The organism is Anabaena sp. CCY 0017 (assembly GCF_963920885.1).
Classification (GTDB): domain Bacteria; phylum Cyanobacteriota; class Cyanobacteriia; order Cyanobacteriales; family Nostocaceae; genus Nodularia.
Genome location: NZ_CAWUDG010000030.1, coordinates 1 through 46,989, shown reverse-complemented (window position 1 = coordinate 46,989; position 46,989 = coordinate 1). Strand labels below are relative to the sequence as shown.

The 46,989-nt window shown below is 38.2% G+C and carries 45 protein-coding genes and 1 pseudogene; 26 read left to right on the top strand and 20 right to left on the bottom strand.

Translation table 11 applies throughout. From position 1 onward, the window contains the following. Nucleotides 1-169 precede the first annotated feature (169 nt). The 5 genes from ACM0OW_RS22725 (at nucleotide 170) to ACM0OW_RS22705 (ending at nucleotide 5,665) form a co-directional block, all read left to right on the top strand. Complete coding sequence (locus ACM0OW_RS22725; protein ID WP_414552590.1) at nucleotides 170-388, top strand: hypothetical protein; 219 nt, start codon at nucleotides 170-172, stop codon at nucleotides 386-388. Next, nucleotides 385-636, top strand: coding sequence for a hypothetical protein (locus ACM0OW_RS22720; RefSeq protein WP_414552589.1), 252 nt, complete (start codon nucleotides 385-387; stop codon nucleotides 634-636). Before ACM0OW_RS22725 ends, ACM0OW_RS22720 begins: the two co-directional genes overlap by 4 nt. A gap of 101 nt (nucleotides 637-737) precedes the next feature. Continuing rightward, a complete protein-coding gene (locus ACM0OW_RS22715) occupies nucleotides 738-938 on the top strand; it encodes a hypothetical protein (RefSeq protein ID WP_414552587.1) in 201 nt (66 codons plus the stop codon). After that, nucleotides 931-1,173 carry a hypothetical protein gene (locus tag ACM0OW_RS22710; protein WP_414552586.1) on the top strand — a complete coding sequence of 81 codons (243 nt, stop codon included), beginning with the start codon at nucleotides 931-933 and terminating at the stop codon, nucleotides 1,171-1,173. Before ACM0OW_RS22715 ends, ACM0OW_RS22710 begins: the two co-directional genes overlap by 8 nt. A gap of 565 nt (nucleotides 1,174-1,738) precedes the next feature. After that, a complete protein-coding gene (locus ACM0OW_RS22705; RefSeq protein ID WP_414552585.1) occupies nucleotides 1,739-5,665 on the top strand; it encodes a plasmid replication protein, CyRepA1 family in 3,927 nt (1,308 codons plus the stop codon). Here the strand turns inward: ACM0OW_RS22705 and ACM0OW_RS22700 are convergent. The 6 genes from ACM0OW_RS22700 to ACM0OW_RS22675 all read right to left on the bottom strand — a co-directional run bounded on the left by ACM0OW_RS22700 (nucleotide 5,662) and on the right by ACM0OW_RS22675 (nucleotide 12,745). After that, nucleotides 5,662-5,802: a hypothetical protein gene (locus ACM0OW_RS22700; protein WP_414552583.1), complete on the bottom strand. Its 141-nt coding sequence runs from the start codon at nucleotides 5,800-5,802 to the stop codon at nucleotides 5,662-5,664. The two genes, ACM0OW_RS22705 and ACM0OW_RS22700, sit on opposite strands and share 4 nt — an antisense overlap. A gap of 124 nt (nucleotides 5,803-5,926) precedes the next feature. After that, complete coding sequence (locus ACM0OW_RS22695; protein ID WP_414552582.1) at nucleotides 5,927-7,417, bottom strand: N-6 DNA methylase; 1,491 nt, start codon at nucleotides 7,415-7,417, stop codon at nucleotides 5,927-5,929. Nucleotides 7,418-7,462: 45 nt separating this feature from the next. Continuing rightward, nucleotides 7,463-7,690 carry a hypothetical protein gene (locus tag ACM0OW_RS22690; protein ID WP_414552580.1) on the bottom strand — a complete coding sequence of 76 codons (228 nt, stop codon included), beginning with the start codon at nucleotides 7,688-7,690 and terminating at the stop codon, nucleotides 7,463-7,465. After that, on the bottom strand, nucleotides 7,650-8,219 hold the full coding sequence (locus ACM0OW_RS22685) for a zeta toxin family protein (protein WP_414552578.1): 570 nt from the start codon (nucleotides 8,217-8,219) through the stop codon (nucleotides 7,650-7,652). The genes ACM0OW_RS22690 and ACM0OW_RS22685 overlap by 41 nt, the downstream gene beginning before the upstream one ends. Next, the gene (locus tag ACM0OW_RS22680; protein ID WP_414552576.1) at nucleotides 8,219-9,790 is read right to left on the bottom strand and encodes a restriction endonuclease subunit S; all 1,572 of its coding nucleotides are present in this window, start codon (nucleotides 9,788-9,790) and stop codon (nucleotides 8,219-8,221) included. Before ACM0OW_RS22680 ends, ACM0OW_RS22685 begins: the two co-directional genes overlap by 1 nt. A gap of 228 nt (nucleotides 9,791-10,018) precedes the next feature. Further along, the gene (locus tag ACM0OW_RS22675; RefSeq protein ID WP_414552575.1) at nucleotides 10,019-12,745 is read right to left on the bottom strand and encodes a DEAD/DEAH box helicase family protein; all 2,727 of its coding nucleotides are present in this window, start codon (nucleotides 12,743-12,745) and stop codon (nucleotides 10,019-10,021) included. Nucleotides 12,746-12,934: 189 nt separating this feature from the next. On the opposite strand from ACM0OW_RS22675, the gene ACM0OW_RS22670 reads away from it, so the two are divergent. Continuing rightward, nucleotides 12,935-13,558 carry a hypothetical protein gene (locus ACM0OW_RS22670; RefSeq protein WP_414552573.1) on the top strand — a complete coding sequence of 208 codons (624 nt, stop codon included), beginning with the start codon at nucleotides 12,935-12,937 and terminating at the stop codon, nucleotides 13,556-13,558. 110 nt (nucleotides 13,559-13,668) lie between these two features. Here the strand turns inward: ACM0OW_RS22670 and ACM0OW_RS22665 are convergent, their stop codons facing one another. Next, entirely contained in the window at nucleotides 13,669-15,102 is a 1,434-nt protein-coding gene (locus tag ACM0OW_RS22665; RefSeq protein ID WP_414552571.1) for an N-6 DNA methylase, read from the bottom strand. A gap of 477 nt (nucleotides 15,103-15,579) precedes the next feature. Here ACM0OW_RS22665 and ACM0OW_RS22660 point away from each other — a divergent pair, with 477 nt between their 5' ends. Continuing rightward, nucleotides 15,580-16,224 carry a tyrosine-type recombinase/integrase gene (locus ACM0OW_RS22660; protein ID WP_414552570.1) on the top strand — a complete coding sequence of 215 codons (645 nt, stop codon included), beginning with the start codon at nucleotides 15,580-15,582 and terminating at the stop codon, nucleotides 16,222-16,224. Nucleotides 16,225-16,440: 216 nt separating this feature from the next. Here ACM0OW_RS22660 and ACM0OW_RS22655 read toward each other — a convergent pair whose 3' ends face one another. The 5 genes from ACM0OW_RS22655 to ACM0OW_RS22635 form a co-directional block, all read right to left on the bottom strand. Further along, nucleotides 16,441-16,659, bottom strand: coding sequence for a type II toxin-antitoxin system prevent-host-death family antitoxin (locus ACM0OW_RS22655; RefSeq protein ID WP_414552568.1), 219 nt, complete (start codon nucleotides 16,657-16,659; stop codon nucleotides 16,441-16,443). Nucleotides 16,660-16,681: 22 nt separating this feature from the next. Further along, nucleotides 16,682-17,137, bottom strand: a complete 456-nt coding sequence (locus ACM0OW_RS22650; protein ID WP_414552567.1) for a hypothetical protein — start codon at nucleotides 17,135-17,137, stop codon at nucleotides 16,682-16,684. A gap of 1 nt (nucleotide 17,138) precedes the next feature. Further along, a complete protein-coding gene (locus ACM0OW_RS22645; RefSeq protein WP_414552565.1) occupies nucleotides 17,139-17,918 on the bottom strand; it encodes a ParA family protein in 780 nt (259 codons plus the stop codon). Nucleotides 17,919-18,247: 329 nt separating this feature from the next. Continuing rightward, entirely contained in the window at nucleotides 18,248-18,394 is a 147-nt protein-coding gene (locus ACM0OW_RS22640; RefSeq protein WP_414552564.1) for a hypothetical protein, read from the bottom strand. Between the two features lie 264 nt (nucleotides 18,395-18,658). Beyond that, nucleotides 18,659-18,766 carry a transposase gene (locus ACM0OW_RS22635; protein WP_414552562.1) on the bottom strand — a complete coding sequence of 36 codons (108 nt, stop codon included), beginning with the start codon at nucleotides 18,764-18,766 and terminating at the stop codon, nucleotides 18,659-18,661. Nucleotides 18,767-18,872: 106 nt separating this feature from the next. Between ACM0OW_RS22635 and ACM0OW_RS22630 the strand changes: the two genes are divergently transcribed. After that, nucleotides 18,873-22,316: a CHAT domain-containing protein gene (locus ACM0OW_RS22630; protein WP_414552561.1), complete on the top strand. Its 3,444-nt coding sequence runs from the start codon at nucleotides 18,873-18,875 to the stop codon at nucleotides 22,314-22,316. Continuing rightward, nucleotides 22,313-25,480 carry a CHAT domain-containing protein gene (locus tag ACM0OW_RS22625; protein ID WP_414552559.1) on the top strand — a complete coding sequence of 1,056 codons (3,168 nt, stop codon included), beginning with the start codon at nucleotides 22,313-22,315 and terminating at the stop codon, nucleotides 25,478-25,480. The genes ACM0OW_RS22630 and ACM0OW_RS22625 overlap by 4 nt, the downstream gene beginning before the upstream one ends. Before the next feature lie 52 nt (nucleotides 25,481-25,532). Here ACM0OW_RS22625 and ACM0OW_RS22620 read toward each other — a convergent pair whose 3' ends face one another. Beyond that, nucleotides 25,533-26,513, bottom strand: a complete 981-nt coding sequence (locus ACM0OW_RS22620; RefSeq protein WP_414552558.1) for a DUF1822 family protein — start codon at nucleotides 26,511-26,513, stop codon at nucleotides 25,533-25,535. Continuing rightward, nucleotides 26,497-27,087, bottom strand: coding sequence for a hypothetical protein (locus ACM0OW_RS22615; protein ID WP_414552557.1), 591 nt, complete (start codon nucleotides 27,085-27,087; stop codon nucleotides 26,497-26,499). Before ACM0OW_RS22615 ends, ACM0OW_RS22620 begins: the two co-directional genes overlap by 17 nt. A gap of 193 nt (nucleotides 27,088-27,280) precedes the next feature. Between ACM0OW_RS22615 and ACM0OW_RS22610 the strand changes: the two genes are divergently transcribed. Then, complete coding sequence (locus ACM0OW_RS22610; RefSeq protein ID WP_414552555.1) at nucleotides 27,281-27,490, top strand: hypothetical protein; 210 nt, start codon at nucleotides 27,281-27,283, stop codon at nucleotides 27,488-27,490. Between the two features lie 279 nt (nucleotides 27,491-27,769). Here ACM0OW_RS22610 and ACM0OW_RS22605 read toward each other — a convergent pair whose 3' ends face one another. Together ACM0OW_RS22605 and ACM0OW_RS22600 are read right to left on the bottom strand one after the other, a co-directional pair. Then, on the bottom strand, nucleotides 27,770-29,716 hold the full coding sequence (locus tag ACM0OW_RS22605; protein WP_414552553.1) for a tetratricopeptide repeat protein: 1,947 nt from the start codon (nucleotides 29,714-29,716) through the stop codon (nucleotides 27,770-27,772). A 905-nt stretch (nucleotides 29,717-30,621) separates the two neighbouring features. Continuing rightward, nucleotides 30,622-30,768, bottom strand: a complete 147-nt coding sequence (locus tag ACM0OW_RS22600; protein WP_414552551.1) for a hypothetical protein — start codon at nucleotides 30,766-30,768, stop codon at nucleotides 30,622-30,624. A 108-nt stretch (nucleotides 30,769-30,876) separates the two neighbouring features. Here ACM0OW_RS22600 and ACM0OW_RS22595 point away from each other — a divergent pair, with 108 nt between their 5' ends. The 8 genes from ACM0OW_RS22595 to ACM0OW_RS22560 all read left to right on the top strand — a co-directional run bounded on the left by ACM0OW_RS22595 (nucleotide 30,877) and on the right by ACM0OW_RS22560 (nucleotide 36,947). After that, nucleotides 30,877-31,002, top strand: a complete 126-nt coding sequence (locus ACM0OW_RS22595; RefSeq protein ID WP_414552550.1) for a hypothetical protein — start codon at nucleotides 30,877-30,879, stop codon at nucleotides 31,000-31,002. A 30-nt stretch (nucleotides 31,003-31,032) separates the two neighbouring features. After that, nucleotides 31,033-31,260, top strand: coding sequence for a hypothetical protein (locus ACM0OW_RS22590; RefSeq protein WP_414552549.1), 228 nt, complete (start codon nucleotides 31,033-31,035; stop codon nucleotides 31,258-31,260). A gap of 329 nt (nucleotides 31,261-31,589) precedes the next feature. Continuing rightward, complete coding sequence (locus tag ACM0OW_RS22585; RefSeq protein ID WP_414552548.1) at nucleotides 31,590-32,183, top strand: KpsF/GutQ family sugar-phosphate isomerase; 594 nt, start codon at nucleotides 31,590-31,592, stop codon at nucleotides 32,181-32,183. 143 nt (nucleotides 32,184-32,326) lie between these two features. Further along, a complete protein-coding gene (kdsA, locus tag ACM0OW_RS22580; protein ID WP_414552546.1) occupies nucleotides 32,327-33,682 on the top strand; it encodes a 3-deoxy-8-phosphooctulonate synthase in 1,356 nt (451 codons plus the stop codon). A gap of 45 nt (nucleotides 33,683-33,727) precedes the next feature. Next, on the top strand, nucleotides 33,728-34,516 hold the full coding sequence (locus ACM0OW_RS22575; protein ID WP_414552545.1) for a hypothetical protein: 789 nt from the start codon (nucleotides 33,728-33,730) through the stop codon (nucleotides 34,514-34,516). 33 nt (nucleotides 34,517-34,549) lie between these two features. Continuing rightward, a complete protein-coding gene (gene kdsA, locus ACM0OW_RS22570; RefSeq protein ID WP_414552544.1) occupies nucleotides 34,550-35,374 on the top strand; it encodes a 3-deoxy-8-phosphooctulonate synthase in 825 nt (274 codons plus the stop codon). Nucleotides 35,375-35,678: 304 nt separating this feature from the next. Continuing rightward, nucleotides 35,679-36,383, top strand: coding sequence for an HAD family hydrolase (locus ACM0OW_RS22565; RefSeq protein WP_414552542.1), 705 nt, complete (start codon nucleotides 35,679-35,681; stop codon nucleotides 36,381-36,383). A gap of 204 nt (nucleotides 36,384-36,587) precedes the next feature. Beyond that, nucleotides 36,588-36,947 carry a hypothetical protein gene (locus ACM0OW_RS22560; protein WP_414552541.1) on the top strand — a complete coding sequence of 120 codons (360 nt, stop codon included), beginning with the start codon at nucleotides 36,588-36,590 and terminating at the stop codon, nucleotides 36,945-36,947. A 153-nt stretch (nucleotides 36,948-37,100) separates the two neighbouring features. Here ACM0OW_RS22560 and ACM0OW_RS22555 read toward each other — a convergent pair. From ACM0OW_RS22555 to ACM0OW_RS22545, 3 genes and pseudogenes are all read right to left on the bottom strand, one after another. Next, nucleotides 37,101-37,437 (bottom strand): annotated as a pseudogene (locus ACM0OW_RS22555) (EF-hand domain-containing protein). 287 nt (nucleotides 37,438-37,724) lie between these two features. Continuing rightward, the gene (locus tag ACM0OW_RS22550) at nucleotides 37,725-38,657 is read right to left on the bottom strand and encodes a nucleotidyl transferase AbiEii/AbiGii toxin family protein (RefSeq protein WP_414552540.1); all 933 of its coding nucleotides are present in this window, start codon (nucleotides 38,655-38,657) and stop codon (nucleotides 37,725-37,727) included. Next, complete coding sequence (locus ACM0OW_RS22545) at nucleotides 38,657-39,253, bottom strand: type IV toxin-antitoxin system AbiEi family antitoxin domain-containing protein (protein WP_414552538.1); 597 nt, start codon at nucleotides 39,251-39,253, stop codon at nucleotides 38,657-38,659. The genes ACM0OW_RS22550 and ACM0OW_RS22545 overlap by 1 nt, the downstream gene beginning before the upstream one ends. A gap of 317 nt (nucleotides 39,254-39,570) precedes the next feature. Here ACM0OW_RS22545 and ACM0OW_RS22540 point away from each other — a divergent pair, with 317 nt between their 5' ends. Together ACM0OW_RS22540 and ACM0OW_RS22535 are read left to right on the top strand one after the other, a co-directional pair. Next, nucleotides 39,571-39,816 carry a DUF1902 domain-containing protein gene (locus ACM0OW_RS22540; protein ID WP_414552537.1) on the top strand — a complete coding sequence of 82 codons (246 nt, stop codon included), beginning with the start codon at nucleotides 39,571-39,573 and terminating at the stop codon, nucleotides 39,814-39,816. Then, a complete protein-coding gene (locus ACM0OW_RS22535; RefSeq protein WP_006198105.1) occupies nucleotides 39,817-40,014 on the top strand; it encodes a type II toxin-antitoxin system HicA family toxin in 198 nt (65 codons plus the stop codon). A 366-nt stretch (nucleotides 40,015-40,380) separates the two neighbouring features. On the opposite strand, the gene ACM0OW_RS22530 is transcribed toward ACM0OW_RS22535, so the two are convergent. Next, complete coding sequence (locus ACM0OW_RS22530; protein ID WP_414552536.1) at nucleotides 40,381-40,569, bottom strand: hypothetical protein; 189 nt, start codon at nucleotides 40,567-40,569, stop codon at nucleotides 40,381-40,383. Between the two features lie 285 nt (nucleotides 40,570-40,854). On the opposite strand from ACM0OW_RS22530, the gene ACM0OW_RS22525 reads away from it, so the two are divergent. From ACM0OW_RS22525 to ACM0OW_RS22500, 6 genes are all read left to right on the top strand, one after another. Beyond that, nucleotides 40,855-41,118 carry a hypothetical protein gene (locus tag ACM0OW_RS22525; protein ID WP_414552535.1) on the top strand — a complete coding sequence of 88 codons (264 nt, stop codon included), beginning with the start codon at nucleotides 40,855-40,857 and terminating at the stop codon, nucleotides 41,116-41,118. 909 nt (nucleotides 41,119-42,027) lie between these two features. Continuing rightward, complete coding sequence (gene mobV / locus ACM0OW_RS22520) at nucleotides 42,028-43,860, top strand: MobV family relaxase (protein ID WP_414552533.1); 1,833 nt, start codon at nucleotides 42,028-42,030, stop codon at nucleotides 43,858-43,860. A 1,998-nt stretch (nucleotides 43,861-45,858) separates the two neighbouring features. Continuing rightward, nucleotides 45,859-46,002, top strand: a complete 144-nt coding sequence (locus ACM0OW_RS22515) for a hypothetical protein (protein WP_414552531.1) — start codon at nucleotides 45,859-45,861, stop codon at nucleotides 46,000-46,002. Nucleotides 46,003-46,015: 13 nt separating this feature from the next. Beyond that, complete coding sequence (locus ACM0OW_RS22510; protein ID WP_414552529.1) at nucleotides 46,016-46,207, top strand: hypothetical protein; 192 nt, start codon at nucleotides 46,016-46,018, stop codon at nucleotides 46,205-46,207. 26 nt (nucleotides 46,208-46,233) lie between these two features. Further along, the gene (locus ACM0OW_RS22505) at nucleotides 46,234-46,404 is read left to right on the top strand and encodes a hypothetical protein (protein ID WP_414552528.1); all 171 of its coding nucleotides are present in this window, start codon (nucleotides 46,234-46,236) and stop codon (nucleotides 46,402-46,404) included. A gap of 79 nt (nucleotides 46,405-46,483) precedes the next feature. Next, nucleotides 46,484-46,762: a hypothetical protein gene (locus ACM0OW_RS22500; protein ID WP_414552526.1), complete on the top strand. Its 279-nt coding sequence runs from the start codon at nucleotides 46,484-46,486 to the stop codon at nucleotides 46,760-46,762. The last annotated feature ends 227 nt before the right edge of the window (nucleotides 46,763-46,989 follow it).

The following is a 46,989-nucleotide window of genomic DNA, read 5'->3' as shown; positions in this document are numbered from 1 at the left end:
CAAAATCGCCTTGTTTGCAGTTTGAAGCGTTTATGTTTGCAGTTCGCTACAATTAGCATTTGATTGCTTATGCTGCTAATATAGTTGATGGCTGTTGAAGCTGTCAACAATTACTTTAAGGCTGTAGCAGTAAATAAGTCTAAAAACCTGACAGCGTAACGCTTAAGCTATGCTTAAGAGAGTTCAACACGCTATTGAAGTTTCTATGGGACAAACTAAAAAAGCAAAAATTATGTTTACGTGCAGCCATGAAACTAAGGCTGATTTAACTGAATGGTCACAGGAGGAGCGACGGACATTATCAAATCTTGTGGAAGGGATAGTTGTAGAAGCGCTCAAGCAGAAGCAAGAAAATCAAATTGATCACAATCAGGAGAAATCAGCATGACAAATGACACCCGATTTGATGACATCTACACACGGTTAAATGACTTAACTCAGGATGTAACCAATCTCAAAATACAGTCTGGGACTATAGGAACTTCTCAAACTGCCATAGCTACAACTTTAACTCTGGCAACTGGTTTGGCTTCTGACATGAGAGAAGTTAAAGCAGACGTTCGCCAAATAAAATCTGACATGAGAAATCTTGAAGCCAGCATAAGTGAAATTTTGCGTTTGTTACGCAGTCAATAAGCAAGCAAAACCAGTGTGCGATAGCGCGGAGCGCTGTGCCGGAGGCGATCGCCAATTACTGAAAAATTTACTGTAGTAAAGGAGAAACAAGATCAACTTACATGACCGAAAATGACGATATAAAACGTTCTAAACGAAAATTTGACCCAGTTACAGAGACCAGAGATTGGTCTGTAGCTGCATCTGAGGAGTATTGCAAGCGGATAGCCAAAAACACGGGGCGGCGATTAGTAGAAATAATTGATACAGAGGATGAACCTTTACCAATAGTTTGTATTTTTGAGGATTACAAAAATGACTGAAACAGCGACTTTAATACCCCTAACTACATTTATTCCAATTTTCACAGCGATTAGCGATCGCAATTGGTTACGGTTCAAAGAACTGGAATTAGAGTTTGCCGATAATTACGGCGTAGAAACTTGGGCAGATGTTTTTAATTTTCGGGTTATGCCAGCGTTAGAACCCGAAGCTAAGAGATGGCTGCTAATTCAAAAATGCAGTCAAGGAATAAAATCTGTCAAAGTTCTGGAGTGAAACACTATGACAGACACCCCAGAACATTACAACGTGGCTTAGACAAATCAAATCCCCAAGCGTATCGTTTACAAGTGGGAAAACGGAGAGCGTTATACAAGGACTCAGGGTGGTTGGAAGCCATTGTAAACTTTTGTAAAATCAGTTTTCCCGCTTTTAGTACGCTTAATTTTTAGGTGATTTTCTATGCAACAATATACGTGTCAGACAAGAAAAAAAATCTGATAACAGGAGTCCTTAGTTTTTGGGATTGCTTGTGAAGCGAGAACCCGGCAATGCTGTAAAGCAAAGCCAACCAAGGTCTGATTACCAGACTTTCAAAATAAACTATTAAAATTTCTCTCTTCATCATATCAGCTATATCAGATCATTAAAGGTATTTTCTGATTTCCCTACCAAAAAACTAAGGATTCCTAAACCCGTAATAGCAAAGGAATCCTCAACAGATGACTGATTTTAATAAAATTGATTCTTATGGGTCTATTTTAAATCATAAATCAAGCAAAAGCAACCTCCCAGTCCCCTATACAGCTAATTTTGAAGCATTAAAGGGAGGTTTGGCATAATGACCAAACTAATCCCCACTTCAAAAAATAATCCTTGTCCATCTTGCGGCGATACTCAAGGAAGATGCCGTCACCATTCAGATGGTGAGATTATACTTTGCATGAGTGCCAATAGTGGCCGCAAAGGCGATATAGTAGAAAACGGCTATAAAATCATTGGCTTCGAGAAAGGTGGCTTGTGGGCGATTCTCAAGTTAGACAATTCTCAGGAGTGGTCAGAGGAACGACGGCGGGAATGGGAAGACAAGAAAGAAGCTGCAAAATTAGCATCTGCTAGAGAAGAGGCAGAGAAGAAAGAAAGATGTCTAGACGCTCCAACCCGTCACGGTCTTTACTCCAAAATTCTTAATTCTTTACAATTAGACATCCCCACAATTGAAGGACTAAAAGCCCGTGGGTTTACTCCAGAGGAGATTGCCGATTGTGGGTTTAAGCCAGTGGAACGCTACCATAGGCTAGGATTTTCTATTGATTCCAGATTGCCGGGAATTGGTGCGGATCGCAGATCATTGATTGTTAGCAACGACGGCTATCTCTGCCCACTGCGGGACTACGACGGCAATATTGTAGCAATGCAGCTGCGGCTAAATCATGCAGCTGATGGCGGTCGCTATAGATGGGTGAGCAGTCCGGCTCAAACATTAGCAGTTCAGATTGGGGATGTCTTAGAAAATCCCCTAGCAGTATTTAAGCCAGAGAAGCCAGAAGGAATTGCATTAGCTGAAGGAACTGGTGTAAAACCTTATTTAACATCTAGGCGATTAAATCAAATTGTCATTGGTGCAGCTGGCGGACAGTTTGCTAGTAGCCCCAAACTATTAAAGGAATATTTGAGCCGTGCTAGTCAGGATGTAGACAGCAAAGATGTCATTATCTACCCTGATGCTGGCGATGTTCAAAACAAAGCGGTTAGCAAGCGATGGCAGGAAGTAGCCAGCTTAATTTCTGGCTTTGGGTATAATATCAAATTTGCTTGGTGGGGTCAAACTACTAAAGAACACAATGATATTGATGAACTGAATGATTATAGCCAGTTGCAATTTATCAGCATTGATGAATTTAAAAAATTAATTCATCCTTCACTTCCAGTACAAAAGCAAAAACCCGTAACCGAAGCGGGACAAGCCCCCCCGCAGTGGCATGACAAAGTTGTAGCAGTTCAGAAAAAACTGCATACTCTCACCTATAAGCCAGATATTCTCATCTCAGGCGATGAAAAATATCTTCCCAAGGATTTGATTCATAAAATTCCTGCTAAGGGGATTGTACTATTACCTGCCCCCAAAGGTGCGGGTAAGTCAGTTACAATCAATGCCTTAAAAAAATTACGTTGCGGCGGTTATTGGGAGGAAATTGTCAAGCCCCCATCTCAGTTGTCATTGGTCAATGTTGAGCCGGAAATCGAGAAAGTTTACCGCGAAAAAACAGGGGTAAAATTCATCTCAATCACTGCAAGAATAGCGCTAGGTAGGGCGCAAGCTATCGAATGGGACATTACCTGGATTGAAGATGGCGACCTGACTAAATCCGAACAATACGACTATGAAGGTGAACTACTCCAAACTGCCACGTTTTTAGAAACTGCGGAGGGCATTGGTTTATGTTGGGATAGTCTATCAAAATTGTTTGACAGGGATTGGTCTAACTCAATTGTTGTCATTGATGAAATTGAGTTAGGTTTGTCTCACGTTGCTACATCATCAACCTGCAAGGATAGACGATCCAAAATTTTATCAACACTGGAAACCAAGCTTAAAGAATGTCTTGATGGCAATGGTTTAGTTATTGGTGCTGATGCCGATTTAACCGATATTTCTTACGATTATTTATCTGCAATTTGTCCTGGACATAAGCCGTTTATTATCAAAAAAGATTACATTAGACCCGATGCTGATAAGTGGGATATTACCTTTTATTCTGGCAAAAGAGATGAGATAATTTCTCAGATTGAAGACTGGTTAAGCGATAAAGATTGTGAACCCATTACGGTTGCAACAGATAACCAAGCGGAAGCGGAAGCGTTAGCAAACCATCTGATTAAAAAATACCCACACTTAGCAGCAAATCATAATGGGTTAATTCGGATTGATTCTAAAGTAACTCAATCGGATTTTGGGAAAAGCTTTGTTAAACGTGCGAATGAAAAAATCAAAGCACATCAGCCCAAAATATTAATTTATACCCCATCATTAGGGGTTGGCTGTTCGCTGGATCTTCCATACTTCAAATATGTTTATGGGATGTTTTTTGGCAACCTTGAACCGTCACAATGTCGCCAAATGTTAGCACGGGTAAGGCAACCAGTACCCAGAATTATTTGGTGTGCTGAAAGGGGAAAAGTTGCAAACGGCGATGATTTTAATTCATTCATGCCAGAAGCTATTAAGAAGCAAATATTTAATTATAATGACTTAACCACGCAAGTAATTGATATGGCTCTGTACCTTGCAAAACAGCAAGCTGAGGGCGATAGCGACGCGGAAATATTACCCAAGCTAATTGAAAATTTACAATCAATGATGGGGTCAAGTGGTAGCTGGGATAATCCCCATATAGACCTATTTTGCAAATTAAAAGCCCGTCGTAACTTTTCATTAAGTCAACTATCATTGCAGTTGCGCCAAGAGCTAATTGATGAGGGGCATATCATCAATGATTATGCCATTGAAGGCAAAACCAATGCTGGGGACTGCGTGACGGAGGAGAAGACAGAGATTAAGCTTAATAAAGCCTTGATGACCTCTAAAGCTGATGATATTCCTCTGGAATTAGCTAAGGAACTTAACCGCAAGCCCAACCCCACAGATGAGGAGCAACACCAAGTTAGTAAAGCATTTTTAAAGGATGAATTGCCAGAGGTTGATTTAACTCCCGACTTCATTTATAAGGCAATTTATAAGGATAATCGCAGATGGTTAAATAGCGTTAAGTTATTTTGGATGACTCAGAATGTTGATGCAACTAAGGAAGCTGATAGAAAGCATTGGAAGTACAAATTAAAACAATTCTGTGATGGTGTGGCATACTTGCCAGATATACGGACTTATAGCGCCAAGGTAGAAGCAATTAATAGCATTAATTTGTTTGAAGCTATCCCACTGGATGACTTTGAAACTGAATATTATAATGATTCTGAGGTTTTGAAAGAGTGGTTCAAAAAATCAGTTCTACCTCACAGGAAGTTACTCAAAAATGCTTTTAACATATCCGTAAATAAAGATACCCAAGTTATTAAATTCATCAATCAAATGCTCAGTAAAGTAGGGATAAAGCTAAAGCAATCTCGGAAATGTGACGGAATTAAATATTATTCTCTTGATGCGGAACTGGCGACCGATGCCGATAGAGCGGAAGTATTGCGATCGCTAAACCTAAAACGCGAGATGCAATTAGCCGCAGTAGTTGAACCCACACCAGAATTACTTGCCCAACCCATACCCGCACCCATGCCAGCGCCATTCATCGCTGATCCTGATTTGATTGCTCCATTGGTGGCGGAGCAAATGCTGAAATTATCAACCAGAGAGGAATTTAAGGAGTTGGCAGAAACTATCACGCCACAACAAAAAGCGGCTGCATGGAAGCTGATTTCTATTGAGCAAAGGCGACAAATTCAAGGATTATTCAGGGAGGATATTCAGAAACCCGAAACTGTGCCAGTTTCATCTCTGGAGTTAGAGCTACCGCCAACTGACCCCACTACCCTACTTCATCGCGTGGAAATGCTTCGCTCTGGTATTAAGCAGGGCATAGACGCGATTAAAAATATCCTCAAACCTTGGAATGAGATTTGGCGATGGGAGGCGGTTCTGGAATGGGAAGCGATCTCTGTGGATGAATTGCTGAAAGTCGAGGATACAGTACCGGGATTTTACCATCTGTTATCTGAAGCGGTCTTACCTATGGAAGAGGTTATGTTTTCCTAGCGATCGCGTACCCGCCCGCCGTAGGCGATAGCGCGGAGCGCACCTGGAGGAGGCAATCGCGTGGACAGAGTGCGATGGGCAAAGCCCCGCCAGAGGCGATCGCATTTGACTTTTTTGAGTAGGACAAAATCGGACAAAATGAGTACAAAATGAGTACAGCCAGGACAGGGAAAAAACTAACTGAGGTCATCGACTTAGCCGCATTGGTTCCTGATGGGGTAGATGTGGTTTGATTCTTCACAGCGCGGTTTTTGTCCAGTTTCACACTTGACATTTAACCTCTACCTCTGTTTTACCCTCTAAATTGTCAGTTATCCCTTGGAACAGTTCCAAAGCTGCACCTAAGTCCTCTGCAATTTCCAAAGCTAAAATATCCGGTGCAGGTAAATTATCTGAATCCTCTAAACTGTCATCCTTCAGCCAGAAGATATCTAAACTGACCTTATCCCGTTGCATCAGTTCCTCATAGCTAAAAGCTCTAAATCGCTCATTTTCTTGGCGTTCCTGGCGATTGTCAGCATTAAATGACTGAATGAAATCTTGCAGACTTTCATAACGCAGGGTGTTAGTTTTTAGAGTAAAATGTTGGTTAGTCCTAAAATCGTAAATCCAAAGCTTCTCAGTCCAAGGGGTAGCACTAGCGGGTTTACGGTCAAAGAATAAAACATTAGCTTTCACACCTTGGGCGTAAAATATCCCTGTAGGCAGTCTTAGCAATGTATGAACATCGCATTCATGCAGTAATTTTCTGCGGATAGTTTCCCCAGCACCACCTTCAAAAAGAACATTATCAGGGACAACTACCGCAGCTTTACCATTGATTTGCAGCAGAGTTTTAACGTGCTGGAGAAAGTTTAGCTGTTTGTTGGAAGTGGTAGCCCAAAAATCATCCCGGCGATAGGAAACTTTTTCTTTATCGGCTTTACCTTCTTCGTTGAAAACAGTGATACTGCTTTTTTTACCAAAGGGCGGGTTAGTTAAGATTAATTCAAAGCGATCGCCTGAATCAGACATTAAGCTATCCTTAGCCTCAACCGGACTATCATCACCAGCAATCCCATGTAGATAAAGATTCATTGCACACAAGCGCACCACCCCATCAGCAACATCAGCACCCTTAAAGGTTTTATTGTTGAGAAAATGCCTTTGGTCTTTATCCAGCTTGTAGTTATTTTTAATGAAGTTATAAGCAACCAAGAAAAAACCACCTGTACCACAAGCGGGGTCACAAATGCGCTGTCCTAGTTGGGGTTGCATGACTTCGACAATGGCTTGAATTAATGCCCTGGGGGTAAAATATTGACCTGCACCCCCTTTGACATCTTCGGCGTTCTTTTGCAACAGTCCTTCGTAAATTTCCCCTTTGATATCAATATCTAAACCAATCCAAGTTTCTGAATTGATCAGTTCTACCAGTCGTTTTAATTTAGCAGGGTCTTGAATTTTATTTTGAGATTTGCGGAAGATAACGCCCAAAAGTCCTTTTTCTTTACCCAGGTTTTCTAAGGTGTGGCGATATTGGATTTCTAAAGCATCCCCATCTTGTGACCGCAAAGCTTCCCAACTGTATTCGGTGGGAATGGTGGAACGTTTACCCAAAGGTGGGGGAAGTTGGTTTTGTTCTTCCACCATTTTTAGGAACAGCAAATAGGTAAGCTGTTCTACATAGTCGTTGTAGCTAACGCCATCATCTCGGAGGACGTTGCAATAATTCCAGAGTTTTTGGACGATGGTTGAGGATTCGTTAGCCATTAGTTAAAATTAAGATTGTTGAATCTCGTTTTGTTAAGCCTGAATTTACTCAATAGATAATTCAGTTGAGTCGAGAGGGGGAATTTGTTCAGGGGTTAAAGTCACAACTTGTCCATCTTGCCAAATGCTAATAGATTCTCCTAATTTGCGGTGTTTTTCTATAGCTTTAGCAACAGCAGCTTTAACGCCAGCATCAATTTTTTGATGGATTTCTGTTAGGGGAATTTGCGTTTTATTCACTGATTGTAATTTGATTCCAGGTTTCGAGTTCATAGATAATCGCCTCCTGATTGATATCTGATGCAGCCACTAATAGAGGTTCTGACCCAGAATTATCATAGATGATCCAAGTATCGCACAGAGGTAAATACAAGTTAATTAGGTTTGTGCGTCCGCGTTCGTAGCGACGGCGAATAGTATCTTCAGGGATGTTGTGACCGCCACTTTCTACCCGTCTGTGTACCCGTGCGATCGCTAATTCGGGACTTTGTAACCAAAAGTAAATTAAGTTGATAATATAACCTTTGTCTTTACATTCTCTCAAAAATCGGGCAAAGTTACGAGCCGCTAAAGTTGTTTCAAAGGCAAAATCAGCTTCAGCATTCACCAGAGTTTCTAGTCTTTCTAACATTAATCGTCCGGCTTGAATAGCTACAGATTCCGGGTTAAAAGGAGAAAGTCCGGCTGCTATTTCATCGGCGTTAACATATTCAAATACTTCTAGGAAGTAGGGAAGGATTTGCAGGGCGGTGGTAGTTTTACCAGAACCGTTTGCACCCCCGATAATGTATAAGTTGGGCATTAATCTAATGGTAATGCTAATTGTGCGGCTGATTTGGGCTGAGATTTGGTCTTTTTCTTGGTTTTGGTTGTTACCTGTTGAGCTTTTTCGGCTTTGATACGTTCTAAGAGTTTTTCGGCGGGTTCGTCGGTGGGGTCTTGGGGGACAAGTTGACCTGTAAAGGCTTGTTTTAATATGCTTTGGCGGAGCTTTTCAGCACGTTTGATGTTGGTATCTACGGTTTTTTCGAGTTGGTCAATTATAGATAGATTTTTATGCACCTCTAAAATAATTAATTCTTGTTCAGTCAGTGAAAACAAAGGCACAGGAGTCTGATTTAAAGTTTCCAGATTAATTCCTGTATACGCTATACCTTTAGTTCGACTGAAAAGCCAGTTTTGAATATTAATTGAAGCTAATATGATTGCATAGCAACCTGACAATATTTCTTTAGAAGGTGCAATCATAGCTACTTCTCTGGAAATATTATATCCAGCACAATTATCTGACACTGATATGATTCCGCCTAATGTCCCTCGTATTGTAATTAAAATTTCTCCACCTTTAAGAATTGTCCTCTGGTACTGATTAGATAATTCTGGTTCTATCTTTTTAATACCATTTAAGTCTAATTTTAAATGCCTGACATTACTAGAACGTAGAGTAGGAACTCCTGATTCTATATGTTCACCTAATTTAATAACACCGTAAGTAATACTTCTTAGTGAATCACTTAATTCCTCTAAACTAGCCCAACACCACCCATCAGGTAACTCAGGTAAATCAGAGGTATCAGGTGAAATGGGTTCTTTATATTTCAGCTTCCAACTATCATCCTTGGGAGTTTTCCCCTGTGCTTGCATTTTCGCCAATTGTTCAGCTTCCCACTTCTCCCGACGCTGCTTGAGGATGCGTTCAAGTAACACTGATGCGGGTTCTAATTCCCCTTGATGTGCTGTGCGCCATTCCTTAGTTAAATTTCCTTCGACTGCGGCTTTTAGCACCGCCTGACGGTAGCGTTTTAATTTGGCTTTTACCTTTTTAAGTAACTCTACCCCTGCATCAAGTTGGGTGAATAGTTCCTCAATTTTGGCAACAATGCGATATTGTTCAGGGAGTGGGGGAAGGGGTAAAATCATTATTCTTAAGTCACGGATATTCACATGAGGTGATGTTGTTCCTGTGACTTTTGGTTTCCACTGATTCTCAAATGCTGGCGATGTTAAAGCCCACAAATAATAAGTTGATGTAATGCACTTTGAAGGGCGAAACATCATCATTCTTTGTCCCAAACAAAGCTCTATATTATTGGGTACAACTACAGATGTTCCTATAGTGCCTTCTCTTGCAAATAATATATCTCCTGCTTGGGGAACTAATCGCTGAGTTCTTTCTTTATAAGTTTGTTCAGAAACATAACGAACTTTATTAAAAAGTATTTTTCCTGGTGCAATACAAGTTGTATCTATACAATATTTGCCTGTAGTTAAAAATTTAGGCGTACTATGTAAACAATCAATAATGTTTTCAGTAATTTCATCTAAACTTGCCCATACCCAACCATCTGGTAACTCATATAAATCTTCACCCATTACGAAGTTAACACCCCATTCAACACATTTAAAATACCGCTTAAATCATACATTAATCATTAAAAATCAAATAAAACAACCTCAGAAAAAACCCCTAATACACAGAACTAAAAGACCTCCTTCCCTCTTACTTTGCGACTTTGCGCCTAACGCACTTCGTGCTAGAGCTTACAGCACGCTACGCGAACGCTTCGCTGATGCGCGAAATAAAAAACATAATTCCATAAATCAAGCAGCCAACACCTCATTCAACTCATCTAAAACACCCATCAAATCATTCCCAAACAACTGATAACCCTGAAACGCTTCTTGAGGCATTTCCTGTAAATCTTCCGCCTCAATTCTCACACTGGTAATAATATATGCCTTAATCTTCTCCAACCACACCACCTGCTGAGAACTAAACCCCCTTCCTGCTACCCATTGCTGAAACTTTTCCTCAACCGATACCGAGAAAGGTTCTAAAACCTCAGTTTCTCCCATTGCAAAGCGTACCAGAGAAATGATATCAGTCAACAACTTCTGCACCCCCGCACCCCGCACCTTATCCGCTTCCAGTTGCCCGTAAGCTTGCCATAACCTTTCAGGAGTCAAATTCCGGGGGGGACGTGACAGGGCATTTGCTAACTGCTTAATCTGCTCATAAGTAAATTGTCGCTGTCCGTAGGGTTGATTATAAAGGATAGACAGTGCCGTAATTTCATCCTTATTTTCCTGAATAAACTGCCGAAAACTCTCCACCGTCCCCCGTGCCTTATCCCTAGCTGTGGTATCAAAACCCGCCTGTAACACCACATCCTGACTGACATTATCAATAATTTGCTCATTTTTAGTTTTCAATTCTTTGAGCAAATCTCGAAAATGATAATTATCAAAAGGTAGACAAGCTTGATTAATTAATATTTCTGCTACTTGCTGCTGTTGTTCTACCGTTGGGGATAAAGTATTAAACTGCTGCTGTGCTTGGGTAATTTGTCTATCTAAATCCAAAGCATCGAGTAAATCTCTAGTAATCTGTTGGATAGACTTACCCTCAGCAACGGTTTGTAATTCCTGACGTTCATCATCATTCAGTTGCTTTTCTAACTTTACCAACCTGCCTGCCAAAGACAACAGCGTGTCCTCATCTCGCACATCTGCGGCCACATCTTGCAGTAATTTATGAAAAGGTATACTACGTTTCCTCTCCAACGGACGGGAATCAGTTTTATCTGACTCACACACCCCCACAACATCAATAATAATAAATTGTTCTTTAACTTGAGCATCAGGGGTTGCAGTTTGTAAATCGGTTTGGTTAATTGTGCGGGTTCCCCTGCCTTTCATCTGCTCAAAATAAATTCGTGATTTCACATCCCGCATAAATATTAAACATTCCAGAGGTTTTATATCCGTTCCCGTAGAAATCATATCCACTGTCACCACAATCCGGGGGTTAAAAGAATTACGGAAACTGGCAATTAAATCTTCTGTTTTTTCTCCAGTGGTGCGGTAGGTAATCTTTTTACAAAACTCATTCCCCTTGCCAAATTCTTCCCGCACAATTCGCACAATATCTTCAGCGTGAGAATCATCTTTAGCAAAAATCAAAGTTTTCGGGACGTGGTTTCTATCTGGGAATATCTCGGTAAATAATCGCTGTTTAAAGGTACGAATTACCGTGCGAATTTGGTCAATTGCCACAACAGAACGGTCTAATTCTCTCCCCCCATAGCTGAATTGTTCATCTAATTGCTGCCAACGCACTGCACGGGTTTGACGATTGCGTGTATCAACATAAAACCCTGATTGAATAGTGCTACCCTGTTCAGTAATTTGGGTGCGAATGCGGTAAACTTCATACCCCACATTTACCCCATCAGCTACCGCCCGTTCATGGGGATATTCCATCACCAAATTCTGATTAAAAAAACCAAATGTTTGCAGAGATGGAGTAGCAGTTAAGCCAATCAGAAAAGCATCAAAATATTCTAAAACTTGTCGCCACACATTATAAATTGAACGGTGACATTCATCAGTAATAATAAAATCAAAAGTTTCTAAGGGAATTTTTGAGTTATAAACTACATCCTTAGTTTGTTGGTTTTCCTGTTCTCCACCAAACAAAGATGCTTGCTCATTTTCTGCCTCAAATTCAGCTTCCCCCCGCAACATGGAATAAAGTCGCTGAATTGTGGTAATACAAACTTTGTTCACTGGGTCTATGGTATTGGAAGTCAACAACTGCACATTATAAAGTTCTGTAAACTTCCTCCCATCATCAGGGGTGACATACTGTTTAAACTCTTTTTCGGTTTGTTCTCCTAAGTTCTTTCTATCCACCAAAAATAAAATTCGTTTCGCCCCGGCTATTTTAATCAGCCAATAAATAAAACTCACAGATGTGTAGGTTTTACCAACCCCCGTCGCCATTTGAATTAAGGCTCTAGGGCGATTTTGTTTGAGAGAATCAAATAACCCGGCAATGGCTTCTTTTTGACATTCCCGTAAATCCTCTGTGTCAATTTCCGGTAACAATTGCAACCGTCCTCTGAGGGTGTCAGATTGTCCTAACCATGCTTGTAATGTTTCTGGCTTGTGGAAACTAAACACCTTTCTAGAACAAAAATCAGGGTCACGGTTATCTGTAAAACAGGTTTCTACCCCTGTGCTTTCGTAGAGGAAGGGTAAAGGTTTGCGGTGACAGTTTAATTTTGGGGGAAGCTGAAATGAATATTTATCAGATTGATTTTCTACACCACTGAGAGTTGTACCTACTTTTTTCGCTTCAATCACACCCGCAGCTTTGCGGTTAATAATTAGCAGGTAATCAGCAAACCCTGACTTAAGGGGATATTCCCGCACAGCAATACCCAAAGCCGCACTGAGATTGATTTGTTTATAGTCTTGAATAATCCAACCTGCATCGGTGAGTAGTTGGTCAATTTTGACTCTGGCTTGTTCCTCTGGGGTCATGACTGATTTATTATGCGGGTATATAAATTGTCATGCCTTTTGAGGTAAAAATACAAGTGATATTAAAGGCAATGCGGTTACAGCTAGAAAAAAAGAGGGATAAAATTAGCGATCGCTTTGCCGGCTAACTTTGTCCAGTTTCACACTTGACATTTTATGATTGTCAAGTGTGAAACTGGACAAGCCAAGATGGACAACCAAGACCCCGAACTGATTAAAATAGCTACTCTACAAGAAAGATACGGTTTAGAGTCACGTCAAGCGGTATACGACCGAATCAACGGACTGGACATAAAACCAGTGGCACGAGGTAAAATCACCCCACAGCAGTTAGAGCTACTGGACAAACTTGACAAGCATATCCGGGGCGGGGGAGCGATAGCTACGCTAGCCGAAGGCATCGCTAATTTCCCCATTCAGCCAGAGGTTGAAATCCCCGCACTGGAAAAACTTGACAATCAACTAGACAAACTTGACAACGAACTAGACAACAGCGAAAACCTTACCGCTATCAGTCTTATGGCTGGTTTGGTTGAGAAAATGATGGGGTATGTGGGGAATAGGCGAACTGCTTGCAGCAGCGCTGAGTGCAAAGCACACGCTCCGCGAACGCTATCGCCATTGTCTGAGTATGAAGAGTTAGAAAAAGCTCTAACTCATAAGTGGATACTGAGTACAGGCAAGGTTAAAGAATTGATTGGTGTTACCCCAAGGGTGGGTAAGGATGAAGTAACTTTTGTGTGGGGTAGCTTCACTTTCACCAAAGTGGGAAAGCTGGGTAATCAGATGGGGTGGATGGTTGGTAAAAGTTAGTATTTAGTTTTAATATGCTGCAATTCTATCTAAATATTGCTTTTATTCCTTCTCTAACTAAATAGAGAAACATAAAATTAGCTTGTTAGCAGGTTTGCTTAAAGAATAATTTAAAAGTCAGAACCCAATTGTACTGATAAATATTTTTCTTTTAATATTTTATACAATTTACAATTTCTATAAATTACAGACTCCAAATCATCTAAATCAAAAACTATAATAACTCTTTTAGATTTAGACCAAGCTTTTCCTATAACACCCCTAGCATCTTTTGTATAATCAATATCACCTGTAATTCCATTTTTAGATATTATTAAACCTATATTAGATCCACAATCATCCATTTTATCAGAAAAAATTCTAATCTCTTTGGCTCCAACTGGCTTGTTCCAATTTTTGCATTCTACAATTAATAAATTAGAAAATTCAGCAAATAAAGTGCCAGTAACTTTATTAACCATAAAAATAACATCTATTTCACCAGTTGCATTTTTAAAATTTTTTTTATAAAATTCAAGATAATAAAAACATCCAAAAAGCTCTTGAGTAAAATCTTCTAAGGTACTACCTTTGGTTCCTGAATCCGAAGCATCGGTAACTTTTTTCAAAGATTCCTTAAGTTTTTGCCTAATTTGATTAATGCACTTATCTACTTCTTCTTCAGGATTTAACATCCTATTGAGGGGTTTTAATATATCCAATAGTTGGATAACTGGAACTGTTGAATTAAGTGTTTCAGGTTCTGACTTATTAGTAGTCTCCGCAGACGATACATCCTGCGTCTGTAATTTATTAGTTTTTTCTAAACTATCATTGTTGAGCCAAAAAATATCTAAACTAACCTTATCCCGTTGTGTTAGTTCCTCATAAGTAAATGCCCGAAACCTTTCCGTTTCTTGGCGGTCATGGCGATTTTCAGGATTAAAACATTGAATAAAATCTTGTAAATCTTCCAACTGGAAAGGATTGGTTTTTAATGTGAAATGTTGGTTAGTTCTGAAATCGTAAATCCATAATTTCTTTGTCCAGGGGTTTTGGCTGTCAGGTTTGCGGTCAAAAAATAAAACATTCGCCTTCACCCCTTGAGCGTCATAAAATATCCCCGTAGGCAGTCTTAGTAAGGTGTGTAAATCGCATTCCTGTAACAATTTCTTGCGGATGGTTTCCCCTGCTCCCCTTTCAAACAAAACATTATCAGCTACAACAACTGCCGCTTTGCCATTAGTTTTTAGTAGAGTTTTGACGTGCTGTAGAAAATTAAGTTGTTTGTTAGAAGTTTTAGCCCAAAAATCTTCCTGTTGATAAGTGATATTACTCTTTCCTCCAAAAGGCGGGTTAGTTAATACCAAATCAAAACGTTCATTGCGGTCTACTATCAAACTATCGTTAGTCTCAATGAGACTATCATCACCAGCAATTCCGTGTAAGTAAAGATTTATTGCACAAAGGCGCATAGCCCCATCAGCAACATCTACCCCCCTAAAAATTGTATTATTGAAATAATGCTTTTGGTCGCAAATGAGCATCAAAACCTTGTACAGCAAGGGTCAAAACCTAATTTCGGGATAAATCTATTGCATTTTATTCGCCATGACTAACAGTTGAATCAAGAGGGGGAATTTGTTCAGGGGTTAAAGTAACAACTTGTCCATCTTGCCAAATGCTAATAGATTCTCCTAATTGGCGGTGTTTTTCTATAGCTTTAGCACTTGTTCCTCTGGGGTCATGACTGGTTTATTATGCGGGTATATAAATTGTCATGCCTATTGAGGTAAAAATGCAAGTGATATTAAAGGCAATGTAGTTACAGCTAAAAAAAGAGGGATAAAATCAGCGATCGCTAATCTTGGTTCAATTCCTGCGGTGTAGATAGTGGTGTAGAAAAGTCGTTAAGGCAAATATCAAGTCTTTTCACTCAAGCTACATCACCGCATTGAGAATTGTGTCAAAAATTCATGCCCTCGCTCCTGGAGTGAGTCGATACCTGCTACCATGATCAACCATCGGGGTAGACAGCCAATGTGAAAATCGACCGACACGGCAAAGCCAAAGTTCTTACACAACAAGAAATCCAGCGATTATTTACAGAAGGTTTGACCACTGTGAGAGATCGCACCCTTTGCGCTGTCATGCTCTACACAGGTTGCCGTGTCAAAGAATGCGTCACCCTAAAAATAACTGATGTCTACGACAAAAAAGGCAGAATTAGACCAGAACTAATCATCCGCAAAGGTAATACTAAGGGCAAACTAGCTACCCGCACTATTCCAGTGCTGGACGACTTAAGGCACTTCCTAGAACAATATCAACCCCCAACTACCAGTGATGGATTTCTGTTTCCCGGTCGCTGGGGAAGGGGACACCTGCACTCAGACTCGGCAAGTATTATCTTTCGAGAAGGGTGTAAGCAAGTTGATATCGAAGGCGCAAGTACCCACAGCTTCCGTAGAACTTCCCTGACATTGATGAGCAACGCTGGCATCCCACTCAGGGTAATTCAAGAAATTTCCGGGCATCGTAACTTAGAACAGCTACAACGATATCTAGAAGTGGAATCGTCACAGGTGCGCGGCGCGATCGCCGCGTTGTCAATGCTGACCCCAGTAGCAAATAGCGAAAAAACTAAAGACAACCCGATAAAGACAACCATCTCTACCGACGTATAGATCGGTATATGGAAGTATCCCGATCTAAAGGGAATGCCCCTGGGAGTCTGGGTTTGGAGACTAAATCTCTAATTTGCCTCGAATGGTTTTTTGGGCATGATTGGGGCTAGTTTTTTTTATCAGGTTTGAGCCAGTTTTCTACTTTTAAATGAGGAACGCGGTCAAATTCACGAACATTGGCAGTAAATCATTACCCCTTTAAAACTCAATATCATCTCAGGGTAATAATCCTTCGTCCACATCGGCAAAGTCTTCGTCCAATGGTTCCAGGGTAGAAAGTGTTTCCATGAGGGATTTTTTCTGTTTCTGAATGGGGGAAATAATGGCGAAGGGGATACCATTTTGGATGATGGTCAGGGGTTCACCTGTTTTTTGAGCTTGGTTAATTAGGTTTTGGACGGTTTCGGGAAGTTCTGCAAGGGTAATTTGTTTCATGGTAGTTTCTGGGGTGAGGGAGCTACTTTGACGAATTACTCAACATAGTAATTAACCGTTTAATTTGACCAACTCGCTTACGTTGGTCGTAGCGGCGCTTGGCTTGGGTGGTAATTTTTTCTAAAACTGCGTTATCAGCATTAGCAAAAGTCCAAGCAGCTTCTAGAAATACCTCAACTGTGATGCCCCTATCTTTACAAAAGCGAGTTAATTCTTGGTCGAGGTCTTTTTCCAGAACGATGGCTGAATGTCGTCGAGTTTCGGGGTACTTTTCGAGTTCGGTTTGGAGTTCGGCAATGGTGTCTCCTGATGCAGCAGTTGGGTTTGTTGGTTCGGTAACTGGGCTAGTTTCCTGTGGTGAGTTTTGTTTGGGTGCTGGGGCTTGGGGTTGTACTTTCGGAACGAGTGCATCCTGGCGTGGTTCAACTGTGGAACGATTGCGTTTGTTGCGTAGTTGGTTTAGGACATCATCTGACATTTTATTTATCCCCAAGTGAAGCGTGAATTTTGGCAATTAAAATTTCAAATGGATATTCCAAGTCGGTATATCCCAACTGCGAGAGAGTTGTACGTTTGTTGATGGCTTGTTTATAGCGTTCTGATTCGCGGATTGAGGGTATAACTAACCGCTCGCCAACTTCATCACGCATTCCATCTACAGCCGCCCGACTTTCATGGGCTTGGGTGTTACCAAACCAGCGATCTCGGAAGGGTAAAACACCTAATACCTCAGCATTGGTTGCGCCGACATCTTGCAAGCCGCCGAGCAAGTCCAGAGTCCGCACCAGGGAACCGTAACCTTTGACCGATGCTTCGGCGGGGATAATCAAAAAATCTGCCGCGCCGATGACTGTTAAACAAATTTGCGATCGCTGGGGTGGGGCATCGATAATACAGACTTTGAAAATTTGGCTGATGGCTGACAATCGGCGCTTGAGTAAGGTTGCACCAACTCCACTGTTGGATAAATAATCTTGTACGGTATCAAGTTGATCGTCGGCGGGGATAAGAAATAAGTTATCGTTGTCTTGAGTTGGGTAGATGCAATCGGATGGCGCGACTGTTTTTTTGAGAAATTCCAATAGGGTTGGTTGGTTGGGTTCTAACTCAAACCCCAGATAGGTGGTGAGATTATGTTGGGGGTCGGAGTCTAGCATCAAGGTGGGCAATCCCTGGCGCGATAGCAGCCGCCCCAGGAACAGTGATGTTGTCGTCTTGCCCTGTCCGCCACTCAAGGAGCTTACGGTAATCGTCAACATATATATTTTTATTAATTTATTAATTAAGCTAATTAACTTAAATTAAATTAATTAATTTGTCAATTAATTAATTATTAACTTTAGCTAATTAGCTAAAGTTAAAAAGCTAAATTTAGCTTTTTAACTTTTTATATATGAGGCAGGAATTCAGGGATATTCCGCGATTTAGCCCAAAATCCTGGCTCTGATTGCTTTTCAGTGTTAAATAAAGAATGTCAGGCTCTGGTGTGAGAGGATGAGTTATTGAGTAGGCGCGATGGACTCCTCCTGTACGGCGAAACGCCATCGCCTGCTTGTCTTCACTACTCCAACCTCAGTTCTAGCTGTACCTATTCTTCCTGTTGTGGTTGTGTTTTTTTGGTGCTTCGGGCGCTGGTTTTGGTGGTGGATTTTTTAGCTGTTTTGGATTGGAGTTTGGCGCGTTCTGCGCGGATGCGTTCTAGCAGTTGAGGATATTCCTCAAGCGCCTTCTTCACTCGCTGACTCCTAGCCTTCAGCGCCTCTATTTTCGCAACTATCCGGCGTTGTTCGTTGAGGGGGGGGGAGATGAATAGGTAGTTGATACGCATCATCATCAAACGGCAGCGAAACCAACAACTTGAGAAACTCTTGCTGTCTAGCTAGGGTTCTGTCAGAATTATTGCTGTAATTTCATTTGATTTCTCATTGACCTTTACCTGTCCCAATACTCTCCATCTCACTCGTTCCACCAAAACATAAAAAATCGCGTTCATAACTTCCTACATATCGACTTCTCGCTTGAGGCCACCTGGTTTTGGTTCTGGAATTAGGTCATTCAGAAATTCATCTTGAGCGCGGGTCACGTTGCTGGGGTATGCTTTACTCATGTTACTCTCTCGGTGCTGTCTACTATCTATTCACAGCTTATACTCAGAGAACTTTTTTACATACTTTCCGACTTTTTAAACATCCTTTTATAAATTAAGTAAAAAAATGACCAACTCGCAACGACCAAATGATCGGTTGAACTTGTTAAATACGGTATTTGAATGCACTAACGATCAAGAATTAATAAATTTATTACGTGCTAAATCAGATTTGGTTGATGCTGAGTTCTTGCAGATAGTAGAACATGCAACAGAAATAGCAGCACAACAGGGGGAAGAAAGTATAGTCATTTTTTTACGGAGTGTTGCGGCTCAGATAAAGTTAGTGATACATAAGCCAGACTCAACACAAATAACTACTGAAACTCTCAATTTCTTTTTTGAGTTGCTGCAAATAAATTGGGGTTATCAAAATGAAGAAAAAATATTACAAACACAAACACACTTAACAGATAACTTGGATAAGTTAAATGACCAATTTTCTCAAATTATAGATATTGGATCTGCGGGTGCGCTATCTTCGGTAGACCCTGATCAAGCAGTAAGCTTTGCTTTATCAATACTTAATTTTAGTGATGTGATGAAAAATTTTTATTTAGGCAGCAGGGCTACCAATTTAGAAATTGCTATCTCTGGTTATCAAAAGTCTCTGCAAGTTTTCACCTTAGATACTTTTCCTGAATATTGGGCAACCATTCAACATAATCTAGGTACTGCTTATCTGGAGCGTATTAGAGGTGACCGTTTTAATAATATAGAACTAGCTATTATTTGCTTTCAAAACGCTCTAAATATTTATAATTTAGAAGATTTTTCTCAGCATTGGGCAATGAGTTACCATAATTTAGCACTTGCATATAGTGAGCGGATTTTGGGAGAACGTGCAGATAATTTAGAACTAGCAATTAAATATTATCATCTAGTACTGCAAGTACGTAACCGCGACACTTACCCTGAAGATTGGGCTAAGACTCAGATGAATTTGGGTGCTACTTATAACGAGCGCATTCAAGGAGTACGATCTGAAAATTTAGAATTAGCAATAGCTTGTTATCAAAATGCTTTACAAGTGCGTACTGAAAAAAATGACCCAGAAAAATGGGCAAACGTGCAGACGAATTTAGGTAATGCTTATAGCAATCGTATTTTTGGAAAAAAAGCTGAAAATTTAGAACTAGCTATTGTTTGTCATGAAAATGCTTTACAAGTATTTACTTTAGAAACATTTCCAGAAAAATGGGCAATAGCCCAAACAAATTTAGGTAATGCTTATAGCGAGCGCATTCAGGGAGTACGAATTGAAAACTTAGAAACAGCAATTACTTGTTATCAAAATGCTTTGTTAGTTTATGGGAACATAGCGTGGCAAATATATGGTTTAAAATTAGCATTAGAATGGGAATCTTATAGTTTAATAAAGTATGTTTGCTCTGAATTAAAATCTTCTCAAATTCATACCCAAATAGTATTTTCTGAGAAATGGGCTATGATTCAACTTAATCTAGCCAAATCTTACCTTTATCGCATATTGGGAGATAAAACAGAAAATTTACAACTCTCGATTATTTATGGACACAATGCTTTAAAAGTTTTCACAAAAGAAGGTTTTCCAGAAAAGTGGGCTAAAATTCAAATGAATTTGGCAAGTGCGTATATTCTCCATTCCATGCGAGAATATAAAGATAATGTAGATAATTTAGAGTTAGCTATTACTTGTATCCAAGAAGCTTTAGATATTCATACCGAAGATAGTTTTCCAGAAATGTGGGCTACCAATCAACAAAATTTAGGTAGTGCTTACTTACATCGTATTCAAGGAAAACGAATTGAGAATATAGAACAAGCAATTAACTGCTATCTTCAATCCTTAAAAATACGTAAGCGTGAAACTTTGCCAAATGATTGGGCAAATACACAAATAAATTTGGCTGCTGCATATCGTGAACAGATGATTTATAGAAACAATATTGAAAATTTAGAACTGGCAATTACTAGCTGCAAAAATGCTCTGGATATTTTTACTTGTGAAGCATTTCCTGAGCGTTATGCAGGAATTTTATTCAATTTAGGTCTAGTCTATCAAGATGCTCAAAAATGGCTAGATGCCTACACAAGTTTTGCAACAGCTATTAATACAGTAGAATCAATACGTGGTGATATTATTTTTGGAGATGAAGTGAAACAAAAACACGCGGAAGACTGGGTTACACTTTACAAAAGTATGATAGAAGTCTGCTTAGAATTAGCTAATCAAGAACCTTATTACCAAGCTAAAGGCTTGGAATATCTTGAACGTTATAAAGCTCGTAATCTAGTGGAACGTATGGCTAACTATAGTTTTTCTGAAAAAAGTAAATTAGAAAAATTGTCTCCTATCAGCTTTGCAGAAATTCAAGAGTTATTGCCAGATGAACAAACTGTAATTATTGAATGGTGTTTTTTGACTAAAAGTTCTTTAGCTTTTATTATTACCAAAAACAATCAATATCCATTAGCCTGGAAATATGATTTTTTGAATCCAATTGATGATGAGTTAATGAATTCTGCTTTTGATTATCTATTTGATTATTATGATCAAGAAAAAAAATGGACAGAAAATATAAATTCTTATCTCCATTGTTTGGGTAAATATCTAAAATTAGATGAAATTTTAGTTGATTTCCCGGAAAATTGCTCCAAAATTATTCTGATACCACACTTATTTTTACATTCAATTCCTTTGCACGCTATTCCATTATCTAATGGTACTTGTTTACTAGACCGTTTTTCCAGAGGAGTGAGTTATGCTCCGAGTTGCCAAATATTGCAACAAGCTCAAAACCGCAAGCGAGCGCACTTCAATAATCTTTTTGCTATTTCTAACCCAACTCAATCTAATGCTAAAGAAAACCGACTTTATACTGAAGTAGCAATTGAGGTAATTCGTCATCAATTTAATCGAGCGAATATTTTATCCAATCAAACAGCTACTAAAGAAGCTATTAATAATATTCATGCTGAGGAATTGAATTCTGCTCACTGTATTATTTTTGGTTGTCATGGGATTTTTAACTTAGAATTACCATTTGCATCTGGACTATTTTTAGCAAATGATCAAATCCTAACTGTAAGTGAAATATTTGATTTGCATCTTCAAGAATGCCGTTTAGTCACACTCATGGCTTGTGAGACTGGCCTGATTGATTATACAAGTTTGAGTGATGAATATATTGGTTTATCCAGTGCTTTTCTTTATGCTGGTGCTAATACTGTAGTTAGCAGTTTTTGGCAAGTATCTCAAGGTGCTAGTGCTTTTTTAATGATTAAATTTTATGAAAATCTCCAAACTCAGTCTAATATAGCTCTGGCACTACAAGAAGCTCAAATTTGGTTGCGAGATGTTACTAATAAACAAATAAAACAATGGTTGAAACCAAAAAAATCTATAATAAGAAACATTTTACAGGAAAAATGGTTCGATTTATTAAAATTATTTCATGAAGATGAAAATGCTCAACCTTTTAAATCTCCTTACTATTGGGCGGCATTTTGCACTATTGGTCAATCATGAATCAAGAAAGAAATCAAGCTTATATAAAGCTAACCAAAACACTACTAACCTGTTCACCTGAACAGATATCTGCAACTTTAGATGCTCACCGAGAGCTAATTGATCATGGCTGGTTAGAATTAATAGATCAAGCAATAGTAGCACAGACACAAATAGGAAACCAAAATGGTGTAGATAAACTCCTTTTTTTGCGTAATTATGTTGTGCAAATGATTAGTTTACTTACCACAAAATCAGCAGCATCTTTGTGGAATAAAATTTGGGAAGAATTAGTAGCAAATCATGGCAATGCTAAAGGATTAAGTCGATTATTACAAGCTAATTTGGAGCAATTAAATTTTTCCTTAGCTGAAGCTATGAAGGTTTGGGCTGTAGGTCACTTTTTTGTCCAAACACCAACAAACATATTTGTTAATACTGCATTCATGGTTAATTTTAGTAATTTTATATCTAGATTTACCTATGGAAGTAAAGCTTGTAATTTAGAGATTGCTATTACTGGTTATGAAATCGCACTAACTTATTTTACTAAAGATAATTTTCCCCAAGAATGGGCATTAACTCAAAATAGTTTAGGTTCAGCTTATCAAAATCGTATTTTAGAAGAAAAAGTTGAAAATATAGAACTAGCTATTGCTTGTTATAACAATGCCTTACAAGTTTATAATCAAGAAGAATTTGCAACAGAGTGGGCAATGGTAAAAAGTAATTTAGCCAGTGCTTACAGTGACCGTATTCAAGGGGATCGTTCTTTAAATATTGAGCAAGCAATTGAACATTATCATACAGCTTTGACAATTTATACTTTTGAAAGTACACCTACAGATTGGGCAAGAACTCAAAGCAATTTAGGTGTTGCTTATTGGTATCGTATTTTAGGTAATCGCTCCCAAAATTTAGAAAAAGCAATATCTTGTGTACGTAAAACTTTGAGAATTTATACACGGGATACTTTACCCAGAGAATGGGCAGAAATACAAAAAAACTTAGGGATAATTTACTCATATCGTTTAAAAGGTAATAAAGATAGGAATTTGACAAAATCTATTAATTATTTAACTAATTCATTACAAATATACAAGGAAGAAAGTTATCAAGAAAAATGGGCAGAAACACAAAATCATCTTGGGGTAGTTTACTGGCAATTTTCACAAAATCCTAATCAAATCAACAATATACAAAGGGCTATCAATTGCTTTAAAAATGCTTTAAAAATTTATGAATTATCTGAATTTCCAGAGCAATGGAGTTATACAAACAATAATTTAGCGGCTGCTTACATTAATCGTCATTTAGGAGAAAAAACTTATAATTTAACAAATTTAACAAAATGTATATTTTATTGCCAAGAGGCTTTAAAAGTGCAAAATCTCCGGCTCTTTCCTGAAGCTTATGCTGAAACTTTATTTAATTTAGGAATTGCTTATCAAGAATTAAACCAATTAGATCAAGCTTATATTAATTTTGAAACTGCAATTGATACCATAGATTTCATACGCGGAGAAATTAATTCTCCTTTACCAATTAATGAAACTAAACAAAAATTAGCCACAGAATGGAATGGACTTTATCAGAGAATGATAGAAGTTTGTCTAGAAACTCATAACTATCCCAAAGCAATAGAATATATTGAACGCAGTAAATCACGGAGTTTAGTTGAGCTATTAGCAAATCGTAATATTTGTCCCCAAGGTCAAATATCAGAAGAAGTGCAAAATCAACTACAAAAATTGCGTATAGAAATAGATACAGAAAAACGTTATCAGAGGCTTAATCAAAATTTTTACTCTACTTACATTAATGAATTGCGGCAGAAATATCATCAACTTAGTGCTTATAAACCAATTAATTTTGAGCAAATTCAAAATTTAATCAATGAGCGTACAGCAATTGTCCAATGGTATATATTAGATGAATATTTTTGTACATTTATTATTGCTAATAATCAAGATAATCAGCCAACCTTATTTGTTTGGAAATCGTCATCCGAAGATTTAAAAAACTTAGAGAATTGGTTGAAAGAGTATTTGCAAACTTATTATAATTGGAGATGGTTAGAAAATGCAAAGAAAAAAGAAGAATTATATACTCAGTGGGTAAACAGTATGAAAGATCGTCTGCAAAAATTAGCCAATTATTTGCATATAGATGAAATTATTTCGCAAATTCCCACAAATTGTCATGAATTAATTTTTATTCCCTATCGTTACTTACATTTATTACCGCTTCATGCTCTCCCCATAGCACCTGGATATCGTTATCAACATGGCAATAAACAATCAGAAAATACGGTCTCAGATCAATATTGCTTACTAGATGAATTTTCAAGTGGAGTTCGTTATGTTCCTAGCTGTGAATTTTTAAAACAAATCCAAAGTTATAAACGCTCAGATTTTCATCGTTTATTAGCTATTCAAAATCCAACCCAAGATTTGAGATATGCTGATTTAGAAGTAGAAGCAATTCAAAGTTATTTTCAAGAACAGGACATCTTAAAAAAAGATGAAGCTCAAAAGGAAGCTATTAGTAATGAACGACTAAAATATGCCAATTGTATCCATTTTTCTGGTCATGGATATTTCAATTTTGAAAATCCTTTATTGTCAATGTTATTATTAAAAGATTGTCATGTAGAAGTATCCCAAATTCCCAAAAATGCAAACCCAGAACGCTATATCTTTTTACTGAACGAAAAAGCAATATCTTTAGATAAATGTATCACTTTAGAAGACATTTTTCGGTATGATCTCAGCGAATGTTATCTTGTCACCCTTTCTGCTTGTGAAACTGGTGTAACTGACTTTAGCAATCTTGGTGATGAATATATTAGCTTATCTGTTGGCTTTTTATATGCAGGTAGTTCTAATGTAGTTAATAGTCTTTGGGAAGTTCAACAGCTATCTACTACTTTATTAATGATGAAGTTTTATGAGAATTTACGAAACTTTAATCAACATTCCACAGTTGCTATTGCTCTCAATCAAGCACAACTTTGGCTAAGAGATTCTACAAATAAAGTATTATATCAATGGATAAAAACAAAAAGAAATATATTAGATTCTGACGACTTTATAAAATTAAGAGACTTATTTAGGAATGATCCAAATGTTCAGCCTTATAAATCACCCTATTATTGGTCTGCTTTTTCTACAATTGGTAAATAAATAGTAAAGGAAGATTTATCTTATTTGCTAACTATTGAGTTTCTCAATTTTTTTAAATAACGAAATTTTCAGTAACAATTATTTCATTGAAGGATATTTCAACTATAAAAGATTGATCAAAAGAGCTAAAGAAACTTAAGTGAATTTCTGCATCCTGTTGATGAGATTGTGTTTCTAGAAAGTTATGACTGCTTTGGTCTAAGAGCATTTTTTGACCAAACTCATCAAGCACTACAAGCTGTAAATTTGGCGGTAAATATGGTTCTTCCATAGAATAGACTTGGATATAAATATCTATATCACCATCACATCTTCTTTTAATTGCCACCAGAAGTTCCAGTGTTAAATCTTCATTGAGAAGTATTTCCTTAATTTGGGCAAAAGCTGCTTTCGGATGTTCAGGTGCAAACTGACCTAAACTTAAAGCTATTTGCCAAATTAAAGCAATTTCCTCTCTATTTTCTGCTGTTTCTTTGATATATTTACTGGGTAAATAATTAGCTAAAACCTCAATTATTTCTGGAGTAACTTCACTATTTTTAAATTCTTTCACCAATCTTACAGCTGTATTAAAACGTAAGTTAAAAGTTTTCTTTTCATTTATCAATACAGCAATTAATTTATCTTTACGTTCTTCTATTGGTATCTGAGTCTGTAAATTGTTTACAGACTTAGTAAGACTGGCATTAAAAGCAGAATCATCATTAGAACTAGGATTTAATTGTTCCAACTCGTTATATATACCTAAAAGTATTCGTTCATATTTTCCCCAAATTTCAGGAACACGCTGAAACCATTGACTGAGTTGTATTCCAGCTTTACTCACTAAATTTTGATTTACTTCTTTGGGAGCTTTGGGAGTTATATCTTCATCTTCAACTAATTGACCTGGAGAAACATTGCTCTCCATTTCTACAACTTGAGCTTGCAGTAAATTATCAAGTTCTCCAGAAGCTAGAAGGTTTTCAAGTTCTTGATATGCTTCTTCTGTAGTTTCAAATAATAAAACTAATTTTCTACTCTTCTTGTTCATTTTCTTCCTCTTCGTAATAAGAGTCTTTAGGTGTTAATAATTGATTAGGATATTTTTGTTTAATTCGGTCACTTAAAATATTGACAAATTCTATTTGTTGTTCTTCTGAAAGTTCTTCAAAATCTGGTATTAAAACTAAACGAATAAGTTTATTTTGGTTTTTTACTTCATTTATTCTTCTATAACCTAATCTATCAAGATAACTAGATACTTGCGCCCAGTCGCTTACTTTTTTTTTAGCAATAATACTGACATACTTGTAAATAGTTTTACTGAGATCAGTATTGAGTCCTTTTTTCTCTCGTTTAAGTTTATCAGCTATCTCCTGAACACTAAAATTATCTAACAACAAGAGTAACCAACATTTTTCAGCATTCGTTAGTTGTTGGTCATTAATGTTTAGTTCTTTAATATCTTTCTCTGTTATATCTAATGTTTTATAAACCTTACATACGCCTTTCGCAAAAGCTAATTTATCCAAAATTTTATCAATGTACCATTTCCTTTCAGCTTTTGGACAATCGCTGCAAGGTTTCTGATTTAAGACTGGACAGGGTATTCCTAAGTGAACCATGATTTTCAATACGTACTCTGGAAATAACAAATTGTTTAGTTGATAACTATTACCCAACCAAAATGGGGGAAATAGTCTGAAAATACTAATTATAATTGGGTACGATAACTAAAGCGCAACAGCGATAACAGAGAAGACAAAGAAAACAGGGGTCATTTTAGAATAACCACCTGTTCACTGATAGGAACAATATATGTTATCCATTTTACGCACACCAATTCAAAAAATACCTTACTGTCTAATAAGGCTTGTGGGAACCCTACATTCGGGAATTGGTAGCACGATCTGGTTTGCTTTAATACCATCTGCGGCAGCACTCAAAAATCTTGGTATAAAGACTGCTATAGATAGCGGTGATGAAGACGACCCGATTGTTCCCACCAATCTCCAATGTGAGTTCTAAAGGCTTATTGTACTATTTTTTACGCTCATTTTTAGATAGTGGGACTTAAACATTTTTGAGTAAGAAATAAGCCTCAAACCCTTGCGGGGTAAGGGAAATATACCAAATGCTCAAAAACGCCACCAAACCCACATATACCAACAAACAAATCAAAACGATGTCAAAGTCCCTTGGGATATACGTTTGAGGTAATTTTATCGGTGTTTTTTGCCTAAGTCCCAATAGGACAGGGAGCTAGTCATCTGGCTGCTTCCTTCCTCACTCGGTTGAAGTACAAACCTACTTACCTACAGAATTAAGGTGCTGATATGCTTGAGACTGCCAGACATCTAATTCAGGGACTCTCCAAGGTGCTTTTTTTGGTTTCTTGTCTCTGGAGTCATTTTTGAGACCTTTTTCCCATAAAATCAAAGCACTTTTCTTATCTCCTAAAGCTTCCTGTACCTGTGCCAATAAATAATAGGCATCAGGACAGGAACTATCTAATTCAATTGCCTTACTAAGGTGATCTTGAGCATGAGTGTATTCATTTTGTTGGAGATATGCCCAGCCAATGTTTTTGTGCAAGCTATATTTCACTAAAGCGTTCTGTACACGCTCTAAACTTGGTAAGAGCAAGTCAATAGCAGTGGCACTATTTCCATTGATAATTTCCAACCGTGCTAAATTATTGATAGCTGCATCAGCAGCACGAGTTTTATACTGTTTAGCAATTCCGTAGTGGAAACACGCACGCTCCAATTCTTGCAGCTTTTCATAAGTTGACCCCACGTTATAATGAGCGGCTGCAAGATCCGGATTAAATCTGAGTGACCACACTAAAGAAAACTTGGCGCTAATAAAATCACCTTCCAGGTATTGTTGATGACCTATCTGGTTTAAAGATTTAGCAATAAATTGATTAGTAATGTATTTTTTTACTCTATTGCTTAAAGTAAATTTAGCGGTTATTGCATTATCTTCTTGAACAATAAGTGATTGCTGTAAGAGTACATTCAATGATGCATCCAATTCTGACAAATCTATCGCAAAGACTAGACTTGCTTGTAAATCTGCAAGAGATACCGCCTGAGTCTTTACCGCTAAAGATTCAATAATATTTTCTTCTAAATCATAAATTTTTTCAAAAGATTCTAAAAATTCTTTGACAATATGCTTGATCAAAGATTCATTACGCTTTAAAAAATTATTCCAGTCACCTTTAAATGTTTTTTTAATACTTTTCTCGGCTAATTCTAAAGCTAAAGGATTACCTTCATATAATTCAAGTAATTGAAACAAAATTTGGTCGGGAAAAGAAAAACTTTTGATTGGTAAAATAAAATTTTTAGCATCCTCTAGATGGAACCCACTCAAGTGCAATTCCCTCACAGGTAGTATTTCTCCAACTAAGTCAGCAATTTCTACAGGTTTTTCTCGACTGGTCAGCACTAGGCAGCTATTATGATTTGATTCCCCTAAGCGTCTTAATAATTCTCCATACCCCTCATATTCCTTTGGATAATGTCGAGCTAACTGGCTACTTGGCAGAACAGTCTCTACATCATTTAGTACCAATAGACAACGGTGTTGGGACAGATACTTAATCAGTAAAGAGATTTGCCCACTGACATCTTGTGGTATGTTGATTTCTTCTTGGTGCAACAGGGAGTAGAGTAGGTCAACTAATAATTCTTGGATGGATGGAGCATAGTGGAGCGATCGCCAAATGACGCACTCAAAATCATTCTGGATTTGTTTAGCCAACTGCATTGACAGAGTGTTTTTGCCAATGCCTCCGATCATTCCCAGGATTACTACCAGTCGGCACTTGTCTTTAACAATCCATTGCTTTAAGGTAGCCAGTTCTTCAGTGCGTCCGTAAAAAATAGTAACATCTGGTGCATCGCCCCAATCTTGGCGTGCATAGTCGTGATCTTCACCAAAGTTGATAGAAGGAGAGGAGATACTGGTATTATTCTGAGCTTGGTGTTTTTGATATTGTGAAAGTAAAAGCTGCCGGAGCTTGGCAAGCTTGACTGGACCCTTTCCCTCAATCTTAAACTTTTGATATACTTCACTTAATCTCTGGCGAATGGCTGAATCTTTCACTTGAAGCTGTTCTGCGATTGCTGCAATATCGTTACCTTCTAAAGCCAAAACAAACGGTTCCCGTTCTGCCTTAGAAAGGTTGTGCTTATCCGCTTCAAATTGCAAAAATTCTTTAAAATCTTGGCCAATCGACATTGTAAAAAACTCACATTTATAAGTTAAATTCTTATTTATGTATATTTATACATCATTTTACTCTCTAGCTACTTTTATAGTTTTAAATAACAAACATAATACGGCTTATGTGAATTAAATCCTGAAACTCTTGTAATATCGTTAATGATTCTGGAATTATCGTTTTAGAGAACTCTGGAAACTCTGATACAACGACAATATTTTCAACTCACATAAGGCTTATAATAGAATTATAGAATGTGTACCTCACATAGAGTTGCTTTTAAGGTTTTAAAACTTCCCTAGAAAAGCTGACAAAAGCTTGATTTTAGTGCCTTAGCATAAAAGTAACAATAGAACTCGTCATTGATTAATAAAACCTATGCACATAATATAGTAGCAGATAATCAAGCTTTTATAAAATGATTTCTTGCTTGTATAAGATTATTCATGGAATAAAATAAGCCTTATTTTGCCACAAACACCAGAAATAATTAAAATTTATGCGCTATTGAAATTTGTAGGCAAACCAAAATTGTCTAGAGTCAATATCAACCGGGAGCAACGCGATTCTGTGAGATCGGTGCGATTCGTTGGCTAGAAATAAAGCCCAGCATGGGTTATGAAGGATTAGCCGCAGGGCTATAAACCCTGACAACTGAATGACAATGTAGGTGCGAAACCTACCATCTTTGGTAGTAGGTATGCATGACTTGCATCAAATTATTGAGGAGCCGTGTGATGTGAAAATGTGCGCCGTGGTACGCACTGATTGAATCGCCAACACAGTTGGCTAGAGTTCGGGGTAATCGACTCCAAGGCGAACAACTAACCTAGACCCGAAAGGGCGAGGGGACAAGAGCATGTTCGTAAAGCGGGAGGTAATAGAAGACGTGTATACTACAGTCCTGCAACGCCTGAGCGATTCAATTCTCAACAAAGCTAGATATTTTCGGTGCGATGGCTACGTCCGCCGAAGGCATCACACCCCGAAATAGCCTAATTTTCGTTCTTGGTTTTAGCACCTCACATTTTCCCGTTGCTCCCCAAGTAAGTTTCAACCATTGACTCATTTCATAGCAACCTTGTGTTTTGTTTATTTAGATGGCTATTAAATTTTTCTTAGATATATCTCTTGACTGGCTGACTAAAATAAACTATATTCTTATTTGAGCAAGAAAATGAGTCAATACCTTGAATCTGGAGTATCTCATCGCAAAACACAACCCAGTGTTGAGCGAAAATTTAAAACCGTCAAGGCGATTGAGCCAAGACAAAAAGACAACCAAAGATCCGCAAGTTTCTAAATCTTCAATAACAAGCACAAGGAGACTAAAATGAGCGACGACCTACCAAAATCAATCGGAGAGATCCTCAGAGGCGACAATTCTAATCGTGGATTCCGTCATACAACTTCCGGTGGCGCAACTGTAACTATTGGGGTTGCTGACGACCCCAAGGCATCAGGCGGCAAATACATCTCGGTCACAGATGAGAATGGAAAAAAGCGTAGTATTGTTTATGATCCCAACAATAATGTTGTTAAGGACACTGGTTGGAATTAGCCCAGTACATTAACTCATCTCTTGCACCTCACAGTAGTAACCCAGACAATATAAAAATATGGGCGATATAACTACCTTATTACTAGGATTTTCTTTACAGGCTATTGTTTTAAAACAATGGCAATTTGGATGATCACATTTTTGATGTTAGTGGGATAAGTTAGTAGAACCCATTCCCACGGCTATAAACCTTGCTTTGCAAGGTTTATAGCAAATTTTAAACCGACCTGCTTAAAAGCTGAAGACAGTATTGACAGCAACAATCCCCACAGTTAGGGTAATTTCAAATACGGGTATGAAATGCAAATATGCACAATTTTGTAAGAAATATGAGTACTCCTTTATTGGAAACAGCTAAAGAGGTAATAAAGTCTCAAATTCAGGCTCTGCAAACATTACTGGAAACAGTTAACGAAGAAGTAGAGTCAGCAGCACAGTTAATTCAAAAATCGAAGGGACGGGTAATAGTTACAGGGGTTGGCAAGTCAGGACACATAGGGCGAAAAATAGCAGCTACTTTGGCAAGTACGGGTACACCTGCATTTTTTCTGCATGCAGCAGAGGGAAATCATGGCGATTTGGGGATGATAACTTCGGATGATATTGTCATAGCGATTTCTAAAAGCGGCAGAACAGAGGAAGTAATGATGCTTATTCCGTACATCCATAAGATTGGAGCTAAAATAATTGCTTTCACAGCAGATCCTATCTCTCCATTGTCAAAATATGCGAATGTGACTTTAGATATTGGGGTTCGTTCAGAAGTAGCTTTCCTGCAAATGGTACCAACTAATACTACGACAGCATCGTTAGTGTTAGGGGATGCACTAGCTATCGCTTTGTCAGTTGCACGGGATTTTACATTTGAAGAATATGCGATATTTCATCCAGGTGGAAGCATAGGTGTGACTTTGACCATATAATGACCAAAATTATTCTTCTCTTCTCTCTTTGGGTGTTACTTAAAAGATAAAGTTGCAAATTAGATGTATTTGAGATTAGGTAATACCCATCTTACAGATAGCTAAGATTTTTCACACATAATTTAGGATTCCTACTATCGACTATGATACAAGCAAAAATTACAGAGGATTTATTGATTGGTGATGGTTATCCATTGACATTAATTGGTGGTCCATTACTAATTGAATCGGAAGATGCCACTTTGAAAATAGCAGAGAATATTTACAATATATGTAATCGTTTAGGAATTTCTTTTATTTTCAAGTCCTCTTTCGATAAAGCCAATCGAACATCTATTAATTCATTCCGTGGTCCATTATTAGAAAAAGGATTAAAAATACTTCAAAAAGTTAAACAGGAGGTAGGTGTACCTGTTCTCGCTGATATCCATGAAAGTCACCAAGCTGCTCTTGTAGCAGAAGTTGTTGACGTTATTCAAATTCCTGCTTTTTTATGTCGTCAAACTGATCTACTATTAGCTGCTGCTGCTACAGGACGAGCTATCAATGTGAAAAAAGGTCAACATCTTGCTCCTTGGGACATGAAAAATGTTGTTCAAAAGCTAGAGCATGGAGGAGCTAAAAATATTCTTCTCACAGAACGCGGGACTTGCTTTGGATATAATAACTTTGTTGTTGATTTTCGTTCCCTTCCTCAGATGCGAGCGCTAGGTTACCCTATAGTTTTTGATGCTACACATAGTGTTCAAATTCCAGGAGGTAAAGGAGATATATCTGATGGTCAGCGTCAATTTGTACCTATTCTAGCCCAAGCGGCAACGGCCGTAGGAATTGATGCTCTTTTTCTAGAAATTCATGAGAACCCAGAAGTGGCATTAAGTGATGGTTCTAACATGGTTGCTCTATTAAAGCTGGAAGAGATATTAAATAATATATTAAGTGTTAAAAATGGACTCCAGATTACTTATAATCAAAAATTTAAACAAAAGAAAAATTCTGTAGCTAATATCTATCAATGCATGTCTAATATTAAGCTTTTAGCTTTAGATGTGGATGGTGTACTTACGGACGGGGGAATTTATTATGCTGAAGATAACATGAAATTTAGAAAGTTTAATGTACACGATGGGCAAGGATTACAGCTAATAATGCAAGCAGGAATAAATGTAGTAGTTATGTCTGCAAAAAATTCTTCATCAATTCTAGTTCGTCTTGAAGAATTAGGCATTGAACATACATACATAGGTGTAAAAGATAAATTATCAGTTTTAAAAAAATTATGTGAAAATTTGAATATTAATTTTTCTCAAGTAGCTTATGTTGGTGATGATATCAATGATATAGCAATAATGCAGGCAGTAGGATGCCCTTGTACTGTAGCCAATTCAATGCTGGTAGACAAAGGTATTACTGTATATACGACAGAAAAATTAGCTGGAGAAGGAGCCATACGGGAAATTTGTAATCTTCTATTAAAATCCCAACAAATATCAAACTAAATCATAAATTTTTTCAACATGAATCTTATATCCTGCAAAAAAAGTATGTCTCAAAAATTTATTAACTATAAACGGCTAGATTTTTTTCTCAACACCTTAACGAAAGAAACAGAAATATTTAAATGGTACAATTTTAAAACTTTCTTGACACAAGAAGGGTTTCAAAGACTTTTATTAGACTTTCCTTCAATTAAATGGTTTGAAAAACATGAAGGCATTGAGCGTCGATATGGACAAAAGCCTCATGACAGATATTATCTTGCTTATGAAGAATCTATTCATCATCCTCAAGAAAATAGCCCAAACAGAGGAATAGTTAAACATACAAATTTACCAAAAAGTTGGCAGATGTTTTTAGAAGAGCTAGAAACTAGCACTGATTATAAAGAATTTATTAAATATATAATAAAAGCTCCTTTTTTTAGTACTCGCTACGATTGGCATATAGGAGTTAATAACTCGGAAGTTTCTCCTCATTTAGATGCACCAGCCAAAATCGCTACACATATATTTTACTTCAATACAAGCGAAGATTGGAATTTATCTTGGGGAGGAGAAACTTTAATGCTAGAGGGTAAATTAAACGATAATATGAATCCAGATTTTAGCGATTTTATTAAAACTAGACCAGTAAATATTTTAAATAATCACAGTCTTCTCATTAAAAATACTCCAGATGCTTGGCACGGAGTTAAGCCGCTTATATGTCCAAATGATAAATATCGTAAATTATTTAATGTTATATTTGAAATTCCAGAAGATAGAAATCAGTCCTTATTTTACCGTGCTGGCTTAATAAATGGCTTGCTTTCAACACCACAACTAAATAAATAGTGTAAAAGTAAAATAATTTTTTGTTTAAGAATCATGAAACAAGTAAAAATTACAGAGGATTTATTGATTGGTGATGGTTATCCATTGACATTAATTGGTGGTCCATTACTAATTGAATCGGAAGATGCCACTTTGAAAATAGCAGAGAATATTTACAATATATGTAATCGTTTAGGAATTTCTTTTATTTTCAAGTCCTCTTTCGATAAAGCCAATCGAACATCTATTAATTCATTCCGTGGTCCATTATTAGAAAAAGGATTAAAAATACTTCAAAAAGTTAAACAGGAGGTAGGTGTACCTGTTCTCGCTGATATCCATGAAAGTCACCAAGCTGCTCTTGTAGCAGAAGTTGTTGACGTTATTCAAATTCCTGCTTTTTTATGTCGTCAAACTGATCTACTATTAGCTGCTGCTGCTACAGGACGAGCTATCAATGTGAAAAAAGGTCAACATCTTGCTCCTTGGGACATGAAAAATGTTGTTCAAAAGCTAGAGCATGGAGGAGCTAAAAATATTCTTCTCACAGAACGCGGGACTTGCTTTGGATATAATAACTTTGTTGTTGATTTTCGTTCCCTTCCTCAGATGCGAGAGCTAGGTTACCCTATAGTTTTTGATGCTACAAATAGTCTTCAAAAAACCAAAGAAGTTAGTAAAACTGAGGAGCAGAGTAAATTTATACCTTATTTAACTAGAGCGGCAGCGGCCGTAGGAATTGATGCTCTTTTTATAGAAATTCAGGAAAACTTAGATATTTCTTCCAATGCTAGTCCCAATAGAGCATCTTTAGAAAATCTTGAGTATATATTAAAGCCAATCATAAAAATCCACAGTATTTACTCTCGTGAAATTTGAATTAAAACTACATAAAAGGAAATTGTTCATTACTTACTATAGCAGTCCTAAATCATTTTTACAATTCTTATTAGCGTTCTTTTCCTGACGGAGACGCTACGCGAATGCAATTCCTTAAAACCAGTATTTTCACAACTCAGATAGGATTGCTATACGCTAAATTGTTTTAGACTAAATCATTGGTTTATTTGACATTAATTCGGCATAAAAAATAATTTGACCCTGGATTGGTGAAGGTTTTGGAAAAATAAACTAATATTTGAAATAACAGGTACTGAAGAGCCTAAAATTATCGATAAAATGTATGTTAAGAATATTTACTGATTTTTCTGGACCATTAATAGATATTTCTGATCGTCATTATCATGTTTATAAATATTGTGTATCTAAGTGTAAAAAATCTGATCAACTAGTAAAATTTTTGTCAAAGGAGGACTTCTGGCAATTAAAAAAAGCTCGTGTCAATCAGGAAAAAATTGCTATTCTATCAGGATTACAACAAGATCAAGCTGAATTATTTATGGAGCAATATAAAAAAAATATTAATAATTTCCATTATATGGCTTATGATAAACCAATTATAGGAGTAGAAGAAGCTTTAAAAACTGCAAAAAAAGCTAATATTGATTTGGTTTTAATAACAATGCGACGGGTAAAAGAGTTGGAATTTGCTTTCAATTCTTATAATTTAAAACAATTAAAACAATTTTTTCCTGAACATCAAATTTACTGTGTAAGTGATGATTATATAAAAACTCATGATATAGAAGATAAACCTTTACTTTTAGAAAAAGCATTAGCCGAACTAACTCCTGTATCTGATACTTGGATGATAGGAGATACTGAAGCAGATATTATTGCCGCAAAAAGATATAACCTCAAATCAGTTGCAGTCTTATCTGGCAGTCGTAATTACACTCAACTAGATATCTACAAACCATATATCATAGTCAATGATATTCTTGAAGCTATAAATTTTATTATCTATGGCGGAATGGCACTAAGATAAGCCGAAATCTCGTTAGGGCAGGGTGTTGGGAATAGGGTGTTGGGTGTAGTGTTTAAGAAAATTGAATTTTAGTACGTTCTAGAGTTAGACGCTGACACGCAGAAAATGGTAGAGGAAGCGATCGCGCACTCAGGATTATCAATAGCCGAGTTTGTTAGAAAATCCTGCCAGACTTACTCGGCTATTGTCGTAGGCAAGGCGAAAATGTCTAACGACGACTTGACCACAGTTTCAACTCAAGACCTACTAACTAACAGAGTTTACAAGACTCACCCCAACCGTGCTGAGGAATTAACCAGACGCGCGATCTCCGCACTGGAAACTCATAATAATAATTGCACTGAGAAAAGCCAGAAATGGCATATTAACCAAACTGCTATACAAAGTCTTACGGGTAGCAAGCCAGCGACTGTTAAGGAAATTCTCAAGGGATGCCAGCAACGACTGGATGACCACAATGCCAAGCATGACCTGAACCCCTATGACAACCGCAAGCCAGGACAGAAGCTGACTGAGGTTATCGACTTGGCCGCACTTGTTCCTGATGGGGTGGATGTGGATTGACACTCTCTTATTAGTCTCCCCAAATCAAACCGCGTCCCACAGAGTAAAAAGTTGGGAGCGGTTTTGGAGTTTGGTGTCAGGCTTAAGTTATTGGGTGCTGAAATTGGTGTCAGTGGTGGTTTTAAATGGTAGGTTTATTTCCGCCCTGCGGTACTAGATTAAATTACTTGCTTTCTCAACTGCTTCCTTTAACTCTTCAAAGGTAATACTACCGTCTTCGTCTGAATCATACTGTGCTAGTAACTCCTGGGGGCTATTGGTATTTGTTTCTGATGAAATGATTGCAGTTAAGCCAGGACTTAAAAAAAACTCATTACAGCAGTTCCCGGTGTTATGAGGTACAGATATTAATGATAAAACTCTTGTGGTGCGGGCATCTTGCCCGCTATGTGTACCTCATAGCAGAAGGAAGTGCTGTAAGGGACACTTTGCCGTCTTGATCGCGATCTAAGGAATTAAACAGAGATTGAAGCTCTTGCTGGGTTGCCATAAGTTTCTATTTGAATGAATTTTTCAATTTAATATCTCATTAATCTCTCATTAATCTCTCAAAATTAAACATATCCTTAGACGTAGAAACGGGTATTGCTGGGGCTTAGATCAGGTGTAGGCTGTGATACAGGGTCTACAGTTGGGACAATGAAAATCAATCAGCACGGTCGAGCCAAAGATCACTTTACCGACTTCTACACCAAGTGACAGCATCGACCAAGCAGAAGCCGGCAACGGTTAAAGAAATTTTCAAGGGAAGTCAAGATAATTAGTTTAAATATATTTTCATAGGTTGTTATTTATATCCTCCCAATACCCTGCTACATTCCAAACTTTTTCAAAGCTTTTATTTTGAGCAGATGCCATACAAGGTGGCATTATAAAACTTTTAATAAAAGTGACAACTTCATCAAAGGTAAGTTGCGGTTCTCCTATTTTAACTTTTTTTAAAAAGGCTATCCATAGTTTTCGTTTTTCTGGATCATTAGTAAATTCTGGGGTTAAAGCTAAAGGTACTTTTATTGGTATTTCTGTTTTGCGTCGTGTAAAAGTATTTTTTATAGCTTGGCTAAGTAAATCCCCTTGAAATTCAAAATCTTTACAAAGAAACCAAATATCATAAAAATCTTTAATTCGGCTATTTTTTATACCCAAATCAACCATTGCTTGAAATTTCTCAGCTATTACTGTTTCACGAGGATAGGTTTTCAATTTTGGCTTGGGAACATCTAGAATGGTATCAATTACTTCTTCTTGAGCATCGGGTGTAACAACATCACCAAATCCAATATCAACTTGAAGCTTACACAGATTAGTACCTAGTTTTCCTGTAATGTTAACTCTTACTCCTTCATACTGCTGGTCTTCTTTTATTACTTGAGCTTTGATAGATTCCGGTAAAAAAATAATTCCATCTTCTTCACACTCTATTAAGGAAATTTCTTGAAAAACTTTTTCTATATGTTTGACTTCATTATTGCCAAAACTTAAGAAATCTAAATCTTTTGTTGCTCTATGTGGTTCACCATTCCACACCTTAAAAAGTGTAGCTCCTTTCAAAATGTATTGTTGTTGATTTGGAGATTGACTAAGCCTATATAGCAGTCTTTCACCGACATACAGGGTTAGCAAGTAATTATATTGCTCCCCTCTTTTTCTAGATAAATTTAACAATTTATCTCGGATGGAAGCTGCTATATTAATAGGCTTTTTTGACATTATTGTAGAGAATTGAGATATGGACGTATGACATTATGTACTCGACAAATTTTAGCGTAATGCCATAGTTCATCCATTGAGCATCTTCTTTCTCTCCAACATTCTCGTAGTGCTTCAAGCGCCACATCTAGACCAATTTTATTGCGAAATTTAAAACAATCCACAACTGTTTTTGCCAAAGAATATACTCGTACATTCACACATTCTATTAGATGTTCTTCAACACCTTCACAGAGGGATTTACCAGACATATAAACAATTCTTAGAGGTAGAAGATTGTCTTTTGGGGGACGGTGCTTGTGAGGTATAGCAAGCCATACCTCAAAAGGTACTTGAGTAGTTAGCCCATAAAAACTAAGTGCTGATAGAAGACAAATTACTCCACTAGGAACTCGTTTAGCAGTTTCAGCCAAGGTATGACTTTCTGTAATTTCAGCTTCTGCAAAAGTGTAAATACCACGGGCTGAACGTATCAGTAGTCCTTGCTGTTCAAGGCGTTTGAGATATTGTCTGTGAATACCTTGTGCTTCTATATCTTTAGCTCTAATTATCCCTTTTTCACGGGCATAATCTAGCACCTGTTGTGTTTTTGACATAATCTATACGCTTGACGGCAATACAGCCTTGGGTTCAAATGTGATAAAGTGTTAGCAGTAGTTAACACTTTATCACAATTTATCACATTTTTTTCTGTAACGCATCGTTAAAACTAAAAAAGGGAATTGACAACCGTAAGCCGGGACAGAAATTAGCTGCACTGCTTCCTGATGGGATGGCTTAAGTGTTGTTGTGTTGTTTAAGCTATGACCACCAGAAAATTTTAGTTACTGAAATTGTATTGTGGTCACGATTGCGAAACAGATTAATATAACGCAAAATAGGCTCAGGTAGTGTTAACCACGGAGTTTGCTGCATGGAACCAAGAATCACTATAAAAGTTCAAGCTTTCTGGGATGCAGAGGCAAGTGTTTGGGTTGCCGATGCTTCAAACTTACCCGGATTAGTAACAGAGGCTGAAACCATAGAACAGCTTACAAAAAAATTAGAGATGATGATTCCAGAACTCATGGAATTAAATCAAGCTAATTCGTTTGGTAAAAAACCTGTGGTTTTGGATTTAACAAGTCATTTTCAGCAACCTATTGGAGTAGGCTGTTAAATAAGCGTATCCTTTACCCCTGAAGTAAAACGTATTTTAGAAAACGCTGGATGCTACTTCAAAAGACAAGGTAAAGGAGATCATGAGATTTGGTATAGTCCCATCACCCAAACTTCCTTTGTTGTAGATGGCTGTATGAAATCTCGTCACACAGCCAATGGGGTTCTAAAACAAGCTGGACTAGAAAAGCATTTCTAAAGTCACTTTAGTTTTGAGACATAGAAGTTTTTGACTAGGCGATATTTGGCGAGAATTAAAAAATCTAAAAATATGGGATAGAATAGTAGAGATTGTAGTTGCACACTCAATGCGTACAGTGAGCCAAAGACTGACCGTGTAATTGCCCACGGTAAAGGGGAAAGCAAAACCTCGAACGGTCGAATAACCATCAAGGCGGTTGAGAACACGGCAGTGCATGGTGAACAATCCCCGACCCCAGGAAAGACCAGTCAGGGAAACAAGAAAAAAGCAGTGCTAAAAAGCGCTAGTTTTTTGCTGAAAACAAACCAGTAAAAAACAGCCAGAGTTTCAGCGCTGTATTGTGCTGTTTAAAAATATTATTTTCTAGCGAATCGCCACCCATACAGACACCCCACACATGATTGTGGGGTATTTTTTATGACGTACCCGCACCAGTTTTGTACTACCCCGCACCACTACCCGCACCACTTCAAAAAATGCCCTAGTGCTACAGCCCTGACTATGGCTACATTCCAGCCTTCTTAGCCGCAGTACCCGCACCACCCGCATCACTTTTTATAGGAAATGAAAAACAATGACAAAGAAAAAAATTAAAAAAAATAATTTTCTATATTCACAAAAGTGAGTAGAACCCCTCAAAACTGGTGCGCTTGATGCGGGTACTGCGTCAAAGCTTGATATAGCGTTGTTTCAGGCTAACAACTGGTGCGGTTACTGGTGCGGGTAAGGCTAAAACTGGTGCGGGTGGCATAGAAATGAGGATTTTTTGAATTGGCCTGACAATTCTCTTCCACCCTTCAAAATAAAAATTACAAATGATCACTCAAGGAGAATGTAATGGTACGTCCCCCTATTCATCCTGGAGAAATTCTTGGTGATGAAATCAAAGCCCAATCATCTGCATGGGGAGTGGGGAAAAATGCAGCCGTCTTTTTTCACGGGGTCAAGTTGGCGGAAGTTGTCTATGCCTACACAAGAGATGATAGTTATTGTACACAGATGCAGCAGATTGGATTTATAGCGATTAGCGCTCCGCGCTATCGCCTCTGGCGGGGCTTTGCTCATCGCCACTGGTGCGGGTGGTACAGAAAAATTTTTTAATATTTTTCTGTACAGTTTTTGTTAAATTAAATACTAGATTACATTGAGCAGACATTTTGTATCTAAATCAGTGATTCTGGTGAAATATGTCTGCTGTTTTGCATTAATGACACTTACTTACACACCTTTTTAGCCTGCCTACAGTTGTCTCTAGCCAGCTTAATAATTGCCAAAATAGACAATTCAGTGCAAAATGTCTGCTAATTTGCACATCAAAAAAGAGCGAAAATTGCTGTTTAATAGATATACAGACTGGTTTTTAGCCATGATTTTTCAAATTACCACTGTCATTAAACTCAAAATTATTGAGAATTATGTAATACATTGATGTTGCAAAAGTAATTCAAAAAACGGCTCAAAAAACATTTTGTAATTGTAATTACTACAAATAGTTACAAAAGAGTGGTATCAGTCCTTGAAGAAAGTCCAGTAAACCCGAAAACCTCTAATCATTCTCATTAAATCAAACTTATTGATAGTAAAATAGCCGTAAACCCTGATGAATACGTTAAATAAGCCAGTGATTAGCAAACCGTCGCCCAAGCATTTTTGATAGTATTCTCAGGTAAAAATTGACCCCAGAACACCTGATTTATTCTCATTAATTCAAAATTATTGACAAGATGAAATCAGGGCAAAAATTGATAAATTAATCATTCTTGAGAGCCGCTAAATAAACAATAATTCAGCCAATTTGATATAATTTTGAGGGAGAGTTTTTATCAATTAGGGGCAGGGGAAGCGCTACCCCACAACCGCATCAATCTGAGCTAAAATTTTCTAGTTACGTAGTGAGTATGGAATAAAAAATTAGGGGGGAGCGGATACCGATATTGACACTCGCCCAGAGACAACCCATAATTACCCTATAGGGCATAAAATCCGGGCTAAATAGACAACTGAAAACAGATGACAGGGTTAGCAATTTTACGAGTAGGGAAGCTGAAATCTTTTGGCAACGTAGGGGGTAGTGAAGCCCATACAGCCAGACTTCAAGAAACTACCAATGCCGACCCAGAAAAAACAAATATCAGATTGATTGGGGACAACGACCATCCTTTAGAGGAAATAGTCAAAACCAAAATAGCCAGCAGCACAAAACACAAGCCCCGCAAAAATGCCGTATTGTGTAGTGAAATGTTTTTGAGTGCCAGTCCCGAATATTTTCGACCTCATGACCCATCACTAGCAGGGGAGTGGGACAATCACCGGATGCTAGACTTTGCTAACACCTCAAAGAATTGGTTAATTTCCAATTACAGTCATAAATGCGTCAGGGCAGAATTGCATTTAGATGAAGCCACCCCCCACATTCACGCTTACATCGTTCCAGTCAACGATAAAACCAAACAACTCAGCCACAATGAAATGTTTGGGGGGTCAGCCAAAGAGTGCAGAATCAAATTATCCAAATTGCAGGATAGTTATGCGGTTGCACTAGCGCCATTGGGTATTGAACGAGGAGTCAAAGGCAGTAAAGCCAGCCACACCAAAATCAAAGAATATTACCAAGCAGTTAACAGCAAACCCTTGACTTTAGAACTGCAACGATTAGAACCCATATTGGGAGAAACAGCACAGCGATTCTATACTCGAATCAAAGCTGACCCAGTTATACAAACACTTGACCATCAGTTAGCGGATCGTCAACGCGCCATAGAACACGAACAACGAGCTGTTCAGAATGCGTTAGCCAGCGAAAAACTCCGGCAACAACTCGAAGCAGAAGTTGTAAAGTTACAGCAGCAGACAGAAAAACTACACGACTTGCCCCTGGAGGATGTAGCTTGGCAGTTGGGCTTAGACCGTGACCATAACCAGTCGGGGCAATCGAGAGGTCAGGGTAACAATATGAATAATCAGCCAGGGAAATGGACAGGCCAGGGTAACAATATAAATATAGATGGCTCCAAATTCTATGACTTTCATCCCAGTGAACAGAGGGGTGGCGGTGGTGCTATTGACTTGGTGATGCACGTTAACCAGTGTGATTATCGGCAAGCGATCGCGTGGCTGTATGATAATTTTGGTGAAGCTGGGGTAGAAAAAGCAGTCATCGCCCAAGATCGAAAAATCGCCACTGAATTTGCACAGTTAGAACCCAGACCCCAATTTGTACCCCCATCAGCTGATGAGCGTCAATGGCATAAAATAGAAAATTACCTTACCCAGAAACGAGAATTACTACCCAGTTTTATCCAAGCAGTTCATGAGCAAGGTTTAATTTACGCTGATGAGCAACAAAACGCCGTGTTCTTAATGCGGAATTTGGATGGTGAAACCACAGGTGCATTTTTGAAAGGAACAGGGGAAGATAACAGCTTTCAGGGATATGTGAAAGAAAGCAAGCGTACTCAAGGGTGGTTTCATTTAAAACTGGGTGGAGAACAAAACCGCGAAATTGAAAAAGTTGTATTGTGTCAATCCCCCATTGAAGCAATGTCATTCGCCACTCTGGAAATGGAAGTTCAGCAAGGAATACCCAAAACCAGGACAATGTACATGGCAGTAGATAGCCCCAAAAGTCTGCCAGTGGAATTTCTGCGAACTGTTCCCGCAGTGGAAGTGGCTTATGACAATGATCATGCCGGGAATGAGACGGCACGAATGATCATGGAACAGTTACACCATGCCATGCGAGTTAAACCCAAAGGCAAAGATTGGAATGAGACGCTGTGTGCATGGAGAAAGCAGCAAGAGCAACAGAGGCGTGAGCATCCGGGGCAGGGACTAGAACTTTAAAAGCCAATTGTTTATCCTGAAGGCTATTTGTGGGGAATACTGGGGATTGTGCGGTCATTGGTCATTGGTTCTTAGTCCCCAATACTTTGCAGTAGCTAGTTTGTCTTAAAAACAACTGACTGCTAATTCACACAATTCTCGTTTTTGACAAAAAAGTTTTTTTCCAAGCGAATCTCCCAAACCCTTACCTAGAAAGCCAAAAAACAGGGTCAATCGATTTTTAATTGTTTAATAAACTAAATCCATTGTCCCGCCTATAAATATACGCAAATATACAAAACCATGTATAAATAAAGTATTGCTGAAAGTATAGGGGTTTAGCGCTGGGGAGTGAGGAAGTTTCCAAAATTATCTGTGTAGGTGTTGAGATGTTTCTATGCCTATACAAGCCGATGGGAATTGTGCAGGGATGCGGGAATTGAGGAATTAACCAGACGCGCGATAGCGAAGCTCGCCGAAGGCATCGCCCCATAGCCGAATGGCACTAAGATAACGGCAAATCCATTATTTATAAGGCTTTTGGGTGTGGGGTGTGGGGTGTCGGGTGTGGGGAATTAAGAAGTTGTTGAACACATGAACGTACTAAAATTCAATTTTATTAAACACTACACCCAACACCCTATCCCCAACACCCTGCCCTAACGAGATTTCGGCTTATCTTAGTGCCATTCCCCCATAGCCCCCAGCCAACCATCCCCAGTCAAACCCAAGACAGAAGCCTCAGCAATGGGGTTATTTTTATGGGAATGGCTATTCTATCCTGTAGGGTTATTTTGGAGAATATTGGGGATTGTGGAAGCTATGGGAATCCCCATATCGCCACCCCTCCCAAAATATCAGCGTGTAGCATTTAGGACACTTCAGCCCATCCCACATCCTTAAGAAATTAAAGCCAGAAGGATATGAAAAATCTAGTCACACACAAGCTTAATTATTATAAGGAAATGGGTTTGTGTGTGACTAGACCTAAAGCCTTGCTGCACAATCATTGCAACAATTCTTGGTGGTCAAAGCTTGCCAAGTCACACACAAGCCATTTTGGGGTAAAAACGGGTGTGTGTGACTAGATTTATTGGGTGAACTGTACTGAGATGGCAGTGGGGATTGGGGAGGATTTGAGGGAAAATATCTCAGTATGTTGTCGGCGGCGGCGATAATTTTGGGGGAGTGGGAGAATTTGGAATTGTGGCGATAGCGAAGCGCTCCGTAGGAATCGCCTCCTCCAGGTGCGCTCCGCGCTATCGCCAACGTCTAAGTATTGGTTTAATTTTTATCAAGAAATCCCCTTCTAAGTACAGCCAATAAGAATTATCCTGTTTTAGCTGTGGCATCCCAAAATAGGGTGATTTTTTGGATAAGGAACATTCTACATAATTGGGTATTCATTGCCGTTCCTGGCGATTTTAACGCTGTTCATTGCATTTAAGTATATAAAGCCAAAGAATACATTATGTCCACCCGTACAATAAAAAAAGACTTTTATTATAAATTTAGGGGGGGGTGGACTGTAGGAATTACATAGTATAAGTATTATAGACAACGTAATAAATAATGCCATATTGAAGAAATAAAAATAATGCTAAAATCAGTGTTTTGATGTAAGTTTTTAGTAGTTTAAATTACTAAACTAGATGAAGTTCTAGAGGGAAATTTATTAATATTATCGCCAGCGCTAAAAATAAAATGTGATGCCATGCCTATACAAGTCGATGGGAGTTGTGCAGGGATGCGGGGGAATTTTTACGGTCAACCGTGAAAATGGCGATGCCTTCTCTACGAGACGCTCCGCGAACGGCGGGGCTTTGCAGTAGCAAATTAGGTATAAAAATAACTGACTAATAATTCATACAATTCTCGTTTTTGACCAAAAAGTTTTTTTCCAAGTGAATCGCTCAAACCCTTATCTAGAAAGCCAAAAAACAGGGTCAATCGATTTTAAATTGTTAGATAAAATAAATCCATTGTCCCGCCCATAAATACACGCAAATATACACAAGTATGTATAAAACAACCATTGATAACGGTATACGAAGTTGGGGAGTGGGGAGAATCTTGGAATTGTTGGCGGCGGCGGCGGAAGTTTCCAAAAATATCCGTGTAGGTGTTCAAATGTTTTTATACCTATACAAGCTGTTTGTGTGATGGGAGTGGGGAGATGATGCTATGCCTATTCATTAGCCATAACTTTCAGGGATGCCAGCAAAGACTTGATGATCATAATGCCAAGCATGACCTTAACCCCTATGAAAACCGCAAGCCAGGACAGAAGTTAACTGAGGTCATCGACTTGGCCGCATTGGTTCCCAGTGGAGTAGTGCGATCTGCTTTGCAGCAGCGCGATCGCTAACTAACATCATTTGCAGGGAGTTAGCGATGGGCAAAGCCCCGCAGAAGGCATCGCCACCCAACGCCACCCCAACCCAACAGAGAAGCCCCAGCAATGGGGTGATTTTTATGCAAATGTGTATTCTATCCCGTGGGGCAATTGTGGGGAATGCTGGGGATTGTGCGGTCATTGGTCATTGGTCATTATTTTTGGGGTGAATTGTACTGAGATGATAGTGGGGATTGGGGAGGAGTTGGGGGAAAATATCTCAGTACAATTGCAACATATTTCATGGTTATGCCTATACAAGTTAGTACGACTTGTGCAGGGATGCAAGCTGTTGGCGATCGCCTCTGGCGGGGCTTTGCCCATCGCACTAGGGAAGTTTCCAAAATTATCTGTGTGGGTGTTGAGATGTTTCTATGCCTATACAAGTCTATGGGAATTGTGCAGGGATGCGAGAAAATTTGGGAATTGTTAGCGGCGGTGTTATGCCTATACAAGGTGTTTGTGTTGTGGGAGTGGAGAGATGCTGCTATGCCTGTACAAGGTATCTATGAGGAAGTGCAGAGATGACGCTATGCCTATACAAGGTGTTTGTGATGAGATGCCGACAATGCAGACATAACAAGAAAGATGCTATCATGCCTATACAAGGTGATATGTATAAGATGCCGATAACGCAGAGATGCTATCATGCCTATACAAGATAATTAGTCATAGGGTAAATAAACGCAAGTATCCCTATCCCTATACAAGATAACTAAAGCAGTCCTTACTAACATTCCTTGTTCTCTAGAGAA

Bases quoted from the DNA above. Each gene is read 5' to 3' on its own strand.
- ACM0OW_RS22725 (WP_414552590.1), top strand. From the start codon at position 170: ATGCTTAAGAGAGTTCAACACGCTATTGAAGTTTCTATGGGACAAACT.
- ACM0OW_RS22720 (WP_414552589.1), top strand. From the start codon at position 385: ATGACAAATGACACCCGATTTGATGACATCTACACACGGTTAAATGAC.
- ACM0OW_RS22715 (WP_414552587.1), top strand. From the start codon at position 738: ATGACCGAAAATGACGATATAAAACGTTCTAAACGAAAATTTGACCCA.
- ACM0OW_RS22710 (WP_414552586.1), top strand. From the start codon at position 931: ATGACTGAAACAGCGACTTTAATACCCCTAACTACATTTATTCCAATT.
- ACM0OW_RS22705 (WP_414552585.1), top strand. From the start codon at position 1,739: ATGACCAAACTAATCCCCACTTCAAAAAATAATCCTTGTCCATCTTGC.
- ACM0OW_RS22695 (WP_414552582.1), bottom strand. From the start codon at position 7,417: ATGGCTAACGAATCCTCAACCATCGTCCAAAAACTCTGGAATTATTGC.
- ACM0OW_RS22690 (WP_414552580.1), bottom strand. From the start codon at position 7,690: ATGAACTCGAAACCTGGAATCAAATTACAATCAGTGAATAAAACGCAA.
- ACM0OW_RS22685 (WP_414552578.1), bottom strand. From the start codon at position 8,219: ATGCCCAACTTATACATTATCGGGGGTGCAAACGGTTCTGGTAAAACT.
- ACM0OW_RS22680 (WP_414552576.1), bottom strand. From the start codon at position 9,790: ATGGGTGAAGATTTATATGAGTTACCAGATGGTTGGGTATGGGCAAGT.
- ACM0OW_RS22675 (WP_414552575.1), bottom strand. From the start codon at position 12,745: ATGACCCCAGAGGAACAAGCCAGAGTCAAAATTGACCAACTACTCACC.
- ACM0OW_RS22670 (WP_414552573.1), top strand. From the start codon at position 12,935: ATGGACAACCAAGACCCCGAACTGATTAAAATAGCTACTCTACAAGAA.
- ACM0OW_RS22655 (WP_414552568.1), bottom strand. From the start codon at position 16,659: ATGAAACAAATTACCCTTGCAGAACTTCCCGAAACCGTCCAAAACCTA.
- ACM0OW_RS22650 (WP_414552567.1), bottom strand. From the start codon at position 17,137: ATGTCAGATGATGTCCTAAACCAACTACGCAACAAACGCAATCGTTCC.
- ACM0OW_RS22645 (WP_414552565.1), bottom strand. From the start codon at position 17,918: ATGTTGACGATTACCGTAAGCTCCTTGAGTGGCGGACAGGGCAAGACG.
- ACM0OW_RS22635 (WP_414552562.1), bottom strand. From the start codon at position 18,766: ATGAGTAAAGCATACCCCAGCAACGTGACCCGCGCTCAAGATGAATTT.
- ACM0OW_RS22630 (WP_414552561.1), top strand. From the start codon at position 18,873: ATGACCAACTCGCAACGACCAAATGATCGGTTGAACTTGTTAAATACG.
- ACM0OW_RS22625 (WP_414552559.1), top strand. From the start codon at position 22,313: ATGAATCAAGAAAGAAATCAAGCTTATATAAAGCTAACCAAAACACTA.
- ACM0OW_RS22620 (WP_414552558.1), bottom strand. From the start codon at position 26,513: ATGAACAAGAAGAGTAGAAAATTAGTTTTATTATTTGAAACTACAGAA.
- ACM0OW_RS22615 (WP_414552557.1), bottom strand. From the start codon at position 27,087: ATGGTTCACTTAGGAATACCCTGTCCAGTCTTAAATCAGAAACCTTGC.
- ACM0OW_RS22610 (WP_414552555.1), top strand. From the start codon at position 27,281: ATGTTATCCATTTTACGCACACCAATTCAAAAAATACCTTACTGTCTA.
- ACM0OW_RS22605 (WP_414552553.1), bottom strand. From the start codon at position 29,716: ATGTCGATTGGCCAAGATTTTAAAGAATTTTTGCAATTTGAAGCGGAT.
- ACM0OW_RS22600 (WP_414552551.1), bottom strand. From the start codon at position 30,768: ATGAGTCAATGGTTGAAACTTACTTGGGGAGCAACGGGAAAATGTGAG.
- ACM0OW_RS22595 (WP_414552550.1), top strand. From the start codon at position 30,877: ATGAGTCAATACCTTGAATCTGGAGTATCTCATCGCAAAACACAACCC.
- ACM0OW_RS22590 (WP_414552549.1), top strand. From the start codon at position 31,033: ATGAGCGACGACCTACCAAAATCAATCGGAGAGATCCTCAGAGGCGAC.
- ACM0OW_RS22585 (WP_414552548.1), top strand. From the start codon at position 31,590: ATGAGTACTCCTTTATTGGAAACAGCTAAAGAGGTAATAAAGTCTCAA.
- kdsA (WP_414552546.1), top strand. From the start codon at position 32,327: ATGATACAAGCAAAAATTACAGAGGATTTATTGATTGGTGATGGTTAT.
- ACM0OW_RS22575 (WP_414552545.1), top strand. From the start codon at position 33,728: ATGTCTCAAAAATTTATTAACTATAAACGGCTAGATTTTTTTCTCAAC.
- kdsA (WP_414552544.1), top strand. From the start codon at position 34,550: ATGAAACAAGTAAAAATTACAGAGGATTTATTGATTGGTGATGGTTAT.
- ACM0OW_RS22565 (WP_414552542.1), top strand. From the start codon at position 35,679: ATGTTAAGAATATTTACTGATTTTTCTGGACCATTAATAGATATTTCT.
- ACM0OW_RS22560 (WP_414552541.1), top strand. From the start codon at position 36,588: ATGTCTAACGACGACTTGACCACAGTTTCAACTCAAGACCTACTAACT.
- ACM0OW_RS22550 (WP_414552540.1), bottom strand. From the start codon at position 38,657: ATGTCAAAAAAGCCTATTAATATAGCAGCTTCCATCCGAGATAAATTG.
- ACM0OW_RS22545 (WP_414552538.1), bottom strand. From the start codon at position 39,253: ATGTCAAAAACACAACAGGTGCTAGATTATGCCCGTGAAAAAGGGATA.
- ACM0OW_RS22540 (WP_414552537.1), top strand. From the start codon at position 39,571: ATGGAACCAAGAATCACTATAAAAGTTCAAGCTTTCTGGGATGCAGAG.
- ACM0OW_RS22525 (WP_414552535.1), top strand. From the start codon at position 40,855: ATGGTACGTCCCCCTATTCATCCTGGAGAAATTCTTGGTGATGAAATC.
- mobV (WP_414552533.1), top strand. From the start codon at position 42,028: ATGACAGGGTTAGCAATTTTACGAGTAGGGAAGCTGAAATCTTTTGGC.
- ACM0OW_RS22515 (WP_414552531.1), top strand. From the start codon at position 45,859: ATGTATAAAACAACCATTGATAACGGTATACGAAGTTGGGGAGTGGGG.
- ACM0OW_RS22510 (WP_414552529.1), top strand. From the start codon at position 46,016: ATGATGCTATGCCTATTCATTAGCCATAACTTTCAGGGATGCCAGCAA.
- ACM0OW_RS22505 (WP_414552528.1), top strand. From the start codon at position 46,234: ATGGGCAAAGCCCCGCAGAAGGCATCGCCACCCAACGCCACCCCAACC.
- ACM0OW_RS22500 (WP_414552526.1), top strand. From the start codon at position 46,484: ATGCCTATACAAGTTAGTACGACTTGTGCAGGGATGCAAGCTGTTGGC.